46 protein-coding genes (2 of these 46 only partly in view) are annotated in these 57671 nt (G+C 56.6%); 16 read left to right on the top strand and 30 right to left on the bottom strand.

What is annotated here, in order from left to right; translation table 11 throughout:
* From HKD32_RS05770 to HKD32_RS05750, 5 genes are all read right to left on the bottom strand, one after another.
* Positions 1-398, bottom strand: the start of a protein-coding gene (locus HKD32_RS05770) for a pyridoxal phosphate-dependent aminotransferase (protein ID WP_194257678.1). Its footprint begins 742 nt before the window's first position; 398 of the gene's 1140 nt are visible here — the first part of the coding sequence; its start codon is at positions 396-398; its stop codon lies off the left edge, out of view.
* Between the two features lie 166 nt (positions 399-564).
* On the bottom strand, positions 565-906 hold the full coding sequence (locus tag HKD32_RS05765) for a hypothetical protein (protein ID WP_010504078.1): 342 nt from the start codon (positions 904-906) through the stop codon (positions 565-567).
* Positions 907-918: 12 nt separating this feature from the next.
* Entirely contained in the window at positions 919-2373 is a 1455-nt protein-coding gene (locus HKD32_RS05760) for an efflux transporter outer membrane subunit (RefSeq protein WP_061931980.1), read from the bottom strand.
* Positions 2370-5546 carry an efflux RND transporter permease subunit gene (locus HKD32_RS05755; protein WP_194257677.1) on the bottom strand — a complete coding sequence of 1059 codons (3177 nt, stop codon included), beginning with the start codon at positions 5544-5546 and terminating at the stop codon, positions 2370-2372. The genes HKD32_RS05760 and HKD32_RS05755 overlap by 4 nt, the downstream gene beginning before the upstream one ends.
* Before the next feature lie 6 nt (positions 5547-5552).
* The gene (locus HKD32_RS05750; protein ID WP_228118789.1) at positions 5553-6767 is read right to left on the bottom strand and encodes an efflux RND transporter periplasmic adaptor subunit; all 1215 of its coding nucleotides are present in this window, start codon (positions 6765-6767) and stop codon (positions 5553-5555) included.
* 116 nt (positions 6768-6883) lie between these two features.
* Here HKD32_RS05750 and HKD32_RS05745 point away from each other — a divergent pair, with 116 nt between their 5' ends.
* On the top strand, positions 6884-7540 hold the full coding sequence (locus HKD32_RS05745; protein WP_010504083.1) for a TetR/AcrR family transcriptional regulator: 657 nt from the start codon (positions 6884-6886) through the stop codon (positions 7538-7540).
* A 9-nt stretch (positions 7541-7549) separates the two neighbouring features.
* Here the strand turns inward: HKD32_RS05745 and HKD32_RS05740 are convergent, their stop codons facing one another.
* Genes HKD32_RS05740 through HKD32_RS05720 form a run of 5 tightly spaced genes read right to left on the bottom strand, consistent with a single transcriptional unit; the run spans position 7550 to position 12856 of the window.
* The gene (locus tag HKD32_RS05740) at positions 7550-10000 is read right to left on the bottom strand and encodes a YfgM family protein (RefSeq protein ID WP_194257676.1); all 2451 of its coding nucleotides are present in this window, start codon (positions 9998-10000) and stop codon (positions 7550-7552) included.
* Positions 9997-10728 carry a MotE family protein gene (locus tag HKD32_RS05735; RefSeq protein WP_062503902.1) on the bottom strand — a complete coding sequence of 244 codons (732 nt, stop codon included), beginning with the start codon at positions 10726-10728 and terminating at the stop codon, positions 9997-9999. The genes HKD32_RS05740 and HKD32_RS05735 overlap by 4 nt, the downstream gene beginning before the upstream one ends.
* A gap of 5 nt (positions 10729-10733) precedes the next feature.
* Positions 10734-11237 (bottom strand): DUF6468 domain-containing protein, encoded by a 504-nt coding sequence (locus HKD32_RS05730; protein WP_194257675.1) that lies wholly within the window; start codon positions 11235-11237, stop codon positions 10734-10736.
* Positions 11238-11255: 18 nt separating this feature from the next.
* Positions 11256-12365 (bottom strand): flagellar motor switch protein FliM, encoded by a 1110-nt coding sequence (gene fliM, locus HKD32_RS05725; protein WP_026017630.1) that lies wholly within the window; start codon positions 12363-12365, stop codon positions 11256-11258.
* A 17-nt stretch (positions 12366-12382) separates the two neighbouring features.
* Positions 12383-12856 carry a flagellar basal body-associated FliL family protein gene (locus HKD32_RS05720; protein ID WP_061931970.1) on the bottom strand — a complete coding sequence of 158 codons (474 nt, stop codon included), beginning with the start codon at positions 12854-12856 and terminating at the stop codon, positions 12383-12385.
* Positions 12857-12919: 63 nt separating this feature from the next.
* On the opposite strand from HKD32_RS05720, the gene HKD32_RS05715 reads away from it, so the two are divergent.
* On the top strand, positions 12920-14155 hold the full coding sequence (locus tag HKD32_RS05715; RefSeq protein WP_061931969.1) for a lytic transglycosylase domain-containing protein: 1236 nt from the start codon (positions 12920-12922) through the stop codon (positions 14153-14155).
* Between the two features lie 169 nt (positions 14156-14324).
* On the top strand, positions 14325-15743 hold the full coding sequence (locus tag HKD32_RS05710; RefSeq protein ID WP_026017632.1) for an amino acid permease: 1419 nt from the start codon (positions 14325-14327) through the stop codon (positions 15741-15743).
* Positions 15744-15806: 63 nt separating this feature from the next.
* On the opposite strand, the gene HKD32_RS05705 is transcribed toward HKD32_RS05710, so the two are convergent.
* From HKD32_RS05705 to pstC, 6 genes are read right to left on the bottom strand one after another with little or no spacing between them, the layout of a single operon-like run.
* Positions 15807-17066: a sensor histidine kinase gene (locus HKD32_RS05705; protein ID WP_061931967.1), complete on the bottom strand. Its 1260-nt coding sequence runs from the start codon at positions 17064-17066 to the stop codon at positions 15807-15809.
* Positions 17067-17069: 3 nt separating this feature from the next.
* Positions 17070-17792, bottom strand: a complete 723-nt coding sequence (locus tag HKD32_RS05700) for a response regulator (RefSeq protein WP_010504095.1) — start codon at positions 17790-17792, stop codon at positions 17070-17072.
* Positions 17789-18511 (bottom strand): phosphate signaling complex protein PhoU, encoded by a 723-nt coding sequence (gene phoU / locus HKD32_RS05695; RefSeq protein ID WP_010504096.1) that lies wholly within the window; start codon positions 18509-18511, stop codon positions 17789-17791. The genes HKD32_RS05700 and phoU overlap by 4 nt, the downstream gene beginning before the upstream one ends.
* 6 nt (positions 18512-18517) lie before the next feature.
* Positions 18518-19288 (bottom strand): phosphate ABC transporter ATP-binding protein PstB, encoded by a 771-nt coding sequence (gene pstB, locus HKD32_RS05690; RefSeq protein ID WP_010504097.1) that lies wholly within the window; start codon positions 19286-19288, stop codon positions 18518-18520.
* A 17-nt stretch (positions 19289-19305) separates the two neighbouring features.
* Positions 19306-20178, bottom strand: coding sequence for a phosphate ABC transporter permease PstA (gene pstA, locus HKD32_RS05685; RefSeq protein WP_010504098.1), 873 nt, complete (start codon positions 20176-20178; stop codon positions 19306-19308).
* Entirely contained in the window at positions 20175-21143 is a 969-nt protein-coding gene (gene pstC, locus HKD32_RS05680) for a phosphate ABC transporter permease subunit PstC (protein ID WP_010504100.1), read from the bottom strand. Before pstC ends, pstA begins: the two co-directional genes overlap by 4 nt.
* A gap of 260 nt (positions 21144-21403) precedes the next feature.
* Between pstC and HKD32_RS05675 the strand changes: the two genes are divergently transcribed.
* Positions 21404-23935 carry a glycosyltransferase family 2 protein gene (locus HKD32_RS05675; protein ID WP_010504101.1) on the top strand — a complete coding sequence of 844 codons (2532 nt, stop codon included), beginning with the start codon at positions 21404-21406 and terminating at the stop codon, positions 23933-23935.
* A 56-nt stretch (positions 23936-23991) separates the two neighbouring features.
* Positions 23992-24531: a DNA starvation/stationary phase protection protein Dps gene (dps, locus tag HKD32_RS05670; protein ID WP_010504102.1), complete on the top strand. Its 540-nt coding sequence runs from the start codon at positions 23992-23994 to the stop codon at positions 24529-24531.
* Between the two features lie 89 nt (positions 24532-24620).
* Here dps and HKD32_RS05665 read toward each other — a convergent pair whose 3' ends face one another.
* The 7 genes from HKD32_RS05665 to HKD32_RS05635 form a co-directional block, all read right to left on the bottom strand.
* Positions 24621-25040, bottom strand: a complete 420-nt coding sequence (locus HKD32_RS05665) for a hypothetical protein (protein WP_061931965.1) — start codon at positions 25038-25040, stop codon at positions 24621-24623.
* A 160-nt stretch (positions 25041-25200) separates the two neighbouring features.
* Positions 25201-26436: a glycosyltransferase family 4 protein gene (locus tag HKD32_RS05660; RefSeq protein WP_061931963.1), complete on the bottom strand. Its 1236-nt coding sequence runs from the start codon at positions 26434-26436 to the stop codon at positions 25201-25203.
* Positions 26437-26554: 118 nt separating this feature from the next.
* A complete protein-coding gene (locus HKD32_RS05655; protein ID WP_061931961.1) occupies positions 26555-27457 on the bottom strand; it encodes a hypothetical protein in 903 nt (300 codons plus the stop codon).
* Positions 27458-27591: 134 nt separating this feature from the next.
* Positions 27592-30552: a glycosyltransferase gene (locus HKD32_RS05650; protein ID WP_062025777.1), complete on the bottom strand. Its 2961-nt coding sequence runs from the start codon at positions 30550-30552 to the stop codon at positions 27592-27594.
* Positions 30549-32321 carry a tetratricopeptide repeat protein gene (locus HKD32_RS05645; protein ID WP_194257674.1) on the bottom strand — a complete coding sequence of 591 codons (1773 nt, stop codon included), beginning with the start codon at positions 32319-32321 and terminating at the stop codon, positions 30549-30551. Before HKD32_RS05645 ends, HKD32_RS05650 begins: the two co-directional genes overlap by 4 nt.
* Positions 32322-32382: 61 nt before the next feature.
* Positions 32383-33840, bottom strand: coding sequence for an HlyD family type I secretion periplasmic adaptor subunit (locus tag HKD32_RS05640; protein ID WP_194257673.1), 1458 nt, complete (start codon positions 33838-33840; stop codon positions 32383-32385).
* A 3-nt stretch (positions 33841-33843) separates the two neighbouring features.
* Positions 33844-35994, bottom strand: coding sequence for a peptidase domain-containing ABC transporter (locus HKD32_RS05635; protein ID WP_062025773.1), 2151 nt, complete (start codon positions 35992-35994; stop codon positions 33844-33846).
* A gap of 413 nt (positions 35995-36407) precedes the next feature.
* Between HKD32_RS05635 and HKD32_RS05630 the strand changes: the two genes are divergently transcribed.
* The 8 genes from HKD32_RS05630 to mdoH all read left to right on the top strand — a co-directional run bounded on the left by HKD32_RS05630 (position 36408) and on the right by mdoH (position 46632).
* Entirely contained in the window at positions 36408-37862 is a 1455-nt protein-coding gene (locus HKD32_RS05630) for a protein adenylyltransferase SelO (protein ID WP_194257672.1), read from the top strand.
* Positions 37863-38196: 334 nt separating this feature from the next.
* On the top strand, positions 38197-39564 hold the full coding sequence (locus tag HKD32_RS05625) for an adenosylmethionine--8-amino-7-oxononanoate transaminase (RefSeq protein WP_194257671.1): 1368 nt from the start codon (positions 38197-38199) through the stop codon (positions 39562-39564).
* Complete coding sequence (locus HKD32_RS05620) at positions 39561-40739, top strand: aminotransferase class I/II-fold pyridoxal phosphate-dependent enzyme (RefSeq protein ID WP_061931948.1); 1179 nt, start codon at positions 39561-39563, stop codon at positions 40737-40739. The genes HKD32_RS05625 and HKD32_RS05620 overlap by 4 nt, the downstream gene beginning before the upstream one ends.
* Entirely contained in the window at positions 40736-41362 is a 627-nt protein-coding gene (locus tag HKD32_RS05615; protein WP_061931946.1) for an alpha/beta fold hydrolase, read from the top strand. The genes HKD32_RS05620 and HKD32_RS05615 overlap by 4 nt, the downstream gene beginning before the upstream one ends.
* Positions 41355-42122, top strand: a complete 768-nt coding sequence (locus HKD32_RS05610; RefSeq protein ID WP_194257670.1) for a methyltransferase domain-containing protein — start codon at positions 41355-41357, stop codon at positions 42120-42122. Before HKD32_RS05615 ends, HKD32_RS05610 begins: the two co-directional genes overlap by 8 nt.
* Entirely contained in the window at positions 42119-42769 is a 651-nt protein-coding gene (gene bioD / locus HKD32_RS05605; protein WP_061931942.1) for a dethiobiotin synthase, read from the top strand. Before HKD32_RS05610 ends, bioD begins: the two co-directional genes overlap by 4 nt.
* Positions 42770-42934: 165 nt before the next feature.
* On the top strand, positions 42935-44482 hold the full coding sequence (locus HKD32_RS05600) for a glucan biosynthesis protein (protein ID WP_061931940.1): 1548 nt from the start codon (positions 42935-42937) through the stop codon (positions 44480-44482).
* On the top strand, positions 44458-46632 hold the full coding sequence (gene mdoH, locus HKD32_RS05595; protein WP_194257669.1) for a glucans biosynthesis glucosyltransferase MdoH: 2175 nt from the start codon (positions 44458-44460) through the stop codon (positions 46630-46632). The genes HKD32_RS05600 and mdoH overlap by 25 nt, the downstream gene beginning before the upstream one ends.
* A gap of 40 nt (positions 46633-46672) precedes the next feature.
* On the opposite strand, the gene HKD32_RS05590 is transcribed toward mdoH, so the two are convergent.
* A complete protein-coding gene (locus HKD32_RS05590) occupies positions 46673-47092 on the bottom strand; it encodes a winged helix-turn-helix transcriptional regulator (RefSeq protein ID WP_194257668.1) in 420 nt (139 codons plus the stop codon).
* A gap of 103 nt (positions 47093-47195) precedes the next feature.
* Here HKD32_RS05590 and HKD32_RS05585 point away from each other — a divergent pair, with 103 nt between their 5' ends.
* Positions 47196-47960, top strand: a complete 765-nt coding sequence (locus tag HKD32_RS05585) for an SDR family oxidoreductase (protein ID WP_194257667.1) — start codon at positions 47196-47198, stop codon at positions 47958-47960.
* Between the two features lie 67 nt (positions 47961-48027).
* Here the strand turns inward: HKD32_RS05585 and HKD32_RS05580 are convergent, their stop codons facing one another.
* Positions 48028-48510, bottom strand: a complete 483-nt coding sequence (locus HKD32_RS05580) for a hypothetical protein (RefSeq protein ID WP_023943831.1) — start codon at positions 48508-48510, stop codon at positions 48028-48030.
* Between the two features lie 233 nt (positions 48511-48743).
* Here HKD32_RS05580 and HKD32_RS05575 point away from each other — a divergent pair, with 233 nt between their 5' ends.
* The gene (locus tag HKD32_RS05575; protein WP_408870749.1) at positions 48744-50855 is read left to right on the top strand and encodes a S9 family peptidase; all 2112 of its coding nucleotides are present in this window, start codon (positions 48744-48746) and stop codon (positions 50853-50855) included.
* Positions 50856-50895: 40 nt separating this feature from the next.
* Here HKD32_RS05575 and HKD32_RS05570 read toward each other — a convergent pair whose 3' ends face one another.
* The gene (locus HKD32_RS05570) at positions 50896-52209 is read right to left on the bottom strand and encodes a lipopolysaccharide biosynthesis protein (RefSeq protein ID WP_062503861.1); all 1314 of its coding nucleotides are present in this window, start codon (positions 52207-52209) and stop codon (positions 50896-50898) included.
* A 228-nt stretch (positions 52210-52437) separates the two neighbouring features.
* On the opposite strand from HKD32_RS05570, the gene HKD32_RS05565 reads away from it, so the two are divergent.
* Positions 52438-53553: a CDP-glycerol glycerophosphotransferase family protein gene (locus tag HKD32_RS05565; protein ID WP_061931930.1), complete on the top strand. Its 1116-nt coding sequence runs from the start codon at positions 52438-52440 to the stop codon at positions 53551-53553.
* A gap of 36 nt (positions 53554-53589) precedes the next feature.
* On the opposite strand, the gene HKD32_RS05560 is transcribed toward HKD32_RS05565, so the two are convergent.
* The 4 genes from HKD32_RS05560 to HKD32_RS05545 form a co-directional block, all read right to left on the bottom strand.
* A complete protein-coding gene (locus tag HKD32_RS05560; protein ID WP_061931928.1) occupies positions 53590-54777 on the bottom strand; it encodes a lipase family protein in 1188 nt (395 codons plus the stop codon).
* A 129-nt stretch (positions 54778-54906) separates the two neighbouring features.
* Entirely contained in the window at positions 54907-55857 is a 951-nt protein-coding gene (locus tag HKD32_RS05555; RefSeq protein WP_034880664.1) for an efflux RND transporter periplasmic adaptor subunit, read from the bottom strand.
* A gap of 16 nt (positions 55858-55873) precedes the next feature.
* Positions 55874-56074, bottom strand: a complete 201-nt coding sequence (locus HKD32_RS05550) for a DUF1656 domain-containing protein (protein WP_010504136.1) — start codon at positions 56072-56074, stop codon at positions 55874-55876.
* Positions 56068-57671: the 3' portion of an FUSC family protein gene (locus tag HKD32_RS05545; protein ID WP_061931927.1), read on the bottom strand. Its footprint extends 406 nt past the window's final position; 1604 of the gene's 2010 nt are visible here — the last part of the coding sequence; its start codon lies off the right edge, out of view; its stop codon occupies positions 56068-56070. The genes HKD32_RS05550 and HKD32_RS05545 overlap by 7 nt, the downstream gene beginning before the upstream one ends.

Raw genomic sequence — 57671 nt, 5'->3', positions numbered from 1 at the left:
TCGACGGCCTCCATGTGAAGCGCCCGCAGAGTGTTGCGGTACGCAACATACCCTGGACGGGCGAGCGCCACCCTCTGTCCCGGTACAAAGCTGCTTGTCAGCGCCAGAACCAGAGCGGGTGAAGCACCGCATGTCAGAATGACCTGATCTGCCTGCACCGTAGTGCCATACATCTCTTGATAGTGGCGCGCGATCCGTTCCTTCAGAGGCTGGCTTTCCCAGTAGCCCATCGGGTCAGTTGCAAGAATATGCTGCGCCCGCTCGATGGCTTTCTGTGGCGCCCCTGTCGAAGGCTGACCAAACTCCATGTGAATGATGTTGCGCCCTTCGGCGGCCAGTTTGTGCGCCAGGCTGCTGATGGCAATGGCATGAAACTGGTCAATGTCAGGAACGGTCATCGGAAGCTCAAGAAAAACGCCAGCTTTGCCAGCAGGAAACAGGGAAAATGCATGATGGCCTGAACGCTGCACACAGGCAAACCCACTACAAACACAAACGGCGGGAAACAGGCTGCACGCCCATTTCCCGCCGCCGATCAAATCCGAATGAACGAATAGTCCAGCCTCAGTTGGAGGCTGTATCGTCTTCCGGCAGAGGCTGAACATGCGTGACCTTGCCGTAGCGATCATAATAGATCACCGCATTGCCACGACGTTCCGCGTATCCATCCGGCTGACCATCACGGGTGCGGAAAAGCAGACGGAACGCATCCGGCTGCTCAATGACCTTGTCCCCTGGTGGCCGATACGTGAAACGGCTGAAATCGGCGTGACTCCGGGGAAGAGAGGAGTTGCGATACAACTCATGCATGTCCGGCTTCTTCGGCCCGTCTCCATCCGCATCCTGCGCGACAGCGGTGCCCGTCAGGGCGAGAACCGCCAGTGTGGAAGTCAGGATCCTGCGCATGATGCTCTCCGGTCAGTGCGTTGCGGCGCGCACTGTAGGCGAAACCGTCTTCTGGCTCCACCCACCACCGAGCGCACGATACAATGTGACAAGATTCTGGAATCGTGCCCCCTGAACCAGAATAGCGTTCTGCTGGGCCTGATACAGGCTCCGCTGCTGTTCCAGCGTTGTCAGGTAACTATCAATGCCAGCATCGTACCGCATCTTCGCTAGGTCATAAGCTTTCTGGGACTGTTCCACGAGAGACTGCATGTGACGATCCTGCGTCGTATAAGTTTCGCGCGCCGTCAGCGCATCCGAAACTTCGCGGAACGCCGTCTGCATCGTCTTCTCATACTGGGCAATATACTGAAGCTTACGCGCCTTGGAGATATGCAGATTTCCTTCGTTCTGCCCCCAGGTGAAGATTGGCAGCGTGATGGACGGAGAAACCGTCCAGGTCTGCGCGCCCGGTGTAAACAGTTTGCGGAATTCCAGAGAACTGGTGCCCTCTGATGCTGTCAGAGTGACTTTCGGGAAGAACGCCGCTCTTGCCGCCCCAATATTTGCGTTTGCACCTTCAAGCGTATGCTCTGCTGCCAGAACATCCGGACGCTGCAACAGAAGATCAGAAGGCAGACCCGCTGGCAGGTCCGCAATCATGGTCTGATGACCCAGCGGTGCAGGCTCTGGCAAGGTTGCGGGCAACGGTACACCAACCAGAAGCTGCAGCGCATGTTCATCATCTGCAACAGCCCGGATATACTGCGCCTCGTTGGCGGAAGCCTGCTCAACCTGCGTCTTGACCTGAGCCAGTGTCAGCGCATCCGTTTCGCCATTGTCATAGGAAAGCTGTGTAAGACGCAACGTATTGCTCTGGGATTTCAGCGTATCCCGCGTCACACGCAGTTGCTCACGATCGGCCAACCACTGGATGTACGTTTCCGCAAGCTGCGAAACGGTCGTGATCAGGACGTTTCGTGAATTTTCCATGCTATTCAGCACGGTTTCAGACTGCTGCCGCGACAGGTTGCGGATGCGGCCCCATAGGTCGATCTCGTAGGATGAAAACCCGATGGAGGTCTGATACAGCCGAAGTGTTGACACGTTCGTTCCAAGGCCTGGAGCAAACGAGAAACCCGCCGTGTCGGATGGAGCCAGGAACATACCCTGCCCTGTCACCCCAATCGGCGGGAACAGGGAAGCATGCTGAACTTCATACTGTCCGCGGGCTTCAGCAATCGTGGCCGCCTGTACGGCCAGATCACGATTGTTCTTCAAAGCCAGCTGGATCAGCGCCTTCAGGCGCGGGTCCGTGAAGAAATCCTCCCAGCCCAGATTTCCGGCCTTCTGCAAGGCCGGGACGTTCTGCGCCCCGGTATCAGCAGGAAAGCTGTTCTGCACAGGCTGAGCCGGCCGATGATAAGTCGGAGCAAGATTACAGGCTGACAGCATCAGCAGCGCGGCAAATCCAAGACGGGCCTTCATGCGCCGTGCTCCCCTTCAACAGCCGGTTGGGACTGTTCATTCAGATGATCATACGGGTCCTTCCGGTCCTTGATGCGGGTCACCCGGAAGAGACGCAGAACAACGACGAAGAACACAGGCACAAAATAAATCGCAAGCAACGTCGCAGACAGCATACCGCCCACCACGCAGGTTCCGATCGCCACACGCGCAGCAGAGCCCGCACCCGTCGCAATCGCCAGCGGGAACACACCACACACGAAGGCAATGGAGGTCATCAGGATCGGACGCAGACGTTCCTTGCCCGCTTCCAGAACGGACTCTTCAAGGGATTGTCCCTGCTCAAAGAAGGCTTTGGCGAACTCCACGATCAGGATCGCATTCTTCACCGAAAGACCGACCGTCGTCAGCAGACCCACCTGGAAGTAAACGTCATTGGAAAGACCACGCCCCAGCGTTGCAGCAATCGCCCCCAACACACCGAGTGGCAGCACAAGCAGCACCGCAAACGGAATGGCCCAGCTTTCATAGAGCGCTGCAAGACAGAACAGAATGACGATCGCGGCCAATGCATAGAGTGGCCCTGTCGCACCGCTGGACGCAAGCTGCTCATAGGACAAACCCGTCCACTCATACCCAATGCCACGCGGCAGCTTGGCAAGGATCTTTTCCATTTCCGCCATGGCCTGCCCGGAACTGGACCCCACAGCCGGCTGTCCCTGGATTTCGTAAGAGTTCATGCCGTTGTAGTCTTCAACCTTCTGCGGCCCACTCTCCCACGTTCCGGATGCAAACGCATTGAACGGAACCATCGTGCCGGTCGCATTGCGGACATACCAGCGGTTCAGATCTTCAGGCGTCATACGGGCCCAGGGCTCACCCTGAATGTAAACCTGCTTCACACGGTCATCCCGCATGAACTGGTTGACGTAAATTGACCCCAGAGCGCCTTCCAGCGTCGTGTTGATGTCCGCATTGGTCAGACCAAGGGCATTCGCACGCTCACGGTTGATGTCCAGCTTGAACTGCGGGGCATCTTCCATACCAAGCGGACGCACAGCCTGGAGAAGCGGATTCTTGGCCGCTGCCATCAGAACCTGATTACGCGCCGCCAGCAGCGCCGCATGACCCAGATGTCCCGTGTCTTCCAGTTCCAGATCGAAACCCGTCGCGTTACCCAGTTCCATCACGGCAGGCGGGTTCACAGCAAAGATCTGTGCATCCGGATCCATCCAGAAATGCATCATGATCTCACGGGACACCGTCATCGTCGTATGGGCAGAACCCGGACGCTGATCCCATGGCTTCATACGAATGAAGAACGCACCCGCAGACTGTCCCTGCCCGGCAAAACTGAAGCCGTTCATGGCAAAGACGGACTGAACGTAGTCGCCATAATGCTTGAGAACGTAGTCTGTTATCTTCTGGTTGACAGCAGCGGTCTGGGCCTGTGTGGCGTTGTTCCGCATGGTCACCTGGCCGAAGATGATGCCCTGATCCTCATCCGGAAGGAAGCCACCCGGAACCCGCAGGAACAAGAACACCACACCCGCCGTCAGCAGCGCAAAAATGAGCATGCTGACGACCGGAACCCGGATCAGCCATTTTACGCCGCCCAGATATCCATTGGTCAGACGATCAAACGTGCGGTTGAACCAGGCAATGGGGCCCTTCTCATGGCCCGTATGCGTCGGCTTGAGCATGGAACCGCACAGGGCAGGCGTCATGACCATGGCCACGAGAACGGACAACCACATGGCGGCAACAATGGTGATGGAGAACTGGCGGTAAATCACGCCCGTCGATCCGCCAAAAGCAGCCATCGGGAGGAACACCGCGGTCAGAACCAGCACGATACCGATCAGCGCGCCAGAAATTTCGTCCATGGATTGACGGGCGGCTTCCTTGGGAGAAAGCCCCTGATCCGTCATCACACGTTCAACGTTTTCAACCACGACAATGGCATCGTCCACCAGCAGACCAACAGCCAGAACCATGGCCAGCATGGTCAGAGTGTTGATGCTGTATCCCAGCACAGACAGCAGCCCGAACGTCCCAAGAAGAACAACCGGAACAGCAATCGTTGGGATCAGCGTTGCACGGAAGTTCTGCAGGAAGATCAGCATCACGAAGAACACAAGCACAATGGCTTCCACCAGCGTCTCGATCACTTCCTTGATGGACAGCGTAATGAACGGCTCGGTATCCAGCGGGTAAACCAGCTTCAGCCCACCCGGGAAGTACCGCTGCAAATCGGCCATTTTGGCGCGCACTGCAGCTTCCGTGTTAAGCTGGTTAGCACCCGGAGCAAGCTTCAGAGCCATGGCTGCAGCCGGATGTCCGTTATAAACAGACCCCAGCGCATAACTCTGTGCCCCCAGTTCAACACGCGCCACATCTTTCAGACGGACCTGGCTGCCATCCTGCTGAACCTTGAGCAGGATCTTTTCGAACTCTTCCGGAGAACTCAGACGCGTCGGCCCGATCACCGTCGCATCAAATCCAATTCCCTTCTTGGCGGGCAAACCACCAAGTTCACCAGACGAAACCTGAATGTTCTGTGCCTGAATGGCAGACTGAACATCTCCCACCGTCAGGCCGTAATTATAAAGCTTGGACGGGTCGAGCCAGACACGCATGGCATATTCGGAACCGAACAGCGTGTGATCACCCACACCCGAAACGCGCGACAGCGGATCAGAAATATTGGAGGCCACGTAGTCCGAAATATCCTGCCCGGACATGCTGCCGTCTTCGGAAATAAAGGCCAGAACCATCATGAAGTTCTTGGTGGCCTTCGTGACACTCAGCCCCTGAGCAGTCACTTCCGACGGCAGACGCGGCTGTGCCAACTGCAGCTTGTTCTGAACCTGGACCTGAGCAATGTCCGGATTGGTTCCCTGTTCAAAGGTCAGGTCGATTTCCATCTGCCCACTCGCATAAGACGAGGCGGACAGATATTCGAGATGATCCAAACCATACATCTGCTGCAGGATCGGGCGCACAACCGTGTTGTTCACCGTTTCGGCAGATGCGCCGGGATACATGACGGAAATAGCGATCTGTGGCGGCGCGATGCTCGGATACTGAGCAATCGGCATACGGGTGATGGCAACGCCACCCACCAGCATGATGATCAGCCCGATGACCCAGGCAAAGATCGGCCGATCAATGAAAAAGCGTGAAAGCGTCATGGGAGATTACCCGGCCTTTCCAGCAGGAGCAGGCGCTTCCTGAGGTGCCACCTTGGCACCCGGCTGAACCTTCTGAAGACCATTCACGATCACCCGGTCTCCTGCCTTGACACCATCCGTCACAAGCCAGTCTGTCCCGATCGTACGGCTCGTCTGAATGGCGCGCTGCTGGACCTTGTTGTCAGCATCGACAATCATGACATACGGCTCACCCTTGGAGTTCCGCTGGACGGCCACCTGCGGAACAAGCAGACCGTTCGGATCAATACCTTCCCGAACATGGGCATGGACGAACATACCCGGCAGGAGCAGATGGTCCGGATTGGGAAATACAGCTCGCATGACGAGAGTTCCTGTTGCCGGATCAACCGTAACTTCCGACAACTGCAGCTTGCCGCGCTGCGGATATTCGGAGTTGTCCTCAAGCTTCAGTCCAACAGCCGCTGCGTCATCCCCCTTACGCTCAACCTGACCCGTCGCCAGTTCATGCTTCAGGCGCAGCATGTCCGCCGCCGCAAGATTGACGTCCACGTAAATCGGATCAAGCCGCGTTACGACAGCAATCGGTTGTGTCTGACCAGCCGTCAGCAGAGCGCCCGGCGTGTAAAGCGTACGGCCAATACGTCCATCAATCGGCGCACGAACATGGGTGTAGTTCAGATTGACAGCAGCCGCTTCAACATTGGCTTTTGCCTGTGCAACCTGCGCTTCGGCTTCACGGGCCGTAGCCAGCGTATTGTCATAGTCCTGCGAACTGACAGCATGCGCTTTGACCAGCGGCCCATAACGACGCAACTGACCTGCCGCACGGCTTGCAGCAGCCTGTGCATTCAGAAGCTGTGCTTTGGCCTGATCGTAAGCTGCCTGATAGGGCGCGATATAGACCTGAAAGAGCTGCTGCCCTGCCTTGACGTCTGCACCCTGCTCAAAGTCACGCGAAACGATCACACCATTAACCTGTGGTCGGATCTGAGCCTGCTCATAGGCTTCCGTACGACCCGGCAGGGATGTTTCCAGCGTGACAGGCTGAGCCTGTAGCGTAAGAATGCCGACAGATTGCGGTGGCATCTGGGGCGGAGCCTGCTTCTTGTGACAGCCCGCCAGCACGAGCGGTGCAACGAACAAAGGCAACAGCAAGCCAGATTTCAGCCGCCGGTGCTGGTCTTTCTCCGAGACGGCTGCTGCTGAGGACATCAAAAATGTTTTCTGAAAAGAAGGCATGATACAGCCGCTATCCTGTGATACAGAAACCACGCAGTTTCCAGTTGAGCTGGAAACTAGCCGGTTTCTTTGATGAACGTCAATTCGGTTTGGCCGAATAATACCCGGAGTTGACCTTGAGCAGTTCTGACGCCCTGTCCGATGCCCGCAAGCTACGCTGCTGCGACCACACCGGTACGCTGGACGACGTGGAGCGCAGAACCCGCATCCTGAATGCTGCCAGTTCGATGCTAACAACATATGGATATCATGCGGCTTCAATGGACAGCATTGCAGCCTGCTCCGGCATGTCCAAAAAGACGCTCTATCAGTTTTTCGAGTCGAAAAAATCTCTGTTTGAAACGCTGATCATTGAACGGCTTTTCGCCCCTATTCCTTATGCACCCGTCGAAACAGATCCACTCTCCACCCAGCTTCAAGGCATGATGCTGCTCATTGCAGAACAGCTTCTGGATGAAGAACGTCTCAGTCTGCTCAAGTCCCTCGTCACGGAGACCACACGCAACCCTGCCATCCGTCAGATCGTAGCAGACTTGTTCCACCTGTCAGGCCGCGCCCTCCCCGTCCAGGACTGGCTGACCAAACAGGTGACTACGGGCACTCTCGACATTGACGACGTCGAAGAAGCCGCGGACCTGCTGTTCAGCATGACACTCGGTGGCCCCCTTCTTGCTCATCTGACGCATTGCAAACCCCCAAAAGAGGGTGAAAATCTCACTCACTTCATCGAATATGGCGTTCAGACGTTCCTGAAAGCTCATACTGTCAAATAGGCGAAATCTTTAGCCACCTGCTGGCACAGACGAATCCTTGCCTTCTGTTAACAACTGGAACATTGCAGCCGACGGCTGGCCACTCATTCTGGCGGAAAACTGCTTTGCCAGACTGGAAAGCATTGCGCTGTCATGGGCCCGGGACGCATCCGCCCCAATTCTCAACACAAGCTGGCTCTGCTCCGATGTCAAAGGATTTGCCGTCTCGTTTTGACCTGACAACAAGGGCTGAAGCAGGTTTTTCAGCACCTTAACTGCTCCATTCCAATCTTTTTGCTGTTCCAGAACACTCGCCTGCATTTCAAGAGCCTCCGGTTCCGAACGGTTTTTCAAATATCCCAAAGCCTTTTGCGGATCATGCTGCGCCAAGGCAATTTTTGCCCGAAGAAGCACGACCTCCGACGACTCAACATGTCCACCAGGCAAGACGTTAATACTTGCAGGCTCTTCAGGGGGAAGAGCCTGCAGAGCAGCATCCAGAGCGCCCGTTTCAAGGTTTAGACGCGCAATCTGAAGCTTCGTCTTTTGCGCGTCATCCCCTTCTTGAAGCTGCGCTAGCGCCTGAAGCGTATCCCGCTGCGCCAAAGGCAAACCCAGAACAGCATAACGGTCAGAAAGCGCTTTCAGAAAATTAAACTGGATTCTGCTCTGTCCTGTCGCTGCAAGCACTGCTTTCTTCAGGAGGTCGGCTTCTGCCAATGCGGTGTCTGGCTTGTCAGGAGCATGAGAAGCCATTCCCTCAGCCACCAAAGAAAGCCGCTCCGCTCCAGGAAACTGCTCTGTTCCATAGAGTTGCTGACCATCCTGAATGGCTTGCAACGCTTTCGGCCACTCTCCCGCTTTTGCAAACGCATCTACGGTTAACAACCTCGCTTCCGGCTCTCGTCCCGCCATTCGGAAGGCCGGCATCAGTGCATCAAGACGCGCACCGACAACCCCGGGCGGTATCTGACCCGTCTCTAGCCCAAGCCTTAACGCAGCTTCCCGTGCGACCGGCCAGATCATAGGCGCCGATGAACCTGCCAGAATTTCCAGTTTTTTCGAGGCACCCGGATCATGGTCCTGCGCAGCCAACAGCGCATGAGCCAGAGCCGTGTCCGAATTTTCTGGCATTTTTCGAACAACCGCACGATCTGTCTCATCGCCGTACCGCACGACCCACTCGGCAGCAGATGGCACCAGACGATGCCGCAAGGGTTGCGCATAGGACGTGATGGAAGGCAGCCCTGACGCGATCAGTTTTGCCGCCTGTCCCCGCTCAGAACCCGAAACAGAGTTTTCTTTTTCCGAAGACAATGTTTGAACCATCCCACGCCAGAACTGGTCTTCCGGCGTGGAGCCTTCTTCCTCATCTCGCAAATCTGACGAAGGGCGGTGATTCAAAACTGCCGCAATCTGCTGCAACCGTTTTACATCAGAGCGGGCAACACCTTCAGGCTGATCTTCCAGAGCCGTTTGAAGAACCTGAGCAAGTTCAGGCCCATTTCCCAGACGTGCCAGTTCCTGAGCCAGGCGAATCCTCGCGTCGAACCTCTGCCCGGCAATCGCCATCGCCGCTGATATCCATGCATGATACGCTGCAGAGTGAAGCGCTTCCGGAGAGGTCTCCCCCAGCCGAACGCCCGCCATTGAGGCACCATAGGTGGCCATCTTCCCCTGAGACAAAAGGGGCAGACTGCCCGGCCCTATCCGATCCAGAAAGAATTTTCCTGATGATTGCCGCAATTCCAACACGTCAGAATCGGCCGCAATGACAACACCCATCAGGCTTGGGCGCACTTCAAATCCGTCCCCTCTCCTGGCCATCGTCTCAGAAACCACACCTGACTGAGCCAGACCAAGCAAAAGACGACGTCCTGAATCAGGGTCCTGGACCGTAAGCACCTGCATGGCATCACTTGCCTGCGGAGGCGTAAAGGTCAGCGCCTGACCTTCCTGCCCAAGCTTCATTGCGCTGTTGGCCCGGGAAGGCGTGAGCGACACTGTCCACCCTCCCGCAACTGGCTTGAGATCCAATGCAGAATCTACAGGACAACTGATACGCACCACTGTGCTGTTGCCCAAAATCTGGCTTTGCACGGTTCCAAAGGGAGCAATTCCACCCAGGGCGGCTGTATCGAGAGGGTGGCGCCCCGCCGCCACAAGAACAAAACTCCCCCCTCTCCGAAACGCTGCAACCGGCGTCCGCTCGCCCAGAGGCAACCATAGCCCTGTCGTGTCCGAGACAGATGACACGGCGGAGGCAGGTCCAACGTCGATGCCCTCCACGCCTTCCCCTTTCAGGGCAGGATCTTTCTCTTTCACCGCCGTAGGGGATAAAAGAGGGGACGGATCATTCAGAAACGACCATCCCTGCGGAAGCGTAGGCTCCTTGGCGGACGATACCGACGGCCCTGCAAACGCTGTTGCAGCGAAAACCATCAGCATCATTGCCGAAGCAGAAATCCGCCATCCGGTCATCCGTTGATACCGCGCGAGCCAGCATGCGCATGAATATTCGCCAGCAGTTGGGTCGCAAGAATGGCCCGTTGTGGCGACATGGCTTCCATGATTGCAGAAGCCTTGCGGGAACTCATGCGGTTCAGAAGACCTACGCCCACCCTGAGATCCAGAATATTGAAAATAACAGCCGCATCAGCAGGCTTCATGGCTTCGTAAATCTTGACGAGCCGATCCGTATCCTGATTGAGAAGTTCATCGGAATGACGTTCACTGTCTTCAATCTGGGACCGTGACGCCTGCAAGGCCGTCATCCGGCGCTGAAGTTCTTCTTCCCCCGCATCAACGAGACGCTGCCTCTCATCCAACGCCTTGGACCGCCGGTCCAGTTCCTGCTGCCGCTCATTCAGATCGGCTTTCAAAGCCGGGTCAACGGTTTCTGCTGCCACCACTCCCGAAGGTGCCTGAGGTGCGCCTTGACAGCCGCCCGCCTTGCATAGATCGGCAGTAGCAGGGACCGGCGACGCTGCGGAAGATGCGGGTTTTTTCTCCATGGGAGCGGCCGCATCGGCCTTATGTGTAGACGCTTCAGCAGAAGCCGGTGTCACAGACGGTTGAGCAACAGCAGAAGCAACCAGAGACGAGCCCGCAGGGACTTCGGCACCTACATATTCAACCAGATCGTAAACCTTGACGCCCAGAAGAACGATCATCAAACCACATGTGATGTGAAGAAGACGGAAAAACATCAGTTTTATCCCTGTCTCTGGCGAAGTGCGCGCAGAAGTTCACGTTCAGCCGCGCTTTTACCCACCGGCGTTTTGACCGTCCCCACGCTCCCCATCCGCCCCTCATCCATTCGGGGCCGAAGAGGCATGCGCACGCCCGGAACATCCTCCTCCTCTGGCCGAATTATGGGTTTCTGGGAGGAGGCTTTCTGTGTGGAAGCGCCTCCTTCAAGCACCTGCGCTACCGCTTCCGAGCGTTCACACAAAATCGTCAGTTCATTCTTGAGGGTTTTGCCGGTCTCAACAGTTTTGCCCAGTGCGCGCCCAACCATTTCAGTTGTCTGGCGAAGATGATCGATCCCGGATTGTGCCTGTGCGCTGCTGCTCTCCAGGCTCATGATCAATGCATCAAGCTGCCCACGGTCACGCCGGATCACAGCGAGGGCTCGGCCGAGATAGAGACTGTAGAAAATCGTCACCAGCAGCAGAACTGACAGGGCAATTTCAAGCCCAAGCTGGAACCTGTCCATGAAAAATGCTCCGTCTTTTCAGCTATAGGCGGAGGGCCGTTCCGCAGCCTCTCCTCCAATAAGATTTTCTTCAATCCGGACAGCCACCTGCCCCTGTTTTTTCCCGACACGGCCTCGAAAAACAGTCTTCCCACCACATCGCATCTGCACCAGAGCATCCGGGTCCCGACGCAACACCAGCCGATCGCCCGGAGAAAGGGTGAGAATGTCCTGAAGGTTCATGGTCTGCTCCTCCAGAACGGCATCCAGTGTGACGTCTGTATTCCAGAGTTCCTGAGCCAGATGACTTTCCCAGATCCCGTCATGTCCGAACTTCTCACCCATGAACTGCTGGAGCAGAATTTCACGAACCGGTTCAAGCGTTGCATGGGGGAGGATCAGATCCACGTCACCACCACGCCCATCCATATCGATCCCGAACCGAGCCATGACCACACCATTGGTGGCCCGTGAAATGGTCGCAAAGCGAGAATTCAGTTCTAAACGATCCAGCCGGAAATTCACGGCGCAAAGCGGACTGAAACTCATGGAGAGATCGCTCAAAATCACACGAATCAGCGGCTCGATCAGTGCGCGCTCAATCGCCGTATGATGCCGACCAGCAGGGCGATCCTCGCCACTCAGGGAAGTCCGGACACGGTCATGCCCACCAAGCAGGGCATCAATAATGCTGTAGATCAGGGACGAACTGAGGATCAGAATCCCGTAATTGTCCCACTCTTCCGCCTTGAAGACCGCAAACATCGACTGCCCGGAAACATTTTCCAGGTAATCACCAAAGCGCAGGGAATTGAGGCGGTCTATCGAGACTTCAACATTATCATTGGTGAAGTTCCGAAGACTGGTCGTCAAAATACGGACGAGACGGTCAAAGACCACCTCCAGCATGGGCAAACGCTCATAGGAAACGGAAGACGTCGTGATCAGTCTTTCGAGCCCATTTCCTTCGCCTCCCCCCTTCAGCGTGGCATCACTTCCGAACAGACTGTCAATTTCGGCCTGATTGAGAATACGGCCAGTACCGTCTTCATCTTCCGGGAATCCGAAATCGTCCATGGAGAGAGCAAACTTGGGAGTCGGCATGCCGCCGTCTTCTTCCAGAGCCTGATCCGGTTGTCTGCCATCCATGTTTGCCGCGTCTGCAGTCACTGCACCAGCAACTCCACGAAGAAGAGGTCCCGCACCGGCAGAGGCGCGAGAATATTGGAAACCTGCGCCAGCAGCGTCTCTCTGAGGCGATAGATTCCCGCACCAGAAAGCTCTTCCGGACGCATGCCATGAAGGCAGGTCTGGAAAGCATCCTGGATCTGCGGCATGAGCGGCCCGATTTTTGCCGTATCTTTGCTGTCTTCAACCTGAAGGCGCGCACTGATCCGGATATAACGCGCCCTGCCCTCCCCGGTATCCAGATTGGATACCATCGTGGGAATGGTAATGATCGTCAGCTTTTCGGGTTGTGGGATAGGTTTTTCAGGATGGGACGCAGGGTGATGGAAGTGCTGCCAGGCGAATGCGCCTCCTCCGGCCAGCAGGACGCAGAGGATCGCTGCAATCATGATGATCCTGCGTTTCCCGCCCCCTTTTGCAGGGGTTTCAAGTTCCGGAGTCTCCGTCGTCACCGTGTCTCTGCCTTTTCTTTCGGACAGATCCCATCATCTGTTCAAAAGATTAACATTGGGTTTATGACGCCTTGGAAAAGGCTCCTTTTCCTCTATGCCGGAACCCTTTGTGTGATCGGTTTTCTCCTTTCCGGCTGCGCCTCCCAGACGTCCCCTTACAACCGGTATTACGCCGCAAACGGGGCCTATAAGGCGCCTGGAACCCCGAGTGATCCCTGGGGGCCATACATTCAGCAGGCTGCCAATCGCTTCTCGATTCCCGAAGCATGGATTCGGGCCGTGATCCATCAGGAATCGGGGGGCCACCAGTATCTGAACGGGCAACCCATCACATCCAGCGCAGGCGCCATGGGACTGATGCAGTTGATGCCCCAGACCTATGCGGAAATGCAGAGTCGCTTCGGACTGGGATCCGACCCCTACGAACCTCACGACAATATCATGGCCGGGACAGGCTATATTCAGATCCTGTCCCGCAAATATGGCGCTCCCGCATTTCTGGCAGCTTACAATGCAGGCCCGCAGCGCCTTGAGGACTATCTTTATGAAGGGCGGTCTCTTCCCAATGAGACCGTTAATTATGTCGCCAACATTACCCCTCATCTGGGAACACAGGTGGCTATGACGGGCCCTCTCGCGGCTTATGCGTCAACAGCCCAACTGAATGCGTCTCCAATGGAGGTAGCGGAAGCGCCCGACACGTCTCCTCAACTTGCCATGACCCAGACATCAGGCAGATACGCTGCTCCACAGCAGAGTGTGCAGCAGGCCTGGGCAGGACGACGGATCACGTCCGTTCCATCTGACACAATGCCGCCAGATCTTCCTCCTGCAGTCCCTTGCGATCCAAACAGCGCCTATGATCCAAATACAACCTGCATCCAGACACCGGCGCCATCCAGTCAACTCGCTCCGCCCTCAGCAACGCCGCAATATGCTTCCAGCACTTCCTTGCCTCCACCACCCGTCATTCCCACGCCTCCCAGAACCTCCAGAGCCTCATCTGGTCTGACACCTATGAGCGTGAGTTACCGTACGCCGGGAAGCTACGGCGACTGGGGCATTCAGGTGGGGGCATTCGCCAATCCCGGACAAGCTCGCTTTGCCGCAACAATGGCCAGACAGAGCGCCTTCTCGCCTCTTCAGGCCTCTCGCATCGAGATCCAGCCTACTGTCGCACACGGGACACGCTTCTGGCGGGCAAGGCTGGCAGGAATCAGCCGTTCTGGAGCTGCTCAGGCCTGCAATACTTTGTCGGGGCAGGGTATGGCCTGTATGGCCGTCCCTCCAGGGCATTAAGTTACTTATAAAGCAGGATTTTCGTAAGAAAACTCAATGCGCGTTGGCAACGGGCGCAGTTTGCCGTATGTTCCCATGCAGATTGGACATACCTGCCACGCACGAAGTGTAGGTGATCCCTGTCCAGACATTGTTTCACCACGCCGATCCCGGCTCTCAGGATGCGCAGATGACGACCAGCCCTGCTCACGATTACACTCCCCCATCGGAAGATGTCATCAGCGAGGAAGGGTATCACAAAGACCTCGGTCGTCGACATATCCAGATGATCGCCATTGGCGGTGCCATCGGGACTGGACTGTTCCTTGGTGCTGGCTCCCGCCTTCAGGTTGCCGGCCCTTCCCTTGCTTTGATTTATGCCGTCTGCGGTGTTTTTTCCTTTCTGATCCTTCGCGCACTGGGCGAGTTGGTCATGTACCGCCCCACAAGCGGAAGCTTTGTGACCTATGCCCGTGAATTTCTGGGCGAAAAAGCGGCCTACGCGGCTGGCTGGCTCTCCTTCCTGAACTGGGCCATGACGGGTATCGTCGATATCACCGCCGTAGCGCTTTATATGCATTACTGGTCCGTTTTCGTGGACGTGCCACAATGGGTTTTCGCCTTGGGCGCGTTGACCATTGTCGGTGCCATGAACATGATCGGCGTTCGCTATTTTGGCGAAATGGAGTTCTGGTTCTCACTCATTAAGGTTGTGGCGCTGGCAGCGTTCCTTATCGCAGGAACCCTTATCCTCGGCAGTCGTATGCCTGTGGGCGGACATACAACTGGGTTGCATCTGATTACCGAAAATGGCGGATTTTTCCCGCATGGCATTCTTCCGGCGTTCCTTCTGTTACAGGGCGTAGTCTTCGCGTACTCGGCTATCGAACTGATCGGGACAGCTGCCGGCGAATGTCATGATGCCCGTGAAGTTCTTCCCAAAGCCGTCAACAGTGTGATCTGGCGTATTGCCCTGTTTTATGTTGGGTCTGTTGTGCTGCTGGTCTGCCTTCTGCCATGGACCGCTTATCACGCGGGTGTCAGCCCGTTTGTGACGTTCTTCCAGGCGTTGGGGATTCCCGGCATCGGAACAATCATGAACATTGTCGTACTCACGGCAGCTCTTTCCAGCCTCAACTCCGGCCTGTACTCCACTGGCCGTGTACTCAGAGCTCTATCTCTTGGTGGCTCTGGCCCAAAAATGCTTTCCAAGATGAACAGAAGTTCTGTTCCTTACGTTGGCATCCTGACCACACTAGCCGTTTATCTTGTTGGTGTTGGCCTGAATTATCTGATCCCAGCGCGTGTCTTTGAAATTGTTCTAAATTTCTCTGCCATTGGAATTATCAGTACCTGGGGCTTCATTCTTCTCTGCCAGCAGCGTCTGCGCGCAGCCATCAACCGCGGTGAAATCGCCCCGACCACGTTTGCCATGCCGGGTGCTCCTGTCACCAACTGGTTGACCCTTGGTTTTCTGGGGTTCGTGCTGGTCATGATGGCTTTTGATTATCCGGATGGCACAATTACGATCGCAGCCATTCCTTTGATCGGATTAATCCTCGTTGGCGGTTGGATCCTTTTAGGAAAAACCCGCGCTGAAATCCGTTAAACATGCCTCTTTAAAACGCTCCTTCGGGGGCGTTTTTCAGTTTTCAGAGACAAACCAAAAGCCTCATACCATTTCAGGCTGAACAACACTCACTGGCGGCAACCAGACCAGGCATGTTGTTCCTCGCCCTGGTGCGCTTGCGACCCGCAATCGACCACCATGGCGATCCAGAATATGCCGCACAATGGAGAGACCCAAACCGGTTCCCTGCTGGGCTGGCTCAACATTATCCACAACCCGATAGAAACGCTCGGTCAAGCGTGGAAGGTGATGCGCCTCCATACCGCGCCCGTTGTCCTCAACGCCCAGGAGGATGCCTCCATCCTCTGGCCAACGGTCATCCCGTTCCGGTGCCCTGCGGGCAAACAGGGTCACGGAAAAATCCCGCCCCCGCTCCCGTCCATATTTCAGGGCATTTTCGATCAGGTTCAGGAGCACCTGCACCATCTCGTCTTCATCTGCCTTGATGATCAAATCATCTTCAAGAGCCAGATTCAGCTTACACCCATCCTCATCAAACCGGGGAGCAACCTCGCCCAGAACAATGGCCATCAAATCGGCCACGTCCACAACATCCCGCGGGCGTTGATGCTCATGAGCCTGCACACGGGATAAGTAGAGCAGCCGATCGATCAGCCGCTTCAACCGCGCTGACTGCTGCCCCATAATGTCGAGAAACTGCTGACGCGTTCCCTCATCCATCGTGCTGCCACCCGTTCTGAGTGCGTCAATAAAGCCGCTCAGCGATGCAAGAGGCGTCCTAAGCTCATGGCTGGCATGAGCAACGAAATCCAACCGCATCCTGTCCAGAACCTGCGCCTCGCTGCGATCTGACATCACCACAAGAACCCGCTTGTGACGCTCCTGCGGAGCGGGAATTCCCCTTAGGGACAAGTGCAGCGTCCGGGGAACAGGAACATCAAGAGTAAAGGTGGTGGAGCAGACAGGCGGAAGGTCATCTGCCCCTTCCGGTTCAGCCCTTAACGCTGCGGAAAGCGCCGAACGAGCAGCAGGGTGCCGCAGAATGGCTCCTACGCTGTCTCCGAACTGCATTGCAGCCTCTTCATTGGCCTGGAGCACTGCACCAAGCCTGTCCAGTAACAGCACGCTTCCGGGAAAAAACTCGATTGGCAGGGGGGCATCCGGCAGAGGAAGAGAAAGACCCGAAGCCGAATATTCGGGTATGGCAGGCTGCGGGGGCGACCGACGGCGAAACGCCAGAGCCGCACACCCCCATCCAGCGACAGCAAGGCCTGCAAAGGTGAGGCCAACCCAGAGCGGCAGCCCATCATGGGGAAGGACTGCCAGACTCTCGGCCCTCACTCGTTACAGCCCGTCCGTAATTGGGCCATCATCCAGAGCATAACCCGCCGCCCGAACGGTACGGACAAGATCAGGCTCATTCGGGCCATTGATGGCCTTGCGGAGACGTCGGATATGAACGTCGATCGTCCGAATTTCTACGTGGATGTTCTGCCCCCAGATCCGACGCAGCAGATCTTCACGGGAAAACACCTTGCGCGGATTACGGATCAGAAGATCTAACAGACGATACTCGGTTGGCCCCAAAGACAGCAGACGCCCCGCACGCTCCACACGATGCGTTTCAGGGTCAAGGGTAATATCCGCGAACGACAACACATCGTACGACGACTGGTGACGGCGAAGGAGCGCTCTGAGACGTGCATCCAGTGTATCGACACTGCAAGGCTTGACCAGATAGTCGTCAGCGCCAGTATCCAGTCCGCGGATAGCATCCTGTTCTCCGGAACGAGCCGTCAGCAGAAGAACGGGCAAATCCCGGAGCGCCGGATTGCTCCGGATACGTCGGCAGAGATCCAGACCGGAAAGGCCCGGCAGCATCCAATCCAGAACGGCTGCATCGGGGCGAGCCGTTTCCAGAAACTGAAGGGCCGTCTCCGCATCGGGAGCGGATTCAACACGATAGCCTCGCTGTTCGAGGTTATATCGCATCATGAGCAACAGGGCGGGATCATCCTCGACGACGAGGATGAGGCCCTTTGCTCGTACCTGCGTCGTCCCGCTCACCGGTCTGCTGGCTCGGCTGCGTTTTCAGCGGCTGCCGGACCACCGCGCGGACGCACAGCCGGCAGATTATCGCCCGTCACAGCATAAAAGACGCGCTCGGCAATATTGGTCGCATGATCGCCGATCCGTTCAAGATTCTTGGCGATGAACAGCAGTTCCGTGCAGGCCCGGATATTGCGGGGGTCTTCCATCATATACGTTACGAGTTCACGGAACAGCGCCGTGTAATACTCGTCCACGGCACGATCCGCATGCCAGACTTCCATAGCCCGGTTGGAATCCTGCTGCGTGATGGCATCAATGGATCGTCGCAGATTGTCCTGCACCAGACGCCCCATGCTGCGTAGCCCCGACAGGGAAATCTGGCCGTCAGAACCACGGATCCGCAGAGAACGACGCGCGATGGACGACGCATAATCGCCAATCCGCTCCAGATCACCCGTGATCTTCAGAGCTGCGACAATTTCACGAAGATCGCTCGCCATCGGGCTGCGCAGAGCCAGAAGACGGATGGCGAGGCTTTCGACATCGCGCTCCAGTCCATCCACGTCCGGGTCCTGACGGGCGGCGGCATCCGCTGCTTCCTCGTTCCGATCCGCGATAGCCGAGAGCGCGAGAGCGACCTGGTTTTCCACGATACCGCCCATCTGGGACATCATGGACCGGAGCTGACCCAGCTCCTGCTCGTAGCTTTTGACGATATGAGATCTGTCAGCCATGGCGGATTATCCAAATCTTCCGGTGATGTAGTCCTGGGTCTGCTGCTGGCGCGGATTCGTAAAGATACGATCCGCGGTATCCACTTCAATCAGACGGCCCATGTAGAAAAATGCAACCTGATCCGCACATCGTGCAGCCTGCTGCATGTTGTGAGTTACAATCGCGATTGTGAACTCTTCCTTGAGTTCGTCCAGAAGCTCCTCGATACGCGCGGTCGAAATCGGGTCCAGAGCGGATGTCGGTTCGTCGAGCAGAAGAACTTCCGGGCGCGTAGCAATCGAGCGTGCGATACACAGGCGTTGTTGCTGACCACCAGACAGACCGGCAGCCGGGGCGTTCAGACGATCCCGAACTTCGTTCCACAGCGCCACGCGTGTCAGAACATCCTGCACGCGCGCATCCATGTCAGCCTTGTTCAGACGTTCATGCAGACGCACGCCGAATGCGATATTGTCATAGATCGACATGGGAAACGGTGTTGGCTTCTGAAAAACCATACCGATCCGGGCCCGCAGGATATTCAGATCAAGGCCGGTCTCAAGGATATTCCGCCCGTCGAACAGGACTTCTCCCGTCGCCCGCTGCCCTGGGTAAAGGTCGTACATGCGGTTGAAGATCCGCAGCAGCGTGGACTTACCACAACCGCTGGGGCCAATCATCGCCGTGACCTTCCGGGCGGGAAAGTCGATGCTGATATCATGCAGGGCGTGATTCTGTCCGTAGTAGAAATTAAGGTTGCGAACAGCGAGGGCCACCTGCGGCTTGGTCTCGGTCATGTTGAAATCCTGTAAAATCATCCGCGACGGGCCGAAAGACGGACGGCAATATTGATGGCCAGAACACCCATGGTCACAAGCAGGGCACCCGCCCAGGCAAGTTGCACCCAGTCCTCATAAGAGGCTCCTGCATACTGGTAAATTGTCACCGGCAGGCTGGCCATGGGGCGGTTCAGACTGAAAGACCAGTTCTGGTTACCCAGAGACGTAAAGAGCAGCGGCGCCGTTTCACCGCTGACACGGGCCAGCGCCAGAAGAATACCGGTGAGAACACCCGTCTTGGCAGAACGCAGGCACAGAAACAGCGTTACGCGCCAGCGCGTCGCACCAAGAGCCGCACCGGCTTCCCGCATGGCAATCGGTACGAGGCGCAGCATGTCCTCAGTTGTCCGAACAATGATGGGAACCGCCAGAATGGCCAGAGCAACCGATCCAGCAAATGCCGAAAAGTGCCCAAACGGAGCAACAAGGATCTGATAGACGAACAACCCCACCAGAATGGAAGGAACCGACATCAGAACGTCTGAAACGAAGCGGACGCAGGATGCAAAACGGTTCTGGCGATTGCCATATTCCGAAAGATAGATCCCGCAACCCAGCCCCAGAGGCGTTGCGATCAGAAGCGCCAGAAACGTCTGGATAAGGCTACCGATAATGGCATTCGCCAAACCACCGCCAGAACCGGGCGGTCCCATGGGCTTCATAAGGGCTGCGGCAGAAAGACCAGTTACGCCCCGGGAGAGCAGCGTCCACAGAATGGACGTCAGAACCAGGACCAGAATACCGGCCGCAATCATTCCCAACAGGGTCGCCAGCTTATCCGTTCGACGGCGGCGCGCGCCGTTGGCGTTTGGTGCCCAGCCGCTGGAGGACGTCGTCATGTCGCTCATTTCCCGTCCTTCCGCAGCATACGCGCCAGAGACAGACTGGCGAACGACAGCAACATGAGAATGAACCCAAGAGCCAGAAGGGAAGAGAGTCTCAGAGACCCGGCCGGACTTTCCGGAAACTGAAGCGCAATCAGGGACGCTACTGTGCTGCGAGGCGCAAACAGCGACCATCCTACAGACGTTACGTTTCCGATCACGAACGTGACGGCCATGGTCTCACCCAGTGCACGCCCCATTCCCAGCACGGTCGCTCCAATCATGCCGGTCCGTGACCAGGGCACGACGACTTTCCACATGACGTCCCAGCGTGTGGCCCCCAGTCCGTAAGCGCTCTCGCGCAGCATTCCAGGCATAGCGCTGAATACATCACGCATCACGGCCGTCATGAACGGGGCGATCATCATCGCAAGGACGATGCCTGCAGTCATAAGGCCTGTTCCGAAGGGGGCACCATGGATCAGCAGGTTAATTCCCGGCACATGACGGAAATTGTGCATCATGAAGGGCTGAACATGCCGCGCCATGAATGGCACGATTGTGAAAAAGCCCCACATACCGAAAATAATGGATGGCACGGCAGCCAGAAGCTGAACCGCTGTACCAACAACCGCCGCAACTCTGGGAGGCGCAATGGCCGTGAGCCAGAAAGCCGTACCGAATGCGAGTGGCATGGCGATCAACACGCCGATCAGGGTGCTGACGATCGTGCCAAAAAGAGGTGCCCATGCACCGTAATCATTCGCAACCGGGTTCCACACATTCCGAAACGTGAAGCCAAGCCCGAATGTTCTGAAAGCTTCCTGTCCCCCCACACCCATCAGAAGGACCAGACCGCCCAGAGCGATAAGCACGATCAGAGAGCACCCTCCGACGATGGCCTGAAATGCGGTATCCGCACGGCTCCGCTTCTCCCTGGTTTCAGGAACGGAGACCTTGTCGGGCTGCCTGGCTGGGGCAAGTGTCATGCGTCAAAGGCTCTGGCTGTGATAACGGGTGCAAACTGGCGGCAGATGCCGCCACTTCCGTGCATTAGCCTTCTGGAACGGGAAGAACAACCGGCGCGGGCATCAGGGGGCATGAAAGATTTATGTCATGAGCGACACATTTTTTTCGATTCTTGATTTTGAGACACCCAAGACAGAGCAGAATAACTCATTTAAGGTTAATAAAAATTATCGCGCCGCCCTTATAGACTGAAACCGGCGCTGCTCGGGAGACAGAGTAAATGACGACAAAAGCCACTCCTCCTTCTCCACTTGCTGCTGCCAGCGTTTTCATTGGTCATTTCGACCAATTTGTTGAAGGACAAGCGCGAGGCTGGGTGATCGATACAAGGGGTGTTGGCGCAGCTCGCCTGCATGTTCTGATAGATCAGCAGGAAGTCATGCAGATTCTCTGTGACCAGGAACGCCCGGATGTGCAGGCTGCCCTGGGACTACCCATTTCAAATGTGGGTTTTGAATTTACCATTCCCGAGAAATTTATTGACGGAAAGCCGCATGAACTTTCCGTTCGTCTGCCGGATCGCTCTGTTCTTCCGCTGACACATCCGACAGACCCGGAAGCAGACCCTGTTCCAGTCATCAAATTTACACAGAAGTTCCAGCCCCAGTATCAAAGCTTTGTCGATGGCGTGAAACAGGGTGCCTTGCGCGGCTGGCTTCTGAAAGCGGAACGCCCCGGTGCAGAGATGCATGGCGGGTGCATGATTTCCGTCATGGTCGATGGAGTTCGCATCGCTCAGGCACGCGCGGATCGGTATCGTGGCGACGTCGCGGCCGTTCTGGGCTGTGACCCGAACTGCGGTTTCGAAATTCCCATTCCGCAGCGTCTTCGCGGCAGTACGCCTCGCCAGTTCAAAATTGTTACCCTGCCAGACAACACCGAACTCAACGGCAGCCCATTCGTCACTTCGCTGGCGGATGACGCGCTTGAGACCCGTCTGGTCGATCTCCTCGGCGTGATTGATGGACTACACCGCCAGCTTTCTGCGCTTCGACAGGAAGTGCGCGATCTGGTGCCACGTCGTGGCTATAATCTCGGCGACTACAATCGCTGGGCCCAGAAATATTACCCCCTTCTGCGTGAACGGACGGCTCGTCAGCGTCAACTGGAAGAAGGCAAGGGCTACGAGGAACCTCTGGTCTCCATTCTGTGCCCGACCTATCGCCCTCTGAAGAGCGATTTCGAGGCTGCCATCAATTCCGTTCTTTCCCAGACCTATCAGAACTGGGAACTGATTATTGTTGATGATGCTGGAAAATGTGCGCAGACAACGGCAATCATTAATGCGTTCTGCAAGGCGGATAAGCGGATCCGTGCTGTTCCCCTGAAAAAGAATGCCGGCATTTCAGGCGCAACCAATGCGGGAATGGACGCAGCACGCGGCAAATATGTCGTGTTCTTCGACCATGATGACCTCATGGTCGATGTTGCCGTGGAAGTCATGGTCCGCGCTGCCCGCGAAACGGGTGCACGCCTGCTGTATTCCGACGAAGACAAGATCGATCAGGCCGGGTACTTCCTGGAACCAAACCTCAAGCCCGATTTCAATTACCGCTATCTGCTCGGCTGTAACTACGTTTGCCATCTGACCATGGTGGAAGCCGACACCATGCGGGCCATCGGACACCTGAAGTCTGATTACGACGGCGCACAGGATCATGACTTCATCCTGCGGGCCACAGAAATCCTGAAGCCTTCCGAAATCCATCATGTTCCGGAAATCCTCTATCACTGGCGCAAGACACCCAATTCCACGGCCGTCAACGTCGCAAACAAGACCTACGCCATTGAAGCAGGTGTGCGTTGCGTTCACGATCATCTCAAACGGCGCGGCGTTAAGGCAAAGGTCTCGTCCATCCGTGGTCTGACGCTGTATGGCGTCCAGTGGCTCACACGAAAGACCCCCAAGGTCACGATCATCATCCCTTTCAAGGATCAGGTGGAAACCACACGTCAGTGCGTGGAGGCTCTGCTAACCAAGACGGCCTACAAGGCGTTCGACATCATTCTCGTCAACAACTGGTCCGTTGAAGACGAAACGGCTGCTTTCATTGAGGAAATGCAGGCTCATCCGAAGGTATCTGTGCTGACGGTTGAGGAGCCCTTCAACTACTCCCGCCTCAACAATCTGGCCGTAGAACAGACCAAGGCCGACTATCTGATGTTCATGAACAATGACGTGTTCGTGGAACATGAGGACTGGCTGCATATCGCCATCGGGGAAGCCCTGTCCGCTCCGGATGTTGGAGCTGTGGGCGCAAAACTGCTCTATCCGAACGATACCATCCAGCATGCTGGCGTGATCGTCGGACCCGCCGGCATTGGCGCGCATGTCCATCGTGGTGATCCGGTCTCTGAATATGGCTTTATTGGACGCACCATGCTGTCCCACGAAGTCACAGCCGTCACGGCAGCAGCAATGCTTGTTCGTGCCGACGTCTTCCGGGAAATCGGAGGCTTCGATGAGAAGGAACTGACCGTCGCCTATAACGACGTCGATCTATGCCTGAAGATTCGCGATGCCGGATACCGGATTATTTTCTGTGCGGAAATCGTGGCGTACCATCATGAAAGCCTGTCACGCGGCAGCGATGACCGTCCGGAACACGAAGCCCGGTTCTTCCATGAAACCCAGACGATGCTGGCCCGTTGGAGCAACAATCCACTTTTCGAACGCGACCCGGCTTACCCACGCTACTTCACAGTAGACCACCAGCCGTTCTTCGATCTCGTGGATCCGGAAACACTGTGAAACCCATTTGGGAGTTCTGCGTTTCTGGATAACGAACCTGTTACAGGAGACTTATCGTGGCTACCAAGTCCAACCGTCATGTCACGCAGAACAACACGGCAGACAACACCAAGAGCGTCTCCATCGAGACGCTCAATGCCCGGCTGGCAGACCTGATTGATCTCGCCTTGATCACGAAGCAGGCTCATTGGAATCTTAAGGGCCCACAGTTCATCGGTGTTCATGAAATGCTGGATGGCTTCCGCGCCAGCATTGATGACTTTGTCGATACGACAGCAGAGCGCGCCACCCAACTTGGCGGTACAGCCTATGGCACAGTGCAGGCTGTTGCGAAGAACAGCAACTGCACCCCTTATCCGACCGATATCTATCGTGTCGCGGACCATATCGCTGCACTAATCGACCGCTATGCAACTGTTGCCAACAATGTCCGTGAAGCCATCAAGATTACGGATGAAGCAGGTGACGACGATACTGCTGATCTGTTCACGGAAGTGTCCCGTGGTCTCGACAAGCACCTTTGGTTCCTTGAAGCCCATGTTCAGGAGCCAACAGGTCAGATGCGCGACGGAGACCACGACGGCAAACGTAGCTGATTAGCTACTACCGGCCAGAAACAGAAAAACGGGGCAGTTATCTGCCCCGTTTTTTTATATGCATTCCAAGTGAAAGTTTCTTCGCTTCTTCAAAGGCAGCGCGCCAGATGCTCTCGCGCAAACCGGAAAGCGTCTTCATCCAGAAGCACGGAGTCCTGAGGCATTCCATCTGAAATTTCAGCCGGATTCTGAGACGCCTCTATCACTCTCACTGGCGTCAGAAGCCCTTTAAGAGCCAGCTCCACAAACATCCGATACTCTTCGAACCTCAGGGGAAAGGGTATCTGACCTCTTTGGCGCTGAACAATCCATGAAGCCGTCAGGGTCTGGAGGCTGCCCCATTCTAAGACCAGCTCTCCAACGGCACGTTGCTTCAGCGTTTCAATACTCGCCTTCGCAAGGACTTCGATATCTTCGTCCGTCAAGCGCCGTGGCGGTAAGGAAACCTCTTTCTTCACCACCCAGGACTGTACGATGTCACGCAAGCCGGGAAGTATTTCGAAAGACATTCGGACCGCTCCTGTCACATCCGCCTGCGTAGCGCAGATGTTTCTGTAACTCTCTATGGCAGGAAGGTTATCATACCTGCCAGTGTCATGGAACGTGACTTTATCCATGCCTTTGCCACAACTTCACAGTCACGGCAGAAGGTGTATTGACCACAAACCGTCAGAGCCTGTTCTGACTCACGACATCCCGGACCAAGGCATCATATCGTTGCAGATAATCCTTCAAAGACAGTTCGGCTTCTGCATATCCTCTGGCTCCCTGCCCCAGACGACGCGCCTGTTTGCGATCTTCAAGCAGTTCAAGAACGGTCTCAGCAATCCGATCCGGTTCAAGAAATGGCACCAGACGGCCCGTAACTCCATCTGTAATAAATTCACTGACCGGGGCCGTATCGCTGCCAATAATCGGGCATCCCGTCGCCATGGCTTCGCGCAGAGACCAGGAAGCCACGAAAGGATAAGTCAGGTACAGATGAGCATCTGATCTTTTGAGCAGATTACGGAAATCATCATAGGCAACCTTACCGACGAAATGAATCCGACTGAGATCCAACTTGTCTTCCAGTTCCTTGAGCATGATGTCTTTCCAGCTTCCGCGATCCGGAGGCGGCGCACCGTAACTGACCTGATCCCCCCCGACCAGAATGACCTGCGCGTCCTTTCGCTCATCCAGAATACGCGGCAAGGCGCGCATGACGCTATGAAAACCACGATAAGGTTCAAGGTTACGCGCAACATATGTCACAAGCGCATCACGCGGTGAAATCTTTACACCGTTGATAACGAGGTTCCGTCGACGCGCCTGAGCATCAGGCTGACACAGCTCGAGATTTACGCCTTCTCGGAGGAGAGAGATCCTGTCCTGCGCCCAGCCGGGATAGGTAGATTTCTGAAACTGCGTTGGGGTCTGCCCATAACCATTTGGCAAGGAAAGCGCCTGAAGATTTATGGCATTTTTCACTCGGACAGCCGCCGCCAAATCCGGACTAGGAGGAAATTCCGGATCGAACCCTACGTCATTCCGATCAGTATGATAGAAAAATTCAAAATATCCCAAAATAGGACAGCCAGGGAAAACATCCACAAGATTCAGCAGTTCACCCCAGCCATGATGACCGATGATGATATCCGGGACATAGCCAAGCCCCTTGAGCGTCTTGGCAGCCGTCGCAACGGCCTCCGCCCTCAGGAGCCCATATTCAAATTCGCGCAGATGCGGGTGCGTGGCGGATGAGGGCAGACGCGGGACACGATAAACAGCGCGCCTGACACCAGGAATTTCGCCTGCGTTTGCCTCAGAAATAAAGACAATTTCATGCCCACCCTGCTCATGAAGATGGCGCACGAAATGCAGAAACTGACCGGGAAAATTCTGATGGACAAAAAGATACCGCACACCAAATCCCGGTCATTCAAAAAGGGCTGAAGGCAGAGTTGAAACATAACGGCGCTTCAACTCCGATTTGATATTTGAAAGCTGGCTTCCCGTTCAGGCAGCCAGCTTTCATTCGTCATCAGTCTGCAGCGTCAGCCTTAGACTTCGCAGCGGCTTTTACAGACTTCGCACGAGGGCGTTTGGCGGCCGGTGCTTCAGCGCCTGCATTCGGAATGATTTCCAGAAGGAAAGCCTCAAGCGGAGCAAGGCTCTCTGCTTCCAGAGCATCCGTCCCATCAAGCGGGCCAAGGCGTGAGCCGTCCGTAAAGGTGGAGGAAAGACGGATATGATGTGTTTCTGCCGATGCTCCCTTCAGACGAACCCGCAGACCGAGAATGGGAAGCGCCATACCGCGCGAGCCACAATACTGGCCGCCCTCAGACCAGGGCGAGAGCCACCCCTTCCCCAGAACAGCCTGATATTCGATATCGGAAGCAGGAATGCTGTTTTTCGGAGCGATGGCAAAACCTTCGATCCAGGACTGGCTGCCCGGTGTTCCCATCCATTCGCCGATAGGAGCCGCAACATCGCCGACCCGCTGGACATGGGCAGAAATTTCAGCCGCTTCGATGGGCAGAGGCGCTGCTTTCTGCGCAGGCTGCGCGACAGCGACCGACGCCGGACTGACCGAGGTTGGACCTGCAAGCTGTGCGACCTGAAGCTTGGGAGCGTCGTGGGGGCTACCCGGCTCCTGATAGGTGGTTACCAAAACAGCTGCCGGCCCGCGGGTAACACGCACCAGAGCAGCGCCATTGGCACCACCAATCCAGCCATCTTCCTCGAATGTACTAACGGTCACAATGCCCGGAGGCGTCCCGGGAGCACGGGAAATCCGAATACCTGGAAGCCCGGAGGGCCCTGGGTCCTGCTGTCCCGCGGCATGAAAAATGCAGAAAATTCCCGCATCGAGAACCATCATGTGAGCGCCAGACTTGAGGTCAATCACCCGGTTCTGCGTTGGTGCTTCAGCCGTCTTTGACATTCCCTACTCCACTTGTTCCCGCATAACGGGAGGAAAAACTTTTCAAGCCCAGCGGCTATAGCAGCCAGTTCAAGACAGGCATTGTTTGCGGGTTATATTTACCCGTTCCAGTCGAAGCGTAAACCCCGTTCACTTCAACTTACCGGCCCCCAGCGACGCAAAATAAATCGAACAAGAAATTCAACAGGCATTCCCAGTGGAACAACTGCGCCCCGATCACTACAACGCACCCGCTCCGATTGCGCTCCAATGTCAAAGCACAAAACTTCGAGCCCGCTTTTCCACAATATTCCAAGAGCATAACACCAGGTTTCCGGTGCAACGGAAGGAATAAATCCAATATCGGCGCTCTGTTCGCGAATCAGGCCCAGAACTTCGTCTTCCTGATATTCTCCTGTGACCTTAACTCCGGCGGCAATCAGGGTTTCATCATCGGGCGTATGTCCGACCAACACAAGCTCGACTGGAAGAGACATGGCCCTGATGCATTGCGCCATAGACAGGAGAACGTCATATCCCTTCCAACGGCTCAGCCCTCCAACAACACAAATCCGCAAGGCACGGCCCGAAATAACGCCTGTTCGTCCTGAAACATTTGACAAAAGAACGGCATCATCTTCCAGCGGAACAGGCAGAAAGCTGGTCTGTGGAAAATGCCGCGTCATTCTCTGTGCGGTATCACGAGAAGGCACCATCACCGTACCGGCCTGCCTGAATTCGCGTTGGGAGCGACTGATAAGATCCGGGACCGCCAGATCCTCTCCCAGATAACCGCCCCACGTCGCGATACAGGCCTCACAGCCTGCCACATCCGGCTCACCACAATAGCGGCCATTTCCATCCAGAAGAGAAATACGAGGGCAAAACCAGATATAGTCGTGCACAAACACATCATAGGGGACACAAAGATCTTCATGGAGTGTTCGAACACAGGGCGCATGGCCTACGAGATGATGCCACTCGATGCGACAAATTTTCAGCCGTAACAGTGCTGCGACCAGAAGAGGCAATTCCTCGGGAAGGGTAAACTTCAGGTTCGGGGCGAAGTTTTTCTCCCCCATTGGCCATTCAAGTTTACATCCCAGAGATGTTGGCCGAAGCGTCAGGGCCAAAAAACCCTGCTGCTCAAAAGACTGGACACGCTCCAGCACGACACGCCCTACACCCCCGCCTGCATCATGCTGAACCAACAGCATGGAAGAACGTCCTTGGCGTTGTTCGTCTATCCGGGACATATCCAGTTGCCGCCGGAACTGCCCGAGGGGATCCCTCTCTATAAACGCTGCGACTTCTGCATCGTACCCGGGATGCAAGGCATTCAGGATTTCCAGATTTCGCCCCATCAGGGCCTTACGGCTGCTTCCAAACGACGTTGACCCTGTATGCGCCACATACACATCCGGTGCAGGAAAGTGACGATATCCCTGCGCAGAGGCCCGAAGACAGAAATCATTCTCCTCGCCATAGCCCTGTGCAAACAGGTCTTCCCTGAAAAAACCCGTCTCAGCCAGACATTCGGCGGTTATCGCCATGCAGAAACCATTTCCGGTTGGCAAATCGATACACGCGTCTTCCTGTGAAAACAGAGCCTGGCACAGAACATCCAGTTTCCGTGTGCCCGATCCATCAGGCACCATGTTTTCAGTGTCCACCGAAGGATAGGACAGGATGCTCGCATCATTGGAAAAAGGCGTTACGGTTCCCACATCTGTAAAAGCCAGCCGCGCCCGTAACCGCTCAATCCACCCTGAACACACAAGTGTATCACTGTTCAGAAGAATAACGTCCCGCCCTGCCGCAAGGCGCATACCGTCATTCGCAGACGCCGGGAATCCCTGATTGGACTCATGTCGGACAAGCGTAATTTTGCCGTCCTGCGCCAGCATATCCAGAAAGTTTGCCAGCTTTGGCTCTGGCGTTGCATCATCCACAACGATGATTTCGATACCCGGCGGGACCGTTGCCAACACACTGCGCAAACAGGCCTTGCTTCCTGCCAGATCACGATACACCGGAATAACAACAACACACCCGGAACTGCCTCTGGGCCTTCTCGGTCTATGAGGCCATGCTTCCACATGAACAGGGCGCAGACGTTCTGGCAGCCTGCCACGCTTAGAAACCAGTCGGCCGACCATGGGATCAATCGGCGCTCCCACAAGAGGCCGCCCGTGCTCATCTCTTAAAAGGAGCGCCCCACAATCGCCTTTCGGCAAACAGTTTTTCTCAAGGCGAAAAGAACGCGGCCGCGACAAAGGGACATCACTGTCTACATCAGCCGCAAACTCCGGAACTGACAGACTGCGATCATCCCACAACGTCACGGAGGGAACATGGTCTGGTTCTGCAGGGTACCAGAGCCATCCCTCAAGTCCCTTGCCCGTCGCACGCACAAGCGATTCACAGCGTATGAGCGCCTGCACATCAATCGGGCTTCCAAGTACATGCTGGCGGCCTGCCCGAACCTCAAGACGTGCGGCCTTCTGCCAACCGTCCGGAAGCTTATAGCGTCCGCAGAGACCTCGTCCCGCTTCGACACCATCCAGTAGCACCCGGATGCTGCCAGTCGCCTCCACTTCCACCCAGCCGGCATTGGACGCCGTACACCATCCTGGCTTCCCTGCACTTTTGGAGAGCTGGCTCGCCAGCTGCCGAAGTTCAGGTAGAATATGAAATTTCGATAATGCCGTTCCTAGCCTCGAAGAGGCCTGCGCCGTCTCATTCAATCGAACAAGACAGACAACAGACAGAAACGCTGCTTCCCGCAAACCATATGTCTGGTAAAGCCGCTCCATCCGTTCCAGACAACTCTGAACGCGACCAATATTCAGAAACGCGATGGCCAGCGCCCAGATAACATTCGGGCTCTGACGCGCCATTCTTTCGGCACGCTCCAGCCAGAAAATACCGTCCTGCAGGCGCCCAGCCTGTATGGCCTCCTGTCCGCGCTGAAAAGCTACCTGCGCGCGAGCGTTCATCACGTCCCGCCATGCCGCTCGATCTTCCGGAGTTACGACATGACCGTATCCTCCGAAGGCAGCTCTGGACGTTGTTCCCGTAAGATCAGGATTGCTATCGGACGTCACGCCGATCAATCGTCCTCGTCAGGCTGGGCCGCATCAAGATTGATGAGTTCGGCCTCAGCATCCGCAATCCCCTGGGCTTTCGCATGCTCCAGCCATTTCCGGCCTTCCTGCAGATCCGTCACCCCTGCCAGACCGCGGATCAGATACCGCCCCAACATAAGTTGGGCCAGACCATTCCCAAGCTGGGCCGCCTTCATGAACCACTTCTGAGCTTCAACGCGATTTTCCGGCACATCATGTCCGCCGCCATACATGGCTGCGAGCGAGAACATCGCATCCACGTTTCCGCTTTCTGCGGCGGCACGATAAAGCTCCATTGCACGACCATGATCTTTGCGGCCATTGATCTGCCCCGTGACGAGAAGCTGCCCGACGGCAACCTGGGCCTCTCCCATTCCGGCCTCTGCGGCCTTTTCCATCCAGTGCATGGCCTGGATTGGATCGGCGTGTACACCGCGCCCCTCCAGTAGCATTTTACCGTACCAGAACTGGGCGTTCACAACGCCATCTGCGGCCTTCTGCATCCAGCGGGCTGCTTCCCGACTGTCGACCGTACCGCCGACACCCTGATCGAAGCACACACCAAGATTGAAAGCCCCAACCAAGTCCCCACGTTCGGCAGCACGCTCGAAACGCTCTTTCAGGGCCTGTTTCTCATCATCCGTTGCAGAAGCTCCTGTCAGAATCAGATTGCCGAAATCGGCATCCGCATGACGGTCTCCGGCTTCTGACGCAACCTGGAACCAATGGGTCGCCACATCCGGGTCACGGTGGACACCATTTCCCGTCAGATAAAGCAGCCCCAATGCTCGCGCTGCACCACCATGTTTCTGCTCTGCAGCCAGGCGATACCAGTTTGCCGCTTCCATCAGATTGGGGGGAAGCTCACCACCCTGGGCATAAAGATCCCCTAGCAGCGCAGCTGATTCCGCATCCCCGTTCAGGGCAGCCCGTCGCAGCCAGGTTTCGGCACGACCATAATGCTGCTCAATCCCGACGCCTTCCAGCAGGAAAAGGCCATAGCGGGCCTGTGCACCCACAATATTCCGTTCTGCCGCCTGCTGATAATATCGTGCGGCAGCTCCCATGTCCCGAGGAACACCAGCACCGGCCTCGCTCATGCGCCCAAGAATATCGAAGGCTGTCCCCAGCCCACCCTTGGTCGCTTCTTTCAGATGATGAGCCGCAAGGGTTCTAGCCTCATCTGTTTCGGCCTGATGGAGAATGGCCAACGCCAGACCAAGATGCCCCTGCGAACATCCCGCAGCAGCCGATCGTTCATACCAGGCTCGCGCTTGAACAGCATCCCGCAGATCCTCGGGGCCATTAGTGAGAATATAGCCAAGAAGGGCCTGCGCATCGGCAGATCCTGCATTGGCAGCAATCTGTCCCCAATGAAACCCTTTGTGAAAATCAGGGTGTCGCGTTCCCAAAGTCGGGGGAGCTGCAAGATCAAACGTTGCCGCCGTTTTGCGGATTTCAAAACCTTCAGGAAATCCGATCGTATAGAGCGTTGCCAGAACAAAGGCAGCTTCAACATGGCCTGCTTTTGCAGCACCAAGCATCCAGTATGCGCCTTCCTCGAGGCTGGGCGGAACTCCTGTCCCATCAAGATAAGCCCGCCCGATGCGGAAAGACGCTTCCGTATCGCCCGCGATAGCCAGACGGCTGAGAAGTGCGAACCCCCGAACGGAATCGCCTGCTTCCATCAGCCGAACGCCTTCCTCCACTTTCCCTTTTGAAGAAAGAAGAGACGCAATGCGACGCTTGAATGTCATGGTTTCAATCCCGGTCCGATAGAAGTGAAAAACGCCCGGAGAGCCCGGGCGTTCTCTGGCCTTACGGCTCTCTCATACCGTTCGTCAGGGCCGGAGCAACCCGCCCGAAGAGATACTTCAGGATTGTCCGCTGGCCAACGTCAATATCTGCTGTTGCCGGCATACCGGGCGTAGGATGGAAGAAGTCCGGCTGTCCGTGGAGTGTGTAACGATCAATCCTTAGGCGGACACGATAGTACACTGATCCGTCTGGGCCTCCTGCTACCGCACTATTGTCTCCAGGATTGCTCCCATCAGATTTTTCAAAAGAGTCTGCGCTGATAACATGCACTGTTGCTTCAGCACCGCCGTACTGATTGTACTGAAACGCTGCAAATTTCACGATCGCATGATCTCCAATTTTCACGAAAGCCGCATCGCTGGCTTTCATGACAGCTTCCATCTCCACACCGGAACCTGTCGGAACCAGTGTCATGAACTGACCGGCTGACTGCAGGACAGAACCGATTGAAGCCTTGGCAATCGTGAGAACAATACCGTCTTCCGGAGCCTTGAGCAGAATAAGATCCTGACGCAGACGCGCCTTCTCATATGAACTGCGATATTCATCCAGATGATGCTGGGTTTCCGTCAGGTTCGTGTAAACCTGAGCTTTCCAGTTCTCGATATAGCTGTCACGTTCAGCTTTCATGGCCGCTATCTTGCTTTCAGCAGAGTTTGCACTCTGCTGTGCAGAGATTTCTGCACGCTCAGCTTCCATCATATCATTCTGGGCTGCGAGCGTAGAGAGACGTGATCCGACCTGATCAGCCTGTTCATGCTGACGCATTTTAAGAACTTCAGAAGCAACACGCATCTTGCTGGCATACATGGCCGCATTGGCCCGATACCCTTGCAGATCGCTTTCCAGACCAGCCAACTGCTGATTATAATTCTGGACCCGCGCACGATATTCACTCCGCCGCCGCAGGAAAGCAGCCCCCTGCTGAACAGATGCGGGATTGGATGTATCAGGCACATAGTCATTGTCGTCAGCTTCCGCTTTCAGACGGTCAAGTTCAGCCTGATAGGCATCCCGCTGCAGACCCATGTTCGTGATGTCGGCTTCTGTAATGGTCGGATCAAGATGCGCAAGCACCTGTCCCTTCTTCACGAAGTCGCCCACATGCACATCGATGGAACGAACAATCGATGTTTCCAGTGGCTGCACGACAATGGTGGGCTGCGTAGACGTCAGACGTCCTGTCGTGCTGACAACACGATTGATTGGGAAAAATGCCATTCCTGCCAGACAGGCCAGAAACAGACATCCAATCAGCCAGACCACGTAACGCGCAGAAGGCGTGGCAGGCAGATTAACCAGCCCTGCTGTCGGGGAATGGAATTCCAGCAGGGCAATGGGCATATCCTGCGGCGCAAACGGATCCGTCGCGGCACGCGGTACATGGCTGTTGAAGTTCTCGTGACCATTCTCTTCTGGAGCCTGACCATTCTGCGGAATCATGTCGGAGGAGCTCATGTCTTATTCTCCTTCGGTCAGTTGGCTGGACTCGCCAGAGGCGCCCGCAGAATTGAGATGTCGATTCTGCTGTAGCCACAACGTCCGGTAGATCTCACAGCGTTCCAGCAGAACATGATGCGGTGCGATATCCACAAGCTTACCCTGGTCCATCACGGCAATCTGATGACAATCCACCAGCGAGGACAGACGGTGAGAAACGATCACCATCGTTCTTCCCTTGCCAATCCGCTGAAGATTGGCGTTCACCAAAGCTTCGGACTCAGGATCAAGAGCGGACGTTGCTTCATCAAGAATCATCAGCTTCGGATCACTGATGACGGCACGCGCAATGGCCAGACGCTGACGCTGACCACCCGAAATGTTGGTCGACCCTTCCTCAATGAAAGTATCGTATCCGGCAGGCATCCGTTCGATGAATTCTTCAGCCCCCGCCAACCTTGCAGCGCGAATGGCGTCATCAATGGTCAGTCCAGGACGTCCCGCGGTAATATTGTCCTTGACTGTACCACGGAACAGGAAGTTGTCCTGCAACACCACACCAAAAGAGCGACGCAAATGAGTCAGGTTGATCTCACGCAGATCCACCCCGTCCAGACGAAGATAACCCGTATAGTTGCGGCTGACACCCTGAAGAAGGCGTGTAACAGTCGACTTACCGGAACCAGACCGCCCCACCAATCCCAGCATCGTTCCTGCCGGCACTTCAAAACTGACGTTATTCAGAGCTTTCGTGGAAGAACCCGGGTAAGAGAAGTTTACATCCCTGAAAGACAAAGCCCCTTTGATCGGCGGCCGCATTCCGGTGGTAAGCGCTTTTGTTTCTGTTGGCTGGTTCAGCACAGCGCCTGCCTCACTCAGTGACACCGTCACTTCATTCACAGCCTCCATCAGCCTTGCCAACCCAACCAGCGGCTGGGCCACACGACCACCTAGCATCATGAAGCCCGCCAGCGCGCCAGCCTGCATATTGCTGGCGTTCGTCAGCACCAGATAAGCACCGACAAGAATGACGCCACGACTGATGAAGGCATCGAAAGGCATCACGAGGGTCTGAGGCCAGTTGGACATGCGCCCAGCAGCCAGTTTCCACCGAACCACTTCCGCCGTTTTCTCATCCCATTCTTCACGACGGGTTGGCTCAAGCGCCAGTGTCTTGACAGTTCGAATACCAGCGACTGTTTCGTAAAGGGTTGAGCCGCGGTTCATTTCCGCCCGAACCTGACGTCCCATGATACGGGTCAGAATAGGCAGGAAGATAACGACGACCAACCCGATACAGCCAGCCCCGGCAAGCGTCATCCAGGCAAGTGTCGGACTGAGTACGAAAAGAATTGGCAGCACGACAACAAGTGTAAACAGATCCAGAAGGGTACTCATCAACTGGCCAGTGAGAAAGTCACGGACCTTGAAGATCGCCATAAAGCGACCCAGAATTTCGCCTGTCTGTTGCCGCTCATAGAATTCGAGTGGAAGGGCAAGCAGGCGGTTAAAGGCATGCAACGAAATTCTCGCGTCCAACCGGGTCGACAAGACCAGCGAAAGCTCTCGTCGGGCGTAACTCAGGAGAACTTCATAGAACGTCAGAATAACAACGAAAGCCGTTAGAGAAACCAGTGTCGCCATCGAGTGGTAATTCACCACCCTGTCCAGCACCTGCATCACGATCAGGGCGGGAAAAACCTGAAGAATACTGAGTACCATGGAAGAGAAAGCAATATCCCGGAGAATATACTTCTCTCGCATGGTCATCTTGGCAAACCAAAGCAGGTCAAACCGCGCATCAGCTTCAGACTCGTTGATGCGCCTCTTCACCAGAAGCACATCCCCAGTCCAGACCTGGGAAAGACGCAGTTCATCAACGGGAACAGGCGCATCCCCTTCGCCACCCATCGGATCCCGGAGCCAGACAATGCCCTTGTCCGCATTCGCCGAGACCATAAGTCCCGCAGAGCCGTCTTTGAACATCAGAACAACAGGCGGGGTATTCCGAAGACGGATCAGGTAGCGCCACCGGAGACGCATTCCCTTGGCCACAACACCCTGCGATGTCAGCCAACGTGCCAGAGACGCAGGAGAAGGCGAGGATTCACCCGGCTCGGCCGCAAAGTCGCGGATATCAAGCTCAACCCCGTGAAAACGGGCAGCAGCCATGGTTGCATATAGTCGGATGACTGCCGGGCTTACGTCCCTTCCGGGGCCAGACACGCGCTGGGTTTGCTCCACGAAATGTCCTCTATGCTGTGGTCCCGCACAGGCGGCATCAAAGGCAGAAACGCCCGTTCATATTTCATGAATAGAGAATACTATCTTTTCCGTCACCTCCCCCTTTCTCCCTGAAGAAAAAATCTTTTCAAAAAGAAAAGTCACTTCCTTCCAAAACTTGTTTCTTTTCGAAGAAACACCAACACGAAACTCTGTGGAGAGATGTCTTTTTTATGACTGCGCTTCACTGGCGTTCGAAGTTTTATGGCAAAAACCTCCATAAAAATCCTGTGAGTTCTTTCCTGATCTTCCGCGGTGTCCCATGTGAGAAGGCACCAGCATCCATTTGACAGAGACGTTTCATGCAGCTTCTTCGCCAGTACGCCACCCTGCCGGAACGGTTCTCTGCCCCCCTGCAAAGCCGTCCTTTTCAGGCACCTGTCCTGATCGCGCTGAATGAACCGCTTGCCATAGCTCTTGGACTCTCACCCGAGTGGCTGAAAAGCCCTGCCGGAATGTCCCTGCTCTCTCACGGCCTGCGTCCGGACGGCCTTCCCCCTGTCGCCATGGCCTATGCGGGTCACCAGTTCGGGCATTTCGTTCCCTCTTTAGGAGATGGACGAGCCATGCTGGTGGGAGAACTTCAGGACTTGCACGGACAGGTCTGGGATCTACACCTCAAAGGCTCCGGCCCAACCCCTTTTTCACGTCGCGGAGACGGACACGCAGCACTGGGGCCAGTCCTGCGCGAATATATTGTCAGTGAAGCAATGGCCGCTCTGGGTATTCCGACAACCCGCGCTCTCGCCGCCCTTGCAACCGGAGAAAATGTTCTTCGGGAAACGCTGGTGCCCGGCGGCGTCATTGCACGCATTGCCACAAGCCATATTCGCGTTGGCACGTTCCAGTACTTTGCAGCACGCGGAGATCTGGAAGCCCTGCACATTCTCATCGATCATGTGATTGAGCGCGTCTATCCGGAACTGGCGACCAGCCCCAATCGTGCTCTGGCGCTGCTGGAAACTGTCGTACGCCGCCAGGCCCGGCTGGTCGCCCAATGGATGCTTGTCGGCTTCATCCATGGCGTCATGAACACGGACAATATGTCCATCGCCGGAGAAACCATTGATTTCGGTCCCTGCGCGTTCCTCGACGCCTATGATCCGGGGAAAGTTTTCAGCTTCATTGACCAGAATGACCGCTACGCCTACGGCCAACAGCCAGACATGGCACTGTGGAATCTGGGCCGCTTAGCAGAAGCTCTTCTGCCGTGCATTGATCCAGATACGGACAATGCCGTCAAAATGGCAACAGAAGCCCTGACAGGTTTCGACGATATCTTTGGAGAAGCCTATCTCGCAGGCTGGCGTCAAAAACTGGGGCTAGCTACAGAACAGAAATCTGACACTACTCTGATTTCCAGACTTCTGACCCTGATGCATCGGAGTGAAGCAGACTTCACTTTGACGTTTCGTGAGCTTTGCAATGTTGCTCAGACCGGCAAGTCATCGAGCTTCCTCAACATCTTCCAGGATCAGGCGCCAGCGACTGCGTGGCTACAGGATTGGCAACACCGTCTTGCTGCGGAGACGATAAGCGCGGAAGAGCGTGCGTTGGCGATGAAAGCCGTCAATCCACGGATCATTCCTCGCAATCATCAGATTGAGGCCGTCATTACAGCTGCTGTGGCAGGAAACTATGAGCCTTTCCATCGTCTGACAGAAGCTCTGTCGCATCCTTTTGACGATGCAGACGATGGTCTCGATCAGCCCCCCGCCCAGCATGAGCGGGTTCGAAACACGTTCTGTGGAACCTGAAGGATCAGGCGCCCTGCAGAGTCAAACGGCTGTTGTTGAAAAGACGTCTGACTTGACAATAGAGCGCCAGGAGATCTGGCATGCACGCATTATGCAATGCACGCACACTCTCATGCGTCGCATAGAATCGCAGAGTGTTCATGCTGCTGTTCATGATGGCCGTTCCCAGAAACACGCCGTTGACATGAATAACCTTGGAATTCAGCATTGATCCTGACCTTGATTGTCCTTCCAACCGCGAAAGAACGTCCTTTCTGCCGCCACCGACACAGGTCAGGGCGGTGCAATAACGGGGTTCATGCCAGATCGTTTCCCGTTAAAGCGTGACCTTTTTATGATATCCGATGACAGCATCATGGCCGGGGGGATGGACTTGCCCCGGACCATGCGGGAAAACGCTGGAATGTCCTGCACAGTCTCACCCGCCACAGTCTCATCTACCGAGGCGAACCGTCCTGCGGCCGACCTCCCACATCTTTGGCTGCCGTACACACAGATGCAGACCGCGCCCTTCCCGGTGGAGGCCGTTCGTACATCGGGGAGTCGCATCACGCTGGCGGATGGTCGCGAACTCGTGGACGGTGTCGCTGCATGGTGGACCGCCTGTCACGGCTACAGTCATCCGCACATTCAGCAGGCGCTGATCCAGCAGGCCAGCATGATGCCACATGTCATGTTCGGGGGAATGGTCCATGAACCGGCCCGCCGTCTGGCCGCGCGACTGGCAGAGCTTCTGCCCGGGGATCTGGAACGGACATTCTTCACCGATTCCGGATCGGTCGCGATGGAAGTCGCGGTCAAGATGGCCGTGCAGTACCACATCAATCGCGGAACAGAGGGACGCACGAAAATGCTGTCCTTCCGTGGCGGCTACCACGGGGACACGCTGGGCATGATGTCCATCTGTGACCCCGAAGAGGGGATGCACAGCCTGTTCGCAGGCGTACTGCCAAAACAGGTTCTGGCTGACCTGCCCGTCGATGACGCCAGCATTGCCCGGCTTGAAGCCCTTCTGGAAAAGGAAGGCCACACGATCGCCGCCATCGTCACAGAGCCTCTGGTTCAGGGCGCTGGCGGAATGCTGTTTCACAGCCCCGAGGTGTTGCGTCGTCTGCGGGAACTCTGTGACCGCTTTGGTCTCCTGCTGATCCTCGATGAGATCTTTACAGGCTTTGGCCGGACCGGAACCATGTTCGCCTGTGAGCAGGCCAACATCGTGCCTGACATCGTGGCCCTTTCCAAAGCCCTGACCGGTGGAACCATGGCACTGGCGGCCACCGTTGCAAGAAAAAGCGTGTTTGAGGCGTTCCTGTCGACGGAGGGTGGCAAAGCACTCATGCATGGCCCGACTTTCATGGCGAACCCATTGGCCTGTGCAGTCGCCAATGCGTCATTGGATCTGTTCGAACAGGAGCCACGCCTTGAACAGGTCGCCCGGATTTCCGATCAGCTTCGCCGCGAACTAGAACCCTGCCGAACGATCCCGGGGGTCAAAGATGTGCGCGTGCTGGGCGCAATCGGCGTGGTCGAGCTTGAGAAGATCGAAAACCCGGATGTCCTGCGTCGCGCCTTCGTCACGCACGGTACCTGGATCAGACCTTTCCGCAATATCGTGTACCTGACACCGGCCTTCACAATCACACCCGAAGACCTTTCCCATCTGACGTCCAGCATCGTGACCGTTCTTCGGGATAACGCATGACCCTGTTTGACGCTCATTTCGCTGCGGCCCTTCAGAAGCGTGAGGCAGCCGGAACCCGCCGGAGTCTCCGCCCTGTCACTCGCGAGACAGGCGCCATCCTGCGCGATGGGCAACGCCTGATCGACGTTTCCTCCAACGATTATCTGGGCCTTGCGGATCATCCCCTGTTGCGAGAAAGGGCTGCGGACTGGGCCCTCCGGTATGGAACCGGTGCACGGGCTTCCCGACTGGTCTGCGGCACGCTGGATCTGCATCACGCGGTTGAAGAGAAACTGGCCCGATTCAAGCACTGTGACTCGGCGCTCCTGTTTGCTTCAGGCTGGCAGGCGAATGCCTCCGTCGTCCCAGCACTCTGCGCCCTTTCGGTGGCCCAGACCGGCCATCCGATGATCGTGTTTTCGGACAGGCTGAACCATGCCAGCCTGCATCATGGATGCGCCGCAGCAGGCGTTCGGCAGGTCCGGTTCCGTCACAATGACCTTGCCCACCTGGAAACACTGCTCAAACGCGAAGCTGCCACACCCGGCTTGCGGATGATCGTGACGGAAAGCGTGTTCTCCATGGACGGCGACCGCGCCGACGTCCCAGCCCTTCGGGCGCTGGCAGACCGTTACGACGCGTTTCTGTATGTTGACGAAGCCCATGCGACTGGCGTTCTGGGGCCTCATGGGCATGGTCTTTCTGGCGGTCTGGCCGATCTGACCATGGGCACGTGCAGCAAGGCACTCGGTGGAATGGGCGCCTATATCGCCGGCTCCCGACTGCTCTGCGACTATCTGATCAATCACGCCTCAGGGTTCATCTACAGTACGGCGCTCCCTCCGGCAGTTCTCGGAGCCATAGATGCCGCGCTGGACGTCATTCCCGGCATGGACACGGAACGGACGGCCCTGCTGGGACAGGCCGAGACACTACGGGCCCTCCTGAATAACGCTGGATTCGATACCGCTGAATCCACGACGCAGATCGTCCCCGTTCTGATAGGCGAGGCCCAACGCGCACTAGACGTCGCAACAAAGTTGGAAAGCGAAGGATTCCTGACCGTCGCAATCCGCCCTCCCACCGTTCCCGCTGGAACGGCACGGTTACGGATTGCCCTGCATGTCGGCCTTCAGGACGCTGAAATCGAGCGACTGGCCGAGGCCATCATTCGGCTGGCCGGAAACGACCAATGAGCCTTCCCCTGTATCTTATGCATGGCTGGGGGTTTGATGCGTCATTCTGGACCTCCATGCTGCACCACTTGCCGGACGTCGAAGCGTCCATCGTAGACGCTGGCTATTTCGGTGCTCCCTTCCATCCACCATTGCCCCAGACGCCTTATCTCGCCGTCGGGCATTCAGCAGGCAGCCTTGTCCTGCTGAGTCAGGATCTTCCGGGGTGCGAAGGTCTTGTCCTCTTCAACGGATTCTCCCGTTTCTCCGCTGCCGACAACTTTCCAGACGGTGTTCCCGCCCGCGTTCTGGAACGAATGAGGCGCCAGCTCCAGAAATCACCAGAAACCGTTCTGGCCGACTTCCGTCAGCGATGCGGCACGGATGAGCCATTCCCCGGCCCTCCTGCTCTCGAACGCCTTGATACCGGACTAGAAAAACTGCTTCTGGACGACGCAAGAGAGCAGGCCGCCAGATGGGGCGACCGCCTGCACTGGATGACAGGGCAGTCAGATCCGTTTCCGCCAGCCCGGTCCGGCTTTGCCAGTCCCGGCTCGATTGTGGACGGAGGTCACCTTCTGCCCCTAACGGAACCCGCTCTTTGCGCCAGCTTTATCCGACAATGGTCGATACGCCATGGATGAGCGCAAGCACCAGATTGCCCAACGGTTTGACGCGGCACAGGATTACAATGCAGCAGCCGATATCCAGTATCGCTGCGCCGAACTTCTGGCCGAACGCATCCGCGAGGAACTGGCACAGTCACGCCCGACACGGATTCTGGAATTTGGATGCGGCACTGGCTTTCTTACCGAAAAACTCTCTGCTTCCTTCCCAGATAGCGCGTTAATTGCGACTGATCTGGCACCCGGCATGATTACCCGGGCACAGGAACGACTGACAGACCGGCCTGTCACATTCCGCGTCATGGATGGCGAATATCCAGACGTGGACGGCCCCTTCGAGCTGATCGCGTCCAGCCTTTGCTTTCAATGGTTTGAAAACCGCCAGACCGCTCTTCAGCGCCTGTGTCAGAAACTTGCCCCCGGCGGCTCTCTCATGCTCACGACACTTCTGCCGGGGAGCCTTGGGGAATGGCGCTCCTCCTGCGAGCAGGAAGGCGCACCCTGTGGCGTTCCTTCTTATACGGACGCATCAGCCCTTCAACGGGAATGGCCAGAGGGCGGTTCTGGAAAGTGGGACGTCACCACCCTCCACGATCCAGCCCCCAATGCCCGCACCTTCCTGCATAGGCTGCGCCAGATCGGTGCCTCCCTACCCCAGTCTGGCAGTACTCCGGCAAGTCTAGGCTCCCTGCGTCGCGCCATGCGCCACTTTGACAGGCACCATCAGGCTATGACCTACAGGATTGGCCTCGGAATTTTCAGAAAGGACACTCCATGAACAGTTTTCGCGGCGTGTTCGTCACCGGAACAGACACGGAAATCGGCAAAACGCTTGCCAGCGCGATCCTGACGAAAGCGTGGAATGCCACTTATTGGAAACCACTTCAGACGGGGCTGGCTGATGAAGCGGGTGATACACCGACCGTCCGCACCCTTGCCGAACTCACAGCCGACCGAATCATTGCCCCGGCTTATGGATTACAGGCCCCGCTAGCACCTTTGGCCGCAGCCAATCTGGAAGGCGTAACCATCAATCCGGGCCGTCTGGTGCTCCCGGCCGTACAATCCCCCCTCGTGGTCGAAGGCGCAGGCGGCCTGATGGTTCCGATCCGGGAAGACATGCTGATGATTGATCTGATCCAACAGATGGATCTGCCCGTCGTTCTTGTCGCCCGAAGCGGGTTGGGCACAATCAACCATACCCTTCTCAGCCTGGAAGCACTTCGCAGGCGGGGAATTCCGGTTCTTGGCGTCGTCCTCAGCGGACCTGAGAATTCAGGAAATGCGCGGGATATTGAAAGGTTCGGGAACGTCCGGATACTGTTCAGCGTTCCACGTCTTGAAGAAATAAATGAAACGTCTGTTTCTGAAATAGCCGACCGCGTGCCACCTTTTTATGTCTGCCAGCAACAGAGTTCACAATGATGTGTCCTTTTCCGGCTCTGCCATGAAAAGGACATGCCCAACCCTTGTGAAATAACTCTGCAATCATAGAACGTCTCTTCGCAACGAACTGCATCCGGCGTATCGGTGGGACATAACCACTCCGATTTCGGAAGTTTGGTAGAAACTGGGACTGTAGGGAAAAGTATGAGTATCCTGCGTCGTGATCTGGTAAAGCTTGGAGCTGGGATGTCCCTTATGGGGGCTTCCGGTGGTCTGGCTTATGCTCAGTCCGCGCCGCCTGCCGCAAAGCAGGCTCCAAAAACTGTTCCGTTCGATAACGGGACCGTTCGCGCTCTTGCTGAAAAGCTCTCCAGATCGCCCTACGCTCCTCCACCCCAGAGTCTGCCCTCCGCAATCGCCAATCTCGATTTCGATCAGTTCCGTGGCATCGCGTTCAATCCGGACCGCGCCTTGTGGCATGGCCAGAATCTGGCTTTCGAAGTTGAGTTTTTCCCGCGTGGCTTTCTCTACAAACCCCGGATCGGGATGAATGAAGTGATTGGCGGTCAGTCGACCCCGATCGCCTATGATCCGGACCTCTTCACCTACGCCAACTCCATGCTGCGCGTAACCGACGATCTGGGCTTTGCCGGCCTCCGTCTGCGCTATGCCATCAACACCCCCGGCGTAATGGAAGAATGTGCTGTCTTCCTCGGAGCGTCCTACTTCCGGGCCGTCGCAAAAGGTCAGAACTACGGCCTTTCCGCCCGTGGCTTCGCAAACGGAACAGGGAACTCCAAAGGGGAAGAATTCGCGCTCTTCCGTGAATTCTGGCTGGAAAAGCCTGAACCCGGTGTTGAATCCGTTGTGATCCATGCCCTGCTGGACAGCCCATCCGTCACAGGAGCGTTCCGCTTCACGATCCGTCCGGGTGACACGACTGTTTTCGATGTCCAGTCCTCGCTTTTCCCGCGTCAGGACATTACAGAATCCGGCGTCGCACCGCTGACCGGCATGTTCTATTTTGATGCCAACGAGCACAATCACGTCGATGACTGGCGTCCGGCCGCTCATGACAGCGAAGCCCTTCAGGTCTGGACCGGCTCGGGCCAGCAGCTTTATCGTCCGCTCGTTAACCCGACAGATCTCCAGTTCTCAGCCTTTCAGGACAGCAGCCCGCATGGCTTTGGCCTGATGCAGCGCAAGCGTTCCTTCCACGATTACGAAGATCTGGCGCTTAACTACGAAAAGCGCCCCTCCCTATGGATCGAGCCGATTGGGAACTGGGGCGACGGTGCCGTCGATCTGGTGGAAATCCCGACGCCCAATGAAGTAAACGACAACATCGTGTCCTTCTGGCGTCCGAAGGCACCGCTCAAGGCCGGTCAGGAGTACAGCTTTACCTATCGCATGTACTGGGGCTGGGACACACCGTGGCCGACACCGCTGGCTCGCGTAGGCGGGACCCGGATTGGTGCGGTAACGGATCACGCCGATGCCCGCATGTTCGTCATCGACTTCACGGGGGCACCTTTCCAAAACCTTCCGGCGGATGCGCATTTTCACCTGATCTCACAAAGTACGCCGGGTACGATCCGCAATGTCGTTGTAGAGCCCAACCCGAACATCAAAGGCTGGCGCACCACTTTCGAGTTCGTACCGGGGGATGCCAAAGCCTCCGAGCTTCAGGCCCAGTTGGCAAACGATCAGGGGCCGGTTTCTGAAAAATGGATGTATCGTTGGACGCCGTGACAGATTTTTCCCCGTCCGAAGCCCCTTTTCTTCCCCGTGAAGCTCCGCTCAAAATGGAGCCTCAGAACCTCCAGCAGCAGCCGGATCGCCACGGGCGCCCCTTCCGCATTCTGGACACAACACCGAAGCTGCTTTGGCTGCGGCGGTTGTTCGTGTTTGGTACGGCCATTCTGCTGACAGGCTTCGGGGTCTACAAAATCAACCAGGTTTTCAACTCGCTCGGTGTTTCGACACTGGGCGTGATTGTTCTGGTGCTGTTTGCCATTCTGGGCTTCTGGATCGCGCTATCCTTCACGTCCAGCCTTGGCGGATTTGTGTCTCTGATCTGCCGTGGTGGGTTAGGCCTCGGTATCCAGCGCACGGGCGCACTTCCCCGTCTGAAGGCCAGAACCGCCGTCCTGATGCCGACCTACAATGAAGACCCGACACGGGTTCTTGCAGGTCTCAAAGCCATCTACGACAGCATTCTGGCAACCGGCCAGATTGACGCATTTGATTTCTTTATCCTGTCAGACACAACCAACCCGGATGTCTGGCTACAGGAAGAGCGGGCTTTTCTGACGTTTCGTCAGGCTACTGGCGATCATCAGCGCATCTTCTATCGCCGCCGTCACCAAAATACGGACCGCAAAGCCGGAAACCTGCATGACTGGGTGGTACGCTTTGGTGGCTCCTACCAGCAGATGCTGACGCTGGATGCCGATAGCGTCATGGATGGCAGCCTGATCGTCCGCGTCGTGTCTGCTATGGAAAACCATGATGGCGTCGGCCTGATCCAGACACTTCCAGTGATCGTTGGCGGCCGCACACTTTTCGCACGGATGCAGCAGTTCGCCGGGCGTGTTTACGGCCCCCTCATCGCGCATGGGATTGCGTGGTGGCATGGCTCGGAAGGCAATTACTGGGGTCATAATGCGGTTATCCGTACCCGCGCCTTCGCCGAACAGGCTGGCCTCCCGCATCTGAAGGGCCGTCCTCCCTTCGGTGGTCACATTCTGAGCCATGACTTCGTTGAAGCCGCTCTGATGCGCCGTGGTGGCTGGGCCATTCACATGGTGCCCGGACTGTTCGGCTCATACGAAGAAAGCCCGCCCTCGCTAACGGACGTCGCTATCCGTGACCGCCGCTGGTGTCAGGGCAATCTTCAGCATGCCAAGATCCTTGGAACAAAGGGCCTGCACTGGGTCAGCCGTACGCATATGCTCACCGGCATTGGCTCGTACGTCATGTCCCCGCTGTGGCTGCTGTTCCTGCTGTTCGGAATTCTGATTTCCCTTCAGTCGCATTTCTATCATCCGGAATATTTCGGCACGAAACCAACGCTCTATCCGCACTGGCCGCGCGTTGACCCGGTCCAGGCGAAGTTCGTGTTCATCGGCACGATGGGCATCCTGCTGGCACCCAAGGGGCTGGCGTTTATCGCCATGCTGTTTGACCGTGCAGCACTCCGGAGGTCAGGCGGTGTTATCAAACTGTTCCTGTCCATCATTCTGGAAACACTGATTGGCGGCCTGATTGCCCCGATTGCCATGCTGATCCAGACATCCGGTGTGATTTCCATCCTGCTGGGCCGGGATTCCGGCTGGAATGCCCAGAACCGCGAAGATGGTCGGGTTTCCCTGCGTGAAGTTGCGCGTGGCTACTGGGTTTACACGGTTTTCGGCGTCCTTCTGGCTGCGGCTGCGTGGTCTGTCTCGCAGGCGCTGTTCCTGTGGATGACGCCCGTGCTGCTGGGGCTTGTTCTGGCTATTCCACTGGCGGCCCTGACGGCAAGCCGCGATGTCGGGCTGGGATTGCGCAAGGCTGGCCTACTGCTGATCGAGGAAGAAACGGCTCCGCCGCCAATCCTGCGCCTTGCGGCAGAGAATGATCGCCTGCGGACTGAAGCCATGCATGCGCCGCATCAGCCGCCAGAAGAAGCTTTTGCGTTGCTCCGGACAGACCGTACCTTGCTGGACGCGCATCTCGGCGCCCTTCCTCCAGCCCGCAAACCGGGAAGTGCCATTGATGCAAACCTTCTGGTGGGTCTGGTCAAGCTGAAGGAAGCCTCGTCTCTCAAGACCGCTCTTTCCAAACTGAACCGTCAGGAAAAAGCTGCTGTCCTTGGGTCTGCTGAAGGTGTGGCCCTGCTCGAAAACCTGCCCGAGTAAAACTCCTCCATGCCTGACACTATTCTGTCAGGCATGGACCTCATCTGGCATCAAAAGTCGTCCGGGCGGCTTCCACTTCTGCCAGATTTTTTTCCGCCCAAATCCAGACACCGCAGAACGCAGCGCCGAGGCTTAGACCAAGCGGCGTGAGACGATAGTCCACGCGCGGCGGGATGACAGGATGAATGGTTCTGGTCACCATGCCGTCGCGCTCCATGTGGCGGAGCGTCTGTGTGAGCATTTTCTGGCTGATGCCCTCAACCTTGCGCGCCAGTTCCGTGAAGCGCAGTTCTTTATGCTCTTCCAGCACTTCCAGAATAATCATCGTCCACTTATCGGCCACACGTCCGATCAGGTCTGTCACCAGTCGCCCAACACGCACGTCACACTCGGTCGGCGCCGTCTCAGCAAGCCGCTGGGCACGGCGCTCTGGAGACGCCTCATAGGGATTATCCATCATGGGTCGCTCTCCTTCTGGTGCGTATAAATCTTTGAGGTGCCTTCTTCCCGATCAACGATAGCCCGCTAGATAAAGTGTTCCAATTCATGAAGGAGCAACTCCGATGAAACAGACTGGAAATACAATCCTGGTAACCGGTGGCGGCTCGGGCATAGGACAAGCCCTGGCACAGAGGCTGCATGACGCGGGCAATACAGTCATCGTTGCCGGACGGCGGAAGGATGCTTTGGAAAGCGCCATTGCAGGCCGTCCCAACATGCACACGCTGACACTGGATCTTGAGAGTGCTGACGGCATCGCCGATTTTTCGGATCGCCTTCTGAAAGCCTATCCAGACCTGAATGTCGTCATCAATAACGCCGGGATCATGCGGTTTGAAGATCTCACCAAAACCCACGATCTGACAGACGCTGAAGACACGATCACGACGAACCTTCTCGGCCCGATCCGCCTCATCAACGCCCTGACCGATCATCTGGTGAAGCAGCAGGACGCTGTTATCATCAATGTGACGTCCGGGCTGGCGTTCGTCCCGCTCACCACCACGCCAACCTATAACGCCACGAAAGCCGCAATCCATTCCTATACGATCGCTCTTCGCGAAGTCCTGAAAGGAAAAGTCGAAGTCATTGAACTGGCCCCGCCTGCGGTCCAGACGGGACTCACGCCAGGACAGGAGACACGTCCGGGCTATCAGCCTCTCGATGACTTTTCCGACGAGGTCATGGCACTGCTTTCCCAGCAGCCAACACCTCCGGAAATCCTTGTGGAACGTGTCCGCTTTCTGCGATTTGCCGAAGCTAACGGGCAGTTTGACGACACGCTGGTCAAGCTTAATGCGTTCGCTGCAAAGGCGCGCAACGGCTGACACCAGAAACGAAAAAAGCCCCGGAGGATAACCCCCGGGGCTTTTTCAGGACGAAAACTCAGAAGTCTCAGTTGTTGAGGCTCTGGGCCTTTTTGAAGAGATCACGGCAGACCAGAACCTGTTTGTCTTTCGGCAGCGTGGAAATATCGAAAGGCGTGTTCGTGCTAGTCTGGAGAAGGCCGCGACCACCCAGTGAGTAATACTGGTCGTTCTGCACATCCGGGCGCTTGGCCAGCGTGCGGGACGCAGAACGCGGAGCCGTACCCAGAGACAGCTTCTTGTGGATACAATAGGACGTCAGACCTGCCACATTGCCAGCCTGTGCGCTGTCAATGGACGGCATGCCGTTTTCACCCAGCGTGCCCGGCGTTGCTGCGGTTGCAACACCATTGATGCCACCCACGGCCTGCACATGGTTTGGCGTGATAACGGCCTGAGTTCCCGGCGGAACAATCGGCTGACCCGGCTGTGGCGCCGTCTGGGCAACAGCAGCACCAGAGAAAGCCAGACCAAGAGCAGCGAAAGCGGCAAAATACTTATTGGTATTCATGGAGGAAATCTTTCCATGTCTGATATGATTACATGACGGCTACTGAGACCCAACCTCCCGGAGACAAGCCCCGGCCTGAAAGATCATCCGCCGTTGCATAAAGAACACCTGAGAAGCCTTCCGGTTTCTTTTCCGATTATTTTTCCCGATACCGTCCTCTCTGATCCAGCTTTGAATATTACCGTCCTCCTGCCGGATTGAGTCATCCGCATTTCTGCGCCAAGGTTTCAGGCATGTCAGAAACGCAGCACCCCTTCCCCGTTCCGCCCGCTCCCCAAAAGGAGCCTTTCTCAACCACGCAGCTTGGCCGGACCCGCACCGATTCCTATGCCTGGATGAAGGATGAGAACTGGCAGCAGGTTCTGCGTGATCCGTCCGTTCTGCGCCCGGATATTACCGAGCACCTCAAGGCTGAAAACGCCTACGCCGAGAGCGTGCTGGCCGGTATGGAGCCGCTCCGCAAAGAACTTCTGCAGGAAATGATCGGGCGCATCCCGCCGGCTGAAGAATCCGTGCCTGTCCCGGATGGCCCATGGGCCTACTACAGCCGCTTTGAAGATGGCGCCCAGCATCCGCTTCGGGCACGCCGCCCGCGCGACGGTGGGGACGAGCAGGTTCTCCTTGATGTGGATGCCCGCGCCAAAGAATTCGATTACTACGCCCTCGGCGGAACAGCTCACTCCGCCAATCATCGCTACTTCGTATATTCGGAAGACGTGCAGGGATCAGAAGTCTATCGCATCCAGGTCAAGGATCTGGAGAGCGGTGAGCTTTGCGCCGCACCGGTTGAAAGCACGACTGGCAGCTTCGCCATTTCGCCAGACAGCGCATGGCTGTTCTGGATCTTCCGGGACGACAACGGCCGCCCATCCCGGATCTACCGCCGTCCGCTGACGGGGGGCGAAGATGTTCTGGTCTTTGATGAAACCGACCCCGGCTTCTTCCTGAGCATCGGCACCAGCGCGTCCCGCAAGTGGATTGTCATCGAACGCGGCGACCATGACACGAACGAAACGCTGCTGATCCCAGCCTCTAACCCGACCGCCCTGCCAGTCGTGGCCGCTTCCCTGATCCGTGGCGAGCGTTATTCTTTCACCCACTGGAATGACCGTTTCATCATCCTCACCAATGCCGGCGGTGCTGTCGACTTCCAGCTCATGCAGACGCCTGACACGGCCACCGGACGAGAGAACTGGGCACCATTCGTGCCGTATCTGGAAGGGCACTATATTCTGGGTGCAACCGCATCCCGCAATTATCTGGCCTGGTCAGAGCGAAAGGACGGCAATGTTCATATCCGCGTGGTGAAAGCTGGCGTCAGCGGGGATGTTCGCAGTCAGGCTGTGACCATTGGCATGGATGAACCGGCTTACGATCTGACGCTTCAGGGCGTTCTCGAATATGAAGGCTCGGTTTTGCGGTACGTCTATCAGTCCCCGACAACACCGGCGCACTGGTATGACTACGATCTGGCCACCGGAGAACGCACACTCCAGAAGGTTCGTGACGTTCCCTCGGGGCATGATCCGGAAAAATACGAAACACGCCGTCTGTTCGCGACTGCACCTGACGGGGAGCAGATTCCCGTGACGGTCCTGATGCGTAAGGGACAGGTTCTGGATGGGTCCGCCCCCCTGCTGCTTTACGGTTACGGCTCATACGGCATTGCCATGGACGCCAGCTTCTCCACGACGGTTTTCAGCCTTGTGGACCGCGGCTGGGTGTATGCCATCGCCCACATTCGTGGCGGCTCGGAAAAGGGCTGGAACTGGTTCCTGCAAGGGCGCGGCAAAACCAAGCCCAATACCTTCACGGACTTCATCGCGTCAGCGAACTATCTGGTGAAGCAAGGTTACGGCTCCGCAGGCCGCATCGTGGCCCATGGTGGCTCGGCGGGTGGTCTGCTGATGGGGGCTGTCGCCAATATGGCGCCGGATCTTTTTGCCGGGATCGCCGCGCAGGTGCCGTTCGTGGACATGCTCAACACCATGTCCGACACGTCCCTGCCCCTCACGCCACCAGAATGGCCGGAATGGGGAAACCCGCTGGAAGACGAGGACGCCTACGACCTCATCGCCAGCTATTCGCCTTACGACAATATTCAGGCACGGCCTTACCCGCCTATTCTCGCCATGGGTGGCCTTTCCGACCCACGCGTCACGTATTGGGAGCCCGCGAAATGGATTGCCAAGCTGCGTGAAGTCGCCTCAGGCGGCCCGTTCCTGTGCCGCATCAACATGGATGCAGGCCATGGCGGATCATCCGGGCGCTTCAAGCGGCTGGAAGAAGTCGCGCTGGTGCAGGCTTTTGCCATCTGGGCCATGGACCGCGCGCCTCTGCGCTAACAGATAACGGTCTGGCCCATACCAAAACATGGGCCAGACCTCACTCCGGCTTCGGTTTCCCGATCCGCCCCCCGAATATCCAGACACCTGCAAACCGTGAGAGCAAAATGGCCGCGTTGCAGGCTGCTGTTGTCAGGCACGCACCCGCCAATCCGAACTGCATGGTCAGCACGTAAAGGGCTGGGAAATAGATGGCCATAATAGCCGTCCGGCTGGTCATCAGGAACTTCACGTGCCCCACGACGATCAGCAGGGGCTCCAGCGGAATGACCAGCAGACTGAAGACCGCGGCCATCAGCATGATGGAAATATAGAGCGATGTGTGATGCACATGGACGTGTAACATCAGCCTGAAAATCTTTGAGCCAAACACGGCAGAGAGCAGCAGAAGCAACAATGACAGTGCCGTCAGCACACCAAACATCTTCCATGTGACGCGCTTGAGGCCCTTCCAGTCCTGCTTGTCCCGCATCTTGACCAGTTCCGGGTACAGCACCGGCGAGATGAGCTGGGCAGGTGTGACGATCCCGTCTGCGATCTGACGGCAGACGCGGAAAACAGCAGCCTCCGCCGGACCAAGGCCATTACCCACCAGAAGCGTCGCTACATGCCCGGAAATATTGCCGAGCGTCTGGTTCACACTGGCTGCGCGGGTGAACTGCCACATACCGGGAATCTGCCAGCGCCAGCTCCGGTAGGCCTGGAAATAGCGGAACCTGAACTTCTGCCGCAGGATGTCCATCGCGTAATAGAAGTAAAATCCGTAGTCGATGATGATGGCGAGCGCCCACATCGCCAAAAAATATCCCAGCTTCAGATGCAGGACATATCCCAGCAGAACGCCAAGCGTTTTTACAACAGCTGCACAGGTATCGATGATGGGAACAAGATGGAATTTTCCTGCCATTCGCAGGATGCCATTCGCCCAACCCGAATACATGAGCGGGCTTACAATCACATACAGATCCGCCAGAAACCGCACATGCCGCGACCATTGCGCCGTGACGCCATAAACCTGTACGGCAATCAGCCCGAACAGAATGGCAAAAGCAGCAGACAGCGTATCCAGCCGAATACAGAAGTGAACCACCTTTCGCAGCAGATCCGTATCGTTTTTCGTAAACGCATCACTGCCGAACCGGATGAGCGTCTGCCAGGACTGCATACGCGACAGCACAGACCCCGTAGAGGCCAGGGAATGAATGAGGATCAGCAGTCCGAAGTCAGACAGGCCCAGCGCCCGTACCGTAAACGCAATGTAGACGAAGCTGCACAGCGCGTTGACGACACGGCCGACGGTGAGAACACTGACATTTCGGAAGATGGATCTGAAAACGGAGTGTTCGGCGGACATGCGGGCTTTCTGACCACAAAGCCCCCCGGGTGTCCATGCCGGAAGCCATATCTTCGCCTCAGGCCCGATTCCTTGACAGTCAGAGGGCGAGGATTATGAACGAGGCCATATTCCATGTCTTTGAAGCGCTTCAAAGACATTCGCACCCGGTCTGGCTTTCGCTTTCCGCACACGTCATTCCGGGCATAAGCCGCAGGTCGCGGTGACGTCAGGACGCAACAGACGACCATGAATATCGCCTTCATCTACATTGCCGAACCGTATCAGTGCTATCACACCGCCTCTGTCGCCAGCGCTCTTGCCGCCATTCCCGGCTGTGAGGTCACGGAATACTACAGTTTCCCCGAGACCGTGACCCATCTAAGCCGTATCCGTCGGGCTCTTGGTGTCCCAGCTCTTCCGCTCAGGGCTTTTCCCAAATCATGGAAAGCAAAAGCACTAAAGAAGGCCCGGCGTCTCGATCAGGAACGACTGCTGGTTCTGCGTGAAAACGTGGCTGAACTGAACCAGTATGACGTTGTGGTCGCGACGGAATATACAGCCGGTGTTCTAAAGGAAATGGGGCTGAAAGGGCCGAAACTTGTCCTCCTGATGCACGGTGCGGGCGACAGATACGTCAATGACGAACATCTCGTACGGGAGTTTGATCTGACGCTCGTTCCGGGCCCGAAGGTGGAGACGTATTTCCGGGACAAGGGCCTGTTCCAGACGGGTGCGTCCCAGATCGTGGGCTACCCGAAGTTCGACGTCTTTGAAGCCGTTCGCAAAGAGAACGCCATCTCATTCCCGGATGGCCGACCATTCGCGCTCTACAATCCGCATTATCAGCGTGCGCTAACATCGGCACCGGCCTGCATGACCCCTCTCATCAAGGGGTTTAAGGCACAGACCGACTACAATCTGGTTGTGGCCCCGCATATCAAGATGTTCCACAAGGGTTTCGGCATCCGGGAACGTCAGCTCAAGCGGCAACAGAGCACGGATGTTCTGGTCGATACTGGCTCGGACGCCATGCTGGACATGACTTACACGTCCCAGGCCGCTCTCTATATCGGGGATGTCAGCAGTCAGGTTTACGAGTTTCTGGCGATACCGCGCCCGTGCATCTTTCTAAACCCACGACGGATACCGTGGCGGGATGATCCCTATTTCCTGCACTGGACGTTAGGCGATGTCGTGGATGATCCGGCAGATATCATGACAGCCGTGGCGCAGGCGCAGGAACGCCACGCACTCTACAGGCCCGCTCAGGAAAAGCTGTTTCAGGAAACGTTTGGGGAGCCTCTGCTTGGCGCATCACAGCGTGCTGCAGAGGCGATTGTCGGCTTCATGTCGGACGCATGAAAAACCCCGGATGGCGAACATCCGGGGCTAAAGACATTATTGTGGAATTGGCGTGCACTGCGGCGTCACAGGCTCACCCGCCATAACCGCCTTGGTAAAGGCCGCGGAATCCGGCAGAGACGCATTCACCGTCTGGGAATGATCCAGCCCCTTGTACAGATGCGCCTGTACCACAGTTCCAGCCGCACAAGCTGCCTTGACCAGACCAGCCTGCAACTGCGTCGGCACGTCTTCATCAGCGGTGCCCGTACCAACAAAGAGAGGCTGTGCCAGCTTCAGCGTCGGATACATCATGCCCTTCAGGGCCGGAGACATGGCTTGGGCATAGGTTGGCTGAAGTGCATTTGCCAGCGTCAGGCCATCTTTCTCTGCCAGATCAGACAGACCAGTCAGGCATGACGTTTCTGCCGCCTTAAAAGCTGGCATGGCCTTGGGCGTAAACGCCTCTTCTGGACGGAAATGCGGGTTCAGGCCAGCGTAGGACGATCCGATCAGCAGGGTATAAGCCACAAGAGGACTATAGCCCTGCGCCTTACCAGCTTCCGCAAGCATGCCCGACAGGATTTCCGGCGTCAGGTACGGGATACCCGTTGCAACAGTTCCACGGATGTTGAGGTCCGGCGCGTAGGCAGGAGCGAAAGCTGCGGAAGCGAAAGCAGCCCCACCACCCTGAGACTGACCAACGATCATGATCTTGTTCTGGAGACCCGGAACCGATTTCAGTGCAGCGCGGACGGAATCCAAAACACTGTAAGCTTCGGCCCGCGTGTTCAGATACGGATGAACACCCGGCGTTCCCAAACCCTGATAGTCTGTCGCGACAATGGCGAAGCCGCGCTTCATCCATTCCGAAAGATATTGTGTGTTGCGGGCACTGTAAGGATTTAGGGAGGGGGCGCAGCTATCATCGTTGCCCACGGTCCCATGCGCCCAGGCGACAATTGGCCAGCCACCGGCAGGAGCTTCCCCCGCAGGAACAATCACCTCAGCCGTCACGGGCACGAGCCCTTTCCCCGTCACACCATCCGTCGAAAGATAGGTAATCCGCAGGGATTTCCCCGCATCCGGAAGACTCAATGCGTCCGCCAGAGGGCCTGAACTGACAAGTGCTCCGGCTTTGCGGGCTTTATCCGTCGCAGCGGCTTCAGCCGTTGAGAAGGCAGCGACAAGGCACAGACCACTCAGCGCGAAGCCCAGTGTCCGGCAAGAAAGGGATGCGTGCACAATTCTTCCTTCTCAGTTTGTAAAATCAGGGCAAGCTACCTGCCGCCCCGTTTTCAGATATCCGATTTTCTGTCCGGTATGTTAACGGCTGAAACAGAAGATGGATTGTGAAAATCACAAGACAATCCGCTACTTATGACCAAAAAGATGCCGGATATCGTCCCCGAAATGCTGGAACGCATCCTGTGTGGAGCGATGGCGGCGGTTTCCCGATTCAGACACAACCGTGACCGTCGCTGTCATGCCTGCAGCAAGTGTCAGATCATCCGGCAGTTTGTCGATTTTCACGCGCACCGGAATACGTTGTGCCAGCCGCACCCAAGTATAAACAGGATCGACCGTCGGCAAGCCCTGCTCGTTCACAAGAGCATTGTTGCTGGCGATACCCCGCGTGATGCTCTCGATATGCCCGTAGAGAGGGTCATGGTAGCCCATCAGATCCATACGGACGAGATCACCCTCATCCAGATCATGAACCTTGGTTTCCTCGAAATACCCGTCAATCCAGTATGAACTCGTATCAATGACGTGCATGTTCACTGTACCCGCCGTAGCGAAATCACCCGGACGCATGATCAGGTTCGTGACGATCCCGTCCAGAGAACTCCGGACCTTCGTACGGTCCAGATTGATTTCGGCCTGCCGCAATTCCGCCTGTGCTGAAGCGTATTGCGCTGCTGCCTGCTGGGCGAGAGCAACGTACTGCTTCTTCTCTTCCTTGGAGACAGCCACGCCTGGAATAGCCTTGCGCCACTCAGACTGAACTTCCTTGAACTCCATATCCGCCTTGCGTTCCGCCACCTTCGCCTTGGCAGCATCCACAGCCACCTGAAAGTCGAACGGATCAATTTCGTACAGAACATCTCCCCGATGGACGGGCTGGTTGTCATGGACGTTCACATGCAAAATCTGCCCGGAAACACGCGGCGCAATATTGGCGACCTGCACACGCACCTGTCCGTTCCGGGTCCAGGGAGAGGCCGTGTAGTAGTCCCACAGGATGACCACCACGACAGCAGCCACCACAAGGATGGAGATGGTAATGGTCAGGCGGATCAGACGATGGGCACTGGAGAGCACTGGAAACGGCCTTGTATCAGAGGATCAGGGTGTAAAGCCCGAGAAGGCAGATAAGGATGCCGAACTGGGCCAATGGCGGATCCCAGACGAAACGCCAGAGATCGAACCAGCCCATGAGCCAGCGGAGAATGGCCAGCGTCAGAAGTGACAGGGCCAGATTGACGACAAACGCGGAGACGAGCAAACCCCCAAGGTCTACGACCTGTGTCATCACCATCGTTTGCGTCCTATTCCATAATGATGAACAGCCGTCCGGTTCCGCAAAAGCATGACGCGGACGGCTTCAAGTCCACCAACACAGTTGATGATCAGGATTTCCTCACTGGGCGCCCCAAGGCGGAGACGATCAAGAAATTCCTGCGTCATATCCGCCAGCTCACGCTCCAGAACGCCAAGACTGTCCCGCGCCAGAGCCTTGCGGGCGGGACGGACAAGATGTCGCAAGGACGGCATACGGGCAGCCTGATCGAGATACAGCCTCACACGGGCAATCGTGCTGGACAGATCTTCCAGCGCCACGAGACGTTCAAAAACATGCTCGGACGCTGTCCCTCCTTTAGGGAGACGCTTCGTCCAGAGCAGAAGCTGGCTCAGTCGATCATATTTCCGGCTCAGAAGGGCTGGCCCCATCGCCTCACCATGGCCGCCAAGCTGGGACTCCAGATCGGAGGAAATGGCCACGGCAATCCGGAAACGATGCCGCCGCGCCGTGGGTGGCCACAGCAGAACCAGCAGAATGAAGGACAGGACCGCGGAGATGAAATAAAAGGTGTTGCGTTCGATGAAGGCTTCCGGGTCATAGCTGTGGTGGTTGCCCAGCCCTACGAACACAAGGAAGAATGCACCGTAGTGGAAACCTATGGCTGAGGTCTTCGGGTTCATGAGTAGCAGACAGGCAATAACCGTCTGGGGCAGCAGAACAAACGCGAGCCCCTGCAATGTATAGACGTAAGGCAAAACCCAGAAGGACAGAAAAGCCGCAGCCACAATACCAAGCGGCGTTCCGATCATCGCACCTTTGCCGAACTGCGCCGTATCAAGAGATGACGACGCCAGAACAAGCACCAGCGCACACTGAGACAGGGCTGTGGCCGAAGCAGGAAGACTTGTCCCGATACAGAAAGCGGCGACAAAACTGAAACCGATCAGCACCCGCATACTGTTGATGAAGGCTGTAATGTAATCCGTATTATTGGCCAGGGTTGCGAGCTTGAGAGCCTCTCCAGCCGGAGTAGCCTTCATGAGCGTGCTGATACCCGTACGAATATGGAGCCGGTTACTCAGCAGCGTCGCCGCACGTTCCAGAAACCAGGCATCCCGAGCTGTCGGAAAATATTCGGGATCTTCCTTCCGAATATTGGACAGGATCGTTCCCATTGTTTCCTGCCGGTTCGTGCCGTCTTCAACACGCTCATGCCACTGACGGACATAGCGCACCATGACCTCCGTTACGCCGCCTTCCTTCAGAAGCGTGGAAATGGCACGACTGCATGTCAAAACGGTCAGCATGCCGATAATGCTGAGTTTAGCACCCGCCATACGCAGACGGCTGCGATCAAGCTCTGTCCGCGCATAGGAAATCTGGGTCATCAAAGACAGGATTTCGGAAGCAAGCGCCGTGGTGCCCTGCGCCGAAGGAGGGGGATCCCCCATAATCGCCGCATGACTCAGCCCACGGATTCTTTGGCCCAGATTCTGTAATCCCCGTGCAAGATTTCGCCAGGCCTGAGGCGAGCCGGACAGCAGGTTGACGACCGCTACAGAAGCCACACCGATTGCCACGGTGGACGCTCGGGCCACGCTGACATGATAGA

This window comes from Gluconobacter japonicus, from assembly GCF_015244665.1.
Taxonomy (GTDB): domain Bacteria; phylum Pseudomonadota; class Alphaproteobacteria; order Acetobacterales; family Acetobacteraceae; genus Gluconobacter; species Gluconobacter japonicus.
This window is presented reverse-complemented; position numbering and strand designations above follow the sequence as displayed.

Bases quoted from the DNA above. Each gene is read 5' to 3' on its own strand.
- HKD32_RS05765 (WP_010504078.1), bottom strand. From the start codon at position 906: ATGCGCAGGATCCTGACTTCCACACTGGCGGTTCTCGCCCTGACGGGC.
- HKD32_RS05760 (WP_061931980.1), bottom strand. From the start codon at position 2,373: ATGAAGGCCCGTCTTGGATTTGCCGCGCTGCTGATGCTGTCAGCCTGT.
- HKD32_RS05755 (WP_194257677.1), bottom strand. From the start codon at position 5,546: ATGACGCTTTCACGCTTTTTCATTGATCGGCCGATCTTTGCCTGGGTC.
- HKD32_RS05750 (WP_228118789.1), bottom strand. From the start codon at position 6,767: ATGCCTTCTTTTCAGAAAACATTTTTGATGTCCTCAGCAGCAGCCGTC.
- HKD32_RS05740 (WP_194257676.1), bottom strand. From the start codon at position 10,000: ATGACCGGATGGCGGATTTCTGCTTCGGCAATGATGCTGATGGTTTTC.
- HKD32_RS05735 (WP_062503902.1), bottom strand. From the start codon at position 10,728: ATGTTTTTCCGTCTTCTTCACATCACATGTGGTTTGATGATCGTTCTT.
- HKD32_RS05730 (WP_194257675.1), bottom strand. From the start codon at position 11,237: ATGGACAGGTTCCAGCTTGGGCTTGAAATTGCCCTGTCAGTTCTGCTG.
- fliM (WP_026017630.1), bottom strand. From the start codon at position 12,365: ATGGATGGCAGACAACCGGATCAGGCTCTGGAAGAAGACGGCGGCATG.
- HKD32_RS05715 (WP_061931969.1), top strand. From the start codon at position 12,920: ATGACGCCTTGGAAAAGGCTCCTTTTCCTCTATGCCGGAACCCTTTGT.
- HKD32_RS05710 (WP_026017632.1), top strand. From the start codon at position 14,325: ATGACGACCAGCCCTGCTCACGATTACACTCCCCCATCGGAAGATGTC.
- phoU (WP_010504096.1), bottom strand. From the start codon at position 18,511: ATGGCTGACAGATCTCATATCGTCAAAAGCTACGAGCAGGAGCTGGGT.
- pstB (WP_010504097.1), bottom strand. From the start codon at position 19,288: ATGACCGAGACCAAGCCGCAGGTGGCCCTCGCTGTTCGCAACCTTAAT.
- pstA (WP_010504098.1), bottom strand. From the start codon at position 20,178: ATGAGCGACATGACGACGTCCTCCAGCGGCTGGGCACCAAACGCCAAC.
- pstC (WP_010504100.1), bottom strand. From the start codon at position 21,143: ATGACACTTGCCCCAGCCAGGCAGCCCGACAAGGTCTCCGTTCCTGAA.
- HKD32_RS05675 (WP_010504101.1), top strand. From the start codon at position 21,404: ATGACGACAAAAGCCACTCCTCCTTCTCCACTTGCTGCTGCCAGCGTT.
- HKD32_RS05665 (WP_061931965.1), bottom strand. From the start codon at position 25,040: ATGTCTTTCGAAATACTTCCCGGCTTGCGTGACATCGTACAGTCCTGG.
- HKD32_RS05655 (WP_061931961.1), bottom strand. From the start codon at position 27,457: ATGTCAAAGACGGCTGAAGCACCAACGCAGAACCGGGTGATTGACCTC.
- HKD32_RS05645 (WP_194257674.1), bottom strand. From the start codon at position 32,321: ATGACATTCAAGCGTCGCATTGCGTCTCTTCTTTCTTCAAAAGGGAAA.
- HKD32_RS05640 (WP_194257673.1), bottom strand. From the start codon at position 33,840: ATGAGCTCCTCCGACATGATTCCGCAGAATGGTCAGGCTCCAGAAGAG.
- HKD32_RS05635 (WP_062025773.1), bottom strand. From the start codon at position 35,994: ATGGCTGCTGCCCGTTTTCACGGGGTTGAGCTTGATATCCGCGACTTT.
- HKD32_RS05630 (WP_194257672.1), top strand. From the start codon at position 36,408: ATGCAGCTTCTTCGCCAGTACGCCACCCTGCCGGAACGGTTCTCTGCC.
- HKD32_RS05625 (WP_194257671.1), top strand. From the start codon at position 38,197: ATGATATCCGATGACAGCATCATGGCCGGGGGGATGGACTTGCCCCGG.
- HKD32_RS05620 (WP_061931948.1), top strand. From the start codon at position 39,561: ATGACCCTGTTTGACGCTCATTTCGCTGCGGCCCTTCAGAAGCGTGAG.
- HKD32_RS05615 (WP_061931946.1), top strand. From the start codon at position 40,736: ATGAGCCTTCCCCTGTATCTTATGCATGGCTGGGGGTTTGATGCGTCA.
- HKD32_RS05610 (WP_194257670.1), top strand. From the start codon at position 41,355: ATGGATGAGCGCAAGCACCAGATTGCCCAACGGTTTGACGCGGCACAG.
- bioD (WP_061931942.1), top strand. From the start codon at position 42,119: ATGAACAGTTTTCGCGGCGTGTTCGTCACCGGAACAGACACGGAAATC.
- HKD32_RS05600 (WP_061931940.1), top strand. From the start codon at position 42,935: ATGAGTATCCTGCGTCGTGATCTGGTAAAGCTTGGAGCTGGGATGTCC.
- mdoH (WP_194257669.1), top strand. From the start codon at position 44,458: ATGGATGTATCGTTGGACGCCGTGACAGATTTTTCCCCGTCCGAAGCC.
- HKD32_RS05590 (WP_194257668.1), bottom strand. From the start codon at position 47,092: ATGATGGATAATCCCTATGAGGCGTCTCCAGAGCGCCGTGCCCAGCGG.
- HKD32_RS05585 (WP_194257667.1), top strand. From the start codon at position 47,196: ATGAAACAGACTGGAAATACAATCCTGGTAACCGGTGGCGGCTCGGGC.
- HKD32_RS05580 (WP_023943831.1), bottom strand. From the start codon at position 48,510: ATGAATACCAATAAGTATTTTGCCGCTTTCGCTGCTCTTGGTCTGGCT.
- HKD32_RS05575 (WP_408870749.1), top strand. From the start codon at position 48,744: ATGTCAGAAACGCAGCACCCCTTCCCCGTTCCGCCCGCTCCCCAAAAG.
- HKD32_RS05570 (WP_062503861.1), bottom strand. From the start codon at position 52,209: ATGTCCGCCGAACACTCCGTTTTCAGATCCATCTTCCGAAATGTCAGT.
- HKD32_RS05565 (WP_061931930.1), top strand. From the start codon at position 52,438: ATGAATATCGCCTTCATCTACATTGCCGAACCGTATCAGTGCTATCAC.
- HKD32_RS05550 (WP_010504136.1), bottom strand. From the start codon at position 56,074: ATGGTGATGACACAGGTCGTAGACCTTGGGGGTTTGCTCGTCTCCGCG.